59 protein-coding genes (2 of these 59 only partly in view) are annotated in these 55695 nt (G+C 62.5%); 24 read left to right on the top strand and 35 right to left on the bottom strand.

What is annotated here, in order from left to right; all coding sequences use genetic code 11:
• On the bottom strand, nt 1-521 hold the beginning of the coding sequence (gene zigA, locus JQ641_RS20595) for a zinc metallochaperone GTPase ZigA (protein ID WP_211997790.1). 688 nt of this gene lie to the left of the window's left edge; 521 of the gene's 1209 nt are visible here — the first part of the coding sequence; the start codon lies at nt 519-521; its stop codon lies off the left edge, out of view.
• A 320-nt stretch (nt 522-841) separates the two neighbouring features.
• Between zigA and JQ641_RS20590 the strand changes: the two genes are divergently transcribed.
• On the top strand, nt 842-1252 hold the full coding sequence (locus tag JQ641_RS20590; RefSeq protein WP_211997789.1) for a DUF2946 family protein: 411 nt from the start codon (nt 842-844) through the stop codon (nt 1250-1252).
• A gap of 107 nt (nt 1253-1359) precedes the next feature.
• Entirely contained in the window at nt 1360-3738 is a 2379-nt protein-coding gene (locus JQ641_RS20585; protein ID WP_211997788.1) for a TonB-dependent receptor, read from the top strand.
• Between the two features lie 97 nt (nt 3739-3835).
• Here JQ641_RS20585 and JQ641_RS20580 read toward each other — a convergent pair whose 3' ends face one another.
• The 4 genes from JQ641_RS20580 to JQ641_RS20565 form a co-directional block, all read right to left on the bottom strand.
• Entirely contained in the window at nt 3836-4348 is a 513-nt protein-coding gene (locus tag JQ641_RS20580) for a GNAT family N-acetyltransferase (RefSeq protein WP_192738539.1), read from the bottom strand.
• Nucleotides 4349-4416: 68 nt separating this feature from the next.
• The gene (locus JQ641_RS20575; protein WP_211997787.1) at nt 4417-5352 is read right to left on the bottom strand and encodes a glycosyltransferase family 2 protein; all 936 of its coding nucleotides are present in this window, start codon (nt 5350-5352) and stop codon (nt 4417-4419) included.
• On the bottom strand, nt 5349-6539 hold the full coding sequence (locus tag JQ641_RS20570; RefSeq protein ID WP_211997786.1) for a hypothetical protein: 1191 nt from the start codon (nt 6537-6539) through the stop codon (nt 5349-5351). The genes JQ641_RS20575 and JQ641_RS20570 overlap by 4 nt, the downstream gene beginning before the upstream one ends.
• A 76-nt stretch (nt 6540-6615) precedes the next feature.
• On the bottom strand, nt 6616-7104 hold the full coding sequence (locus JQ641_RS20565; protein ID WP_349628595.1) for an NUDIX domain-containing protein: 489 nt from the start codon (nt 7102-7104) through the stop codon (nt 6616-6618).
• A 115-nt stretch (nt 7105-7219) separates the two neighbouring features.
• On the opposite strand from JQ641_RS20565, the gene JQ641_RS20560 reads away from it, so the two are divergent.
• Nucleotides 7220-8107, top strand: coding sequence for a metallophosphoesterase family protein (locus JQ641_RS20560; RefSeq protein WP_211997785.1), 888 nt, complete (start codon nt 7220-7222; stop codon nt 8105-8107).
• Nucleotides 8108-8122: 15 nt separating this feature from the next.
• Here the strand turns inward: JQ641_RS20560 and JQ641_RS20555 are convergent, their stop codons facing one another.
• The 4 genes from JQ641_RS20555 to JQ641_RS20540 form a co-directional block, all read right to left on the bottom strand.
• Nucleotides 8123-8839, bottom strand: a complete 717-nt coding sequence (locus JQ641_RS20555; RefSeq protein WP_211997784.1) for a glycine-rich domain-containing protein — start codon at nt 8837-8839, stop codon at nt 8123-8125.
• Nucleotides 8840-8861: 22 nt separating this feature from the next.
• Nucleotides 8862-9413 carry a hypothetical protein gene (locus tag JQ641_RS20550; protein WP_211997783.1) on the bottom strand — a complete coding sequence of 184 codons (552 nt, stop codon included), beginning with the start codon at nt 9411-9413 and terminating at the stop codon, nt 8862-8864.
• Nucleotides 9414-9627: 214 nt separating this feature from the next.
• The gene (locus JQ641_RS20545; protein ID WP_192738533.1) at nt 9628-9834 is read right to left on the bottom strand and encodes a DUF4170 domain-containing protein; all 207 of its coding nucleotides are present in this window, start codon (nt 9832-9834) and stop codon (nt 9628-9630) included.
• Nucleotides 9835-9857: 23 nt separating this feature from the next.
• Nucleotides 9858-11495 (bottom strand): isocitrate lyase, encoded by a 1638-nt coding sequence (locus JQ641_RS20540; protein WP_211997782.1) that lies wholly within the window; start codon nt 11493-11495, stop codon nt 9858-9860.
• A gap of 221 nt (nt 11496-11716) precedes the next feature.
• On the opposite strand from JQ641_RS20540, the gene JQ641_RS20535 reads away from it, so the two are divergent.
• The 3 genes from JQ641_RS20535 (at nt 11717) to JQ641_RS20525 (ending at nt 15539) form a co-directional block, all read left to right on the top strand.
• On the top strand, nt 11717-13162 hold the full coding sequence (locus JQ641_RS20535; protein WP_211997781.1) for a helix-turn-helix domain-containing protein: 1446 nt from the start codon (nt 11717-11719) through the stop codon (nt 13160-13162).
• Between the two features lie 155 nt (nt 13163-13317).
• On the top strand, nt 13318-14538 hold the full coding sequence (sbmA, locus tag JQ641_RS20530; RefSeq protein WP_192738530.1) for a peptide antibiotic transporter SbmA: 1221 nt from the start codon (nt 13318-13320) through the stop codon (nt 14536-14538).
• A gap of 680 nt (nt 14539-15218) precedes the next feature.
• Nucleotides 15219-15539: a hypothetical protein gene (locus JQ641_RS20525; RefSeq protein WP_211997815.1), complete on the top strand. Its 321-nt coding sequence runs from the start codon at nt 15219-15221 to the stop codon at nt 15537-15539.
• Nucleotides 15540-15559: 20 nt separating this feature from the next.
• On the opposite strand, the gene JQ641_RS20520 is transcribed toward JQ641_RS20525, so the two are convergent.
• Both JQ641_RS20520 and JQ641_RS20515 read right to left on the bottom strand, forming a co-directional pair.
• On the bottom strand, nt 15560-15820 hold the full coding sequence (locus tag JQ641_RS20520; RefSeq protein ID WP_192738529.1) for a GlsB/YeaQ/YmgE family stress response membrane protein: 261 nt from the start codon (nt 15818-15820) through the stop codon (nt 15560-15562).
• A 24-nt stretch (nt 15821-15844) separates the two neighbouring features.
• On the bottom strand, nt 15845-16315 hold the full coding sequence (locus JQ641_RS20515) for a YidB family protein (RefSeq protein ID WP_211997780.1): 471 nt from the start codon (nt 16313-16315) through the stop codon (nt 15845-15847).
• 262 nt (nt 16316-16577) lie between these two features.
• Here JQ641_RS20515 and JQ641_RS20510 point away from each other — a divergent pair, with 262 nt between their 5' ends.
• The 4 genes from JQ641_RS20510 (at nt 16578) to JQ641_RS20495 (ending at nt 19255) form a co-directional block, all read left to right on the top strand.
• Entirely contained in the window at nt 16578-16895 is a 318-nt protein-coding gene (locus tag JQ641_RS20510) for a hypothetical protein (RefSeq protein WP_211997779.1), read from the top strand.
• A 12-nt stretch (nt 16896-16907) separates the two neighbouring features.
• Nucleotides 16908-17528: a hypothetical protein gene (locus JQ641_RS20505; RefSeq protein ID WP_211997778.1), complete on the top strand. Its 621-nt coding sequence runs from the start codon at nt 16908-16910 to the stop codon at nt 17526-17528.
• Nucleotides 17529-17655: 127 nt separating this feature from the next.
• Nucleotides 17656-18075, top strand: coding sequence for a ribbon-helix-helix domain-containing protein (locus tag JQ641_RS20500; protein WP_211997810.1), 420 nt, complete (start codon nt 17656-17658; stop codon nt 18073-18075).
• A gap of 4 nt (nt 18076-18079) precedes the next feature.
• Nucleotides 18080-19255: an extracellular catalytic domain type 1 short-chain-length polyhydroxyalkanoate depolymerase gene (locus JQ641_RS20495; protein ID WP_211997777.1), complete on the top strand. Its 1176-nt coding sequence runs from the start codon at nt 18080-18082 to the stop codon at nt 19253-19255.
• Nucleotides 19256-19475: 220 nt separating this feature from the next.
• On the opposite strand, the gene JQ641_RS20490 is transcribed toward JQ641_RS20495, so the two are convergent.
• Together JQ641_RS20490 and JQ641_RS20485 are read right to left on the bottom strand one after the other, a co-directional pair.
• Nucleotides 19476-19898 (bottom strand): hypothetical protein, encoded by a 423-nt coding sequence (locus JQ641_RS20490; RefSeq protein WP_211997776.1) that lies wholly within the window; start codon nt 19896-19898, stop codon nt 19476-19478.
• Nucleotides 19899-19982: 84 nt separating this feature from the next.
• Nucleotides 19983-21182, bottom strand: coding sequence for a DJ-1/PfpI family protein (locus JQ641_RS20485; RefSeq protein ID WP_211997775.1), 1200 nt, complete (start codon nt 21180-21182; stop codon nt 19983-19985).
• A gap of 270 nt (nt 21183-21452) precedes the next feature.
• On the opposite strand from JQ641_RS20485, the gene JQ641_RS20480 reads away from it, so the two are divergent.
• From JQ641_RS20480 to JQ641_RS20460, 5 genes are all read left to right on the top strand, one after another.
• A complete protein-coding gene (locus JQ641_RS20480) occupies nt 21453-21839 on the top strand; it encodes a response regulator (RefSeq protein ID WP_211997774.1) in 387 nt (128 codons plus the stop codon).
• 151 nt (nt 21840-21990) lie between these two features.
• Nucleotides 21991-22368 carry a VOC family protein gene (locus tag JQ641_RS20475; protein WP_192738521.1) on the top strand — a complete coding sequence of 126 codons (378 nt, stop codon included), beginning with the start codon at nt 21991-21993 and terminating at the stop codon, nt 22366-22368.
• Nucleotides 22369-22577: 209 nt separating this feature from the next.
• On the top strand, nt 22578-22937 hold the full coding sequence (locus JQ641_RS20470) for a PRC-barrel domain-containing protein (protein WP_211997773.1): 360 nt from the start codon (nt 22578-22580) through the stop codon (nt 22935-22937).
• A 231-nt stretch (nt 22938-23168) separates the two neighbouring features.
• On the top strand, nt 23169-23456 hold the full coding sequence (locus tag JQ641_RS20465) for a hypothetical protein (protein WP_211997772.1): 288 nt from the start codon (nt 23169-23171) through the stop codon (nt 23454-23456).
• A 49-nt stretch (nt 23457-23505) separates the two neighbouring features.
• A complete protein-coding gene (locus JQ641_RS20460; RefSeq protein WP_211997771.1) occupies nt 23506-24495 on the top strand; it encodes a Bug family tripartite tricarboxylate transporter substrate binding protein in 990 nt (329 codons plus the stop codon).
• Nucleotides 24496-24604: 109 nt separating this feature from the next.
• On the opposite strand, the gene JQ641_RS20455 is transcribed toward JQ641_RS20460, so the two are convergent.
• The 5 genes from JQ641_RS20455 to JQ641_RS20435 form a co-directional block, all read right to left on the bottom strand.
• Complete coding sequence (locus JQ641_RS20455; protein WP_211997770.1) at nt 24605-25348, bottom strand: enoyl-CoA hydratase/isomerase family protein; 744 nt, start codon at nt 25346-25348, stop codon at nt 24605-24607.
• 83 nt (nt 25349-25431) lie between these two features.
• Nucleotides 25432-27036, bottom strand: coding sequence for an alkaline phosphatase family protein (locus JQ641_RS20450; protein WP_211997769.1), 1605 nt, complete (start codon nt 27034-27036; stop codon nt 25432-25434).
• Nucleotides 27037-27161: 125 nt separating this feature from the next.
• On the bottom strand, nt 27162-28577 hold the full coding sequence (locus JQ641_RS20445; RefSeq protein ID WP_211997768.1) for a UDP-N-acetylmuramate--L-alanine ligase: 1416 nt from the start codon (nt 28575-28577) through the stop codon (nt 27162-27164).
• Between the two features lie 252 nt (nt 28578-28829).
• Nucleotides 28830-28973 (bottom strand): hypothetical protein, encoded by a 144-nt coding sequence (locus tag JQ641_RS20440; RefSeq protein ID WP_192738514.1) that lies wholly within the window; start codon nt 28971-28973, stop codon nt 28830-28832.
• 130 nt (nt 28974-29103) lie between these two features.
• Nucleotides 29104-29529 carry a hypothetical protein gene (locus JQ641_RS20435; protein WP_211997767.1) on the bottom strand — a complete coding sequence of 142 codons (426 nt, stop codon included), beginning with the start codon at nt 29527-29529 and terminating at the stop codon, nt 29104-29106.
• A 526-nt stretch (nt 29530-30055) separates the two neighbouring features.
• Between JQ641_RS20435 and JQ641_RS20430 the strand changes: the two genes are divergently transcribed.
• On the top strand, nt 30056-31162 hold the full coding sequence (locus tag JQ641_RS20430) for an acyltransferase family protein (RefSeq protein ID WP_211997766.1): 1107 nt from the start codon (nt 30056-30058) through the stop codon (nt 31160-31162).
• A 36-nt stretch (nt 31163-31198) separates the two neighbouring features.
• The gene (locus JQ641_RS20425) at nt 31199-32053 is read left to right on the top strand and encodes a hypothetical protein (protein WP_211997765.1); all 855 of its coding nucleotides are present in this window, start codon (nt 31199-31201) and stop codon (nt 32051-32053) included.
• A 12-nt stretch (nt 32054-32065) separates the two neighbouring features.
• Here JQ641_RS20425 and JQ641_RS20420 read toward each other — a convergent pair whose 3' ends face one another.
• The 4 genes from JQ641_RS20420 to JQ641_RS20405 form a co-directional block, all read right to left on the bottom strand.
• Complete coding sequence (locus JQ641_RS20420) at nt 32066-32851, bottom strand: 2-keto-4-pentenoate hydratase (protein ID WP_211997764.1); 786 nt, start codon at nt 32849-32851, stop codon at nt 32066-32068.
• Between the two features lie 253 nt (nt 32852-33104).
• Nucleotides 33105-35369 (bottom strand): xanthine dehydrogenase family protein molybdopterin-binding subunit, encoded by a 2265-nt coding sequence (locus JQ641_RS20415; protein WP_211997763.1) that lies wholly within the window; start codon nt 35367-35369, stop codon nt 33105-33107.
• Between the two features lie 17 nt (nt 35370-35386).
• Nucleotides 35387-35863: a (2Fe-2S)-binding protein gene (locus tag JQ641_RS20410; RefSeq protein WP_211997762.1), complete on the bottom strand. Its 477-nt coding sequence runs from the start codon at nt 35861-35863 to the stop codon at nt 35387-35389.
• A gap of 5 nt (nt 35864-35868) precedes the next feature.
• The gene (locus tag JQ641_RS20405; protein WP_211997761.1) at nt 35869-36738 is read right to left on the bottom strand and encodes an FAD binding domain-containing protein; all 870 of its coding nucleotides are present in this window, start codon (nt 36736-36738) and stop codon (nt 35869-35871) included.
• 281 nt (nt 36739-37019) lie between these two features.
• Between JQ641_RS20405 and JQ641_RS20400 the strand changes: the two genes are divergently transcribed.
• From JQ641_RS20400 to JQ641_RS20385, 4 genes are all read left to right on the top strand, one after another.
• On the top strand, nt 37020-38405 hold the full coding sequence (locus JQ641_RS20400) for a lytic murein transglycosylase (protein ID WP_211997760.1): 1386 nt from the start codon (nt 37020-37022) through the stop codon (nt 38403-38405).
• Between the two features lie 254 nt (nt 38406-38659).
• Complete coding sequence (locus JQ641_RS20395; RefSeq protein ID WP_211997759.1) at nt 38660-39163, top strand: DUF1993 domain-containing protein; 504 nt, start codon at nt 38660-38662, stop codon at nt 39161-39163.
• A 270-nt stretch (nt 39164-39433) separates the two neighbouring features.
• A complete protein-coding gene (locus JQ641_RS20390) occupies nt 39434-40294 on the top strand; it encodes an SDR family NAD(P)-dependent oxidoreductase (RefSeq protein WP_211997758.1) in 861 nt (286 codons plus the stop codon).
• A 98-nt stretch (nt 40295-40392) separates the two neighbouring features.
• Nucleotides 40393-41493 carry an alkene reductase gene (locus tag JQ641_RS20385; protein ID WP_211997757.1) on the top strand — a complete coding sequence of 367 codons (1101 nt, stop codon included), beginning with the start codon at nt 40393-40395 and terminating at the stop codon, nt 41491-41493.
• Nucleotides 41494-41677: 184 nt separating this feature from the next.
• On the opposite strand, the gene JQ641_RS20380 is transcribed toward JQ641_RS20385, so the two are convergent.
• From JQ641_RS20380 to JQ641_RS20345, 8 genes are all read right to left on the bottom strand, one after another.
• Nucleotides 41678-43474 carry an ABC transporter substrate-binding protein gene (locus JQ641_RS20380; RefSeq protein ID WP_211997756.1) on the bottom strand — a complete coding sequence of 599 codons (1797 nt, stop codon included), beginning with the start codon at nt 43472-43474 and terminating at the stop codon, nt 41678-41680.
• Nucleotides 43475-43548: 74 nt separating this feature from the next.
• A complete protein-coding gene (locus JQ641_RS20375) occupies nt 43549-43875 on the bottom strand; it encodes a DUF2160 domain-containing protein (RefSeq protein ID WP_211997755.1) in 327 nt (108 codons plus the stop codon).
• 9 nt (nt 43876-43884) lie between these two features.
• Complete coding sequence (locus tag JQ641_RS20370) at nt 43885-44691, bottom strand: carbohydrate ABC transporter permease (protein WP_211997754.1); 807 nt, start codon at nt 44689-44691, stop codon at nt 43885-43887.
• On the bottom strand, nt 44691-45593 hold the full coding sequence (locus tag JQ641_RS20365) for a carbohydrate ABC transporter permease (protein WP_192738501.1): 903 nt from the start codon (nt 45591-45593) through the stop codon (nt 44691-44693). Before JQ641_RS20365 ends, JQ641_RS20370 begins: the two co-directional genes overlap by 1 nt.
• Nucleotides 45593-46678: an ABC transporter ATP-binding protein gene (locus tag JQ641_RS20360; protein ID WP_211997753.1), complete on the bottom strand. Its 1086-nt coding sequence runs from the start codon at nt 46676-46678 to the stop codon at nt 45593-45595. Before JQ641_RS20360 ends, JQ641_RS20365 begins: the two co-directional genes overlap by 1 nt.
• A 12-nt stretch (nt 46679-46690) precedes the next feature.
• Nucleotides 46691-47776 carry an ABC transporter ATP-binding protein gene (locus JQ641_RS20355; RefSeq protein ID WP_211997752.1) on the bottom strand — a complete coding sequence of 362 codons (1086 nt, stop codon included), beginning with the start codon at nt 47774-47776 and terminating at the stop codon, nt 46691-46693.
• On the bottom strand, nt 47773-49335 hold the full coding sequence (gene glpD, locus JQ641_RS20350; RefSeq protein WP_211997751.1) for a glycerol-3-phosphate dehydrogenase: 1563 nt from the start codon (nt 49333-49335) through the stop codon (nt 47773-47775). Before glpD ends, JQ641_RS20355 begins: the two co-directional genes overlap by 4 nt.
• Nucleotides 49336-49473: 138 nt before the next feature.
• Nucleotides 49474-50388 carry a DMT family transporter gene (locus tag JQ641_RS20345; RefSeq protein ID WP_211997750.1) on the bottom strand — a complete coding sequence of 305 codons (915 nt, stop codon included), beginning with the start codon at nt 50386-50388 and terminating at the stop codon, nt 49474-49476.
• An 82-nt stretch (nt 50389-50470) separates the two neighbouring features.
• Between JQ641_RS20345 and JQ641_RS20340 the strand changes: the two genes are divergently transcribed.
• On the top strand, nt 50471-51070 hold the full coding sequence (locus tag JQ641_RS20340; RefSeq protein ID WP_211997749.1) for a CGNR zinc finger domain-containing protein: 600 nt from the start codon (nt 50471-50473) through the stop codon (nt 51068-51070).
• A 7-nt stretch (nt 51071-51077) separates the two neighbouring features.
• Here the strand turns inward: JQ641_RS20340 and JQ641_RS20335 are convergent, their stop codons facing one another.
• Together JQ641_RS20335 and JQ641_RS20330 are read right to left on the bottom strand one after the other, a co-directional pair.
• On the bottom strand, nt 51078-51461 hold the full coding sequence (locus JQ641_RS20335) for a RidA family protein (protein WP_211997748.1): 384 nt from the start codon (nt 51459-51461) through the stop codon (nt 51078-51080).
• 170 nt (nt 51462-51631) lie between these two features.
• Entirely contained in the window at nt 51632-52462 is an 831-nt protein-coding gene (locus JQ641_RS20330) for a DeoR/GlpR family DNA-binding transcription regulator (RefSeq protein WP_211997747.1), read from the bottom strand.
• Nucleotides 52463-52713: 251 nt separating this feature from the next.
• On the opposite strand from JQ641_RS20330, the gene JQ641_RS20325 reads away from it, so the two are divergent.
• A complete protein-coding gene (locus JQ641_RS20325; RefSeq protein WP_211997746.1) occupies nt 52714-53856 on the top strand; it encodes a hypothetical protein in 1143 nt (380 codons plus the stop codon).
• A gap of 9 nt (nt 53857-53865) precedes the next feature.
• On the opposite strand, the gene JQ641_RS20320 is transcribed toward JQ641_RS20325, so the two are convergent.
• A complete protein-coding gene (locus JQ641_RS20320; protein ID WP_192738492.1) occupies nt 53866-54057 on the bottom strand; it encodes a hypothetical protein in 192 nt (63 codons plus the stop codon).
• Nucleotides 54058-54302: 245 nt separating this feature from the next.
• On the opposite strand from JQ641_RS20320, the gene JQ641_RS20315 reads away from it, so the two are divergent.
• Nucleotides 54303-54737 (top strand): YMGG-like glycine zipper-containing protein, encoded by a 435-nt coding sequence (locus tag JQ641_RS20315; protein ID WP_192738491.1) that lies wholly within the window; start codon nt 54303-54305, stop codon nt 54735-54737.
• Nucleotides 54738-54749: 12 nt separating this feature from the next.
• On the opposite strand, the gene JQ641_RS20310 is transcribed toward JQ641_RS20315, so the two are convergent.
• The gene (locus JQ641_RS20310; RefSeq protein WP_211997745.1) at nt 54750-55181 is read right to left on the bottom strand and encodes an acyl-CoA thioesterase; all 432 of its coding nucleotides are present in this window, start codon (nt 55179-55181) and stop codon (nt 54750-54752) included.
• Nucleotides 55178-55695: the final stretch of a 3-hydroxyacyl-CoA dehydrogenase NAD-binding domain-containing protein gene (locus JQ641_RS20305; protein WP_211997744.1), read on the bottom strand. The gene runs 1579 nt beyond the window's last position; only the last 518 of its 2097 coding nucleotides appear in the window; its start codon lies off the right edge, out of view; its stop codon occupies nt 55178-55180. Before JQ641_RS20305 ends, JQ641_RS20310 begins: the two co-directional genes overlap by 4 nt.

Here is a 55695-nt window from a genome sequence, read left to right as displayed (position 1 = left end):
ATCTGCTCAACCAGCAGATCCACCATCGTTCGCTTGTCATCAGCGCCGAGCGATTCACCGCGATCCCTGATGAAGTCGGTTGAGGAATAGTCCCGCAGCAGGTTTACCGCATCGACCACCGTCACCATGGTGTCGAGCACCGCCACGTCGGAAAGACTGTCGCCCTCCTCGGTCCGGAAATCGAACGTCGCCGCAACCGGAAGCGGTTCGGAAATGCCGGTCGATTCGATCAGGAGGTAGTCGAACCTGTCGCTTTCGGCGAGCCCACGGATTTCCTTCAAGAGATCGTCTCGCAGCGTGCAGCAAATGCACCCGTTGGTCATTTCAACCAGTTTTTCGTCCGTCCGCGACAGGTTCGCACCGCCATCGCGGACCAGGTCGGCGTCGATGTTGACCTCGCTCATGTCGTTCACAATCACCGCCACTTTCAGGCCGCGACGGTTGTTCAGCACGTGGTTTAGCAAAGTTGTCTTTCCAGCCCCGAGGAAGCCGGACAAGACGGTGACGGGGAGCTTTCGCATCGAGGTCAAAGAGCCTGTTCAGTTCACGGAATCCCAAACGACGACGGCGAGGCATGGATGATCCGCAAATATGTAATGTTATAACATAACAATCCGAACGCGGCTCGGCTGTCAACCGGGAAAACTGAGGGACGCCAGGTGCGCTCAATCGACGATGGTCCCCTCGATACGCATACCGTTGCGTGAATCACACACACGCTTTGAATTGCGTCGGCACCCGGACCGAGCACGGTTGACCCCGCGGACCACCGCTGATGTTATAATATAACATTGGGAAGGCCGAGACACCTTGGCCGGCCCGGGACAAGGCCTCCATCGTCGTGAAGTGGTTCCGGAATAACGTCAAACACGGCTCGCGGCTGGCGCTGTTCGCGCTCGCGATCCAGTTTGCGCTGTCGTTCGGGCATTTCCACCCGGTCGCGGCCGCGCCTGCGATCGCGACCAGCCTGGCGCAGGTTGATCTCGATCATGCGCAGATTCCCGCCGCACCGGATGCGGCAGGCCAAGCCGCCCAGACGCAGCTACCGTCCAGTCACGACACCGATCATCCAGCTGAGGCTTGCGCGATCTGCGCCGTCATTTCGCTGGCCAACAACCTCGTATTCTCGGCACCGCCGCTGTTGCTGGTGCCGCAGGCCATCGAACTTCTGTACCTGACGACCGACGCCGAATTCGCGCATCTGAGTTCGGTCCGCTCGCCGTTCCAGTCCCGCGCCCCTCCCGCCTCCTGACATCGATTGACTGATGCGCCCGAAGGGGATCGCCGCGTGACACGTGGCCGATCCGACAAGGGATAATCGAATCGATCCGTCGCTTGACGGAATCAGGATCGGGACAAATGACATTCACCAAAAGACGAGCGTTCCACATCGGTGGCGCAAGCTGGCTATTCCTGTGCGCGGTCGGCAATGGCGCGATGGCCCAGGACGCGGCCGCGCCATCCTCCTCGACACAACTGCCGGAAATCACCGTGACGGCACCAAGCCCGATCGTGCGGCGAAACGTGACCCCGGCGCGAAAGCCGGCGCGCGTCGCCCGCGGCGTGCCCGGCCGCAATCGCGAACGCGATACCGAGCCGCAACCGGTCCCCGTCGCCGCCGCGCCTCAACAGGGCGTGCTGCCGGTCGTGACCGACCAGTTCGCAACCGTCACCGTCATGCCCAACGAGGAAATCCGCCGGCAGGGCGGTGGCACGCTCGGCGATCTCCTGTTCTCCAAGCCGGGGATCACCGGCTCGAGCTTTGCACCCGGAGCGTCAAGCCGGCCGATCATCAGGGGTCTCGATGTCAACCGCGTCGGCATCGTCGAGAACGGCATCGGCAGCAACGGTGCGTCGGACCTCGGCGAAGATCACTTCGTGCCGATCGATCCGCTTTCGACCAACCAGATCGAGGTCATCCGCGGTCCGGCAACCCTGCGTTACGGGTCCACGGCGATCGGTGGCGTTGTCAGCGCCACCAACAACCGTATTCCGGACGCTTTGCCCACCTGCGCGGCACCCGCATTTCAGACCTATGGGCTTCCGGTGAAGGCGCCGCTCGCCAATGCCGCATCGCCGGGCTGCGTGAACGTCGAGACCCGCACCGCGGTCAATTCGGTCGATCGCGGCGTCGAAGGCGGCATTCTGCTCGACGCCGGCGGCGGCAATGTTGCGATTCATGCCGACGCCTACGGACGCAAGTCGGGCGATTACAGCATTCCGAGCTATCCCTATCTGTTCGATCAGACCCGCCCCGTCGATGGACGCCAGCCGAATTCCGCGGCGCAGGCCACCGGCGCATCGATCGGCGGCTCATATTTCTTCCATGGCGGCTTCATCGGCGCGGCCGTCACGCAGAACGACACGCTCTATCACATACCCGGCATCGACGGCGCCGATCACCAGACCCGGATCGACGCGCGTCAAACCAAGTTCACGGCCAAGGGTGAATACCGGCCGGACGCTGCGGCAATCGATGCGATCCGTTTCTGGGCGGGCGCCACCGACTATAAGCACAATGAGATCGGCCTCGCCGACCCCGCCGACCTGACGACGCTGGGCGTGCGCCAGACCTTCACCAACAAGGAGCAGGAAGGCCGCGTCGAGGTGCAGCTGGCGCCATTCAACGTCCGCTTCGCCGCCCTCACCACGGCTGTCGGCATCCAGGCGTCGCATCAGGAACTCACAGCACCAAGCCCGGATGATATCGGCAGTCCAGTGAACGGCTTGTGGGATCCAAACAAGAACACCAAGGTCGCCGGATACATCTTCAACGAACTGAAATTCAGCGATACGACAAAGGCGCAGATTGCCGGGCGTATCGAGCACGCCCACCTGACTGGAACGACGCCGGCCTTCATTCCCGATGAGTTCGACCTCAACGTCGATCCCGGTGCCATTGGTCCCGCCACGCCGCGCAACCTCAACTTCGCGCCGAAGAGCGGGAGTATCGGCCTGATCCAGAATCTTCCATGGAATCTGGTTGCGAGCATCACCGGCCAATATGTCGAGCGCGCCCCCAAACCCGCCGAGCTGTTTTCACGCGGCGGTCACGATGCGACCGTCACGTTCGATATCGGCAATCCCAATCTGGGAATCGAGACCGCGAAATCCGTCGAAGTCGGATTGCGACGGGCAACAGGTCCCTTGCGATTTGAAATCACCGGCTATTACACAAAGTTCAACGGCTTCATCTATCGGCGGCTGACCGGCAACACATGCGAAGACGGCGTGTGCCAGGCAGGCCCAGGCCTCGAACTCAACCAGGCGATCTACTCCCAGCGCGACGCCACCTTCCGCGGCGGCGAATTCCAGTTTCAGTACGATGTGCTGCCGGTCTGGAACGGTCTGTTCGGGATCGAGGGACAATACGATATTGTCCGCGCGACCTTCGAGGACGGGACCAACGTACCGCGGATTCCACCGCAGCGGCTCGGGGGCGGCCTGTTCTATCGCGACGCCAACTGGCTGGCGCGCGTCAATCTGCTGCACGCCTTCGCGCAGAACGATATCGCCGTGATCGGCGAGACGCCGACGGCGGGATATAATCTGTTGAAGGCCGAGCTCAGTTACAGGACCAAGCTCGATGCGTCCTGGTTCGGCGCGCGGGAAATGACGGTTGGCCTGGTCGGCAACAATCTGTTGAACGAAAACATCCGCAACTCGGTGTCGTACAACAAGGACGAGGTTCTGCTGCCAGGCATTGGCGTACGCGCTTTTGCGAACTTGAAGTTCTAGACTTCGTAGGGTGGGCGAAGCGTGCCCACCATTGCGTGCACCGAATGGGCGATGGTGGGCACGGCGCAAGAGCGCCTTTGCCCACCCTACACACTGCTTACCGCGCCTTGCTCCAGTCCGGGCGAATGGCACCGGAGACACCGTCGAAGGCGCCGTCGACGAGTTCGGCGACCAGGAGGCGGCTGTAATCGACCGGGCCAGGCATGGTCATCCGCCCCTTCGGCACGGCCTTGAATCCGACACGGCTGTAATAGGCCTCGTCGCCGACCAGAATGACCAGGCGATGGCCCTTTGCCTTGGCATCCGCAAGAGCGCGATCGAGCAGCATGCGCCCGACGCCGCGGCTGCGAAACGGCGGCTCGACCGTCAACGGCCCGAGCATCAAGGCGGGGGTATCGCCGATGCAAACCGGCAACTGGCGCACCGAGCCGACCATCAGCGTACCGATCCGCGCCGTGAACGACAGATCGAGCAGATGATCGACGTGCTCGCGCAGCCGGTAGGCACTCAGCACGAAGCGGCCGGGGCCGAAGGTGCGTTCGAGCAGGCGCTCGATCGCCTGCGCGTCCTTTGGCGTTTCGGGCAATATGGTGACGGAAAGTTCGCTCATGGTAAGGCGCGGAATAGCATCTGGCAGCGGCGCGGTCCATTGCCGCCAGCGCTAAAGCCCGCTTTGTCTCATTTCTTGTTAATCGCCGGTTGCGACAGATAGGCCAGCAGTTTCATCTCGCGGCGGCCGCGCGTCACCGTGTCCAGCACCAGCCCGGATGAAACCGACAGCACCGCCATAATCATCAGCCCCATCGACAAAACCGCGGTCGGTAGCCGCGGAACGAGACCGTGCTCTAGATAGGTGATGATGACGGGGATCGCGAGGACGACGGAAATCACCATCAGGAACACGCCGATCGCGGTGAAGAACCGCAGCGGCTTTTCCGAGCGATAGAGTTTCAGGATGGTGCCGAGGATCCGGAAGCCGTCGCGCCAGGTGTTCAGCTTGCTGAACGACCCCTCCGGCCGGGCGAAATAGGGTGTCTCGATTTCGGCCACCGGCAGCGCCAGTTCGAGCGCATGCACGCTGAGCTCGGTTTCGATCTCGAAGCCGTCCGACAGCACCGGAAACGATTTGACGAAGCGGCGCGAGAACACACGGTAGCCGGAAAGGATATCCTTGAACGCCTGACCGAACACCATCGAAAGGAATCCGGTCAGCATCCAGTTTCCGGTGCGGTGGCCGGGCCGGTAGGCGGCGGCCGATTGATCGACGCGAAAGCCCACCACCATGTCGAGGTGGTCGTTGACCAGAGCCTCGATCATGCGTGGGGCGCTGGCGGCGTCGTAGGTCGCGTCGCCGTCGACCAGCACATAGATGTCGGCCTCGATATCGGCAAACATCCGCCGGATGACATGACCCTTGCCCTGACGGCGTTCGCTGCGCACCTGCGCGCCGGCCGTCCGCGCGACGTCGGCGGTGCGATCTGTTGAATTGTTGTCATAGACGAAGATTTCGGCCGTCGGCAGCACTTTGCGAAAATCGGCGACCACGGTCGTGACGGCCGCCTCCTCATTGAAGCACGGCACCAGAACCGCAACTCGCAACGCCGGTGTCGTCATCGCGGACCTGCCGGGCCAAGGTGGACCATGGATCGCCTATGCCGCTTCAGGGCCTCTTCCAGTTGAGGGACGCCCGGCTCTGCAGCGGCCCTGCCGCGCAGATCGAGCGTTGCGAACAGCAGCGTCCACAGCGTCAGCATGTCGATCGGCATAACGTAGTAGGGCGTGAAGATCGGATGCGTCATGAAGAAAATCGCGTTCACCACCAGATTGGTGGCGAGCAAAATGGCGGCCTGCCTCGCGCCCCCCTGACTGTAGCGCCACAGCCAGGCGGTCCATGCCGCCGCGATCGCCAGCAAGGTGAACTGCACGTCGCCGAAATACTGCCAGAGGATACCTGCATCCAGCTCCCGCGGCGCGACGTCTTGTCCGCCATAGGTCGTCGTGAAGGGACTTCCCGCATTGATCGCATGCGCGATCAGCGTCGGCGCCATGCCGATCAGGAACGCAACGCCGAATGCCGCCCCTTGCAGGAACGTCTCCCTGCTTCGCGCCAGCAGGAACGCGCCGGCGAGATACAGGCAATAGCCCGCCGACAGGAACAGGTTCGGCAGGCGCAAATTCACGGACAGGCCGATCAGCAGCCCCACCAGTGCGAGCAGCACAAGCCGGTGCCGCGACCGATCCGCGAACAGCTTCGCGGTGAGCCAGCCCGCGAGCGCGCAGACCATCATGGTCGGCGCAACCGAATAGCTCGCCTTGGTCGGATTGATCATCAGGTAGATCGCGACGTCCCCGAAGACGGCCACCAATGCGAGCGAAGCGAGCGTTGATGCATAAGTCATTGCAAGGAACGCAAAACCGACGATCACGATCGACGCCAGAACATAAAGCGGCATGACCTGAAAGCCTTCCGGGAATAACGCCAGCATGAACCCGGTGCCAGGTGGATATTGAAGGACGGTTTTTTTCGTCTTCTCCATCCAGACGTGACAGGGAGCCCGCGTCGTCACGTTCCACTCGGGATAGTCCATTTCCTTCAGCTTGTTGGCGAGATATTGGTCGTCCTCACGCTTGAGGTCGGTGTTGAGCCCATCCAGGCCAAATCGCTGAAACAGATGCGCCTGCCGCAGATAGCAGATGTCGTCATAAACCCCGCGGCTTTCGCTCCAGCGCGAGATGGTCAAGATATTGCTCGCCAGCACCACCAGGAAGCCGATGCCGCAGAGAAGTTTAATCAGTTTCATCCTGTCCGGCCCCCGCTCGACTGCTCCGCTTCTAGGGGCTGTGATGGCGGGGCGCAACCGAGCGCCTGCGCAAAAATCAGCGCCAGGTCGCGGTCCGCGCCTTGAAATCCAGCACTTCGGCGATCCGAAGGCGCGTACCTCGGGTAGTGTCCGCCGGCAGCGCAGCCGCATCGTAGAACCCGCACTCCACGATCTCGCGGTTGGGCTGCGGCAAGCGGTCCTGGCGGAATTGCTTCACGACATAGACCGCGACATGGTCGCGGGGCGATACGTGGACGTTGAAAAACAGGCCATGCAAGGGTGGTTCGTTGGTGAGTTCGATCCGCCCCTCCTCCATGAGTTCGCGCCGCAATGCCTCGAGGAACGTCTCGCCGACCTCGACCCCGCCGCCCGGCAGATGCCAGCCGGAGATATAGCTGTGTTTGACCAGAAACACCCTGTTGCCGCCGTCGAGCACGACGCCGCGGACCCCGAGCGTCATGCCGCGGGCGATCCGCCAATAGAGATGCATTACCCGCCGCAGCTGCGGCTCGAAGCGTTTTCGAAGATTCTGCAGAGCGGTCACAAATACCTCAGATGCCGGACATGATGTTTGATCCTTGCGCAGATACGGTTGGCTTGCCAATACATTGCAGGGTTTCTGGCAAGGTTTCTCGCAAGGATTCCTGACGAGGTTTTTGATGGCCGCATTCACGCTGGCGCATTTGTCCGATCCGCACCTGCCGCCGCTGCCGGCGGCACGCTTTCGCGATCTCGCGGGCAAGCGCGCGCTCGGCTATCTCAACTGGACCCGCAACCGCCACAAATACCACCGCCGCGAGGTGCTCGACGCGTTGGTCGCGGACATGCAGGTCCAGCAGCCTGACCATATCGCGGTCACCGGCGATCTGGTCAATCTCGCGCTGGAAGCCGAGTTCTCGCCGGCGCAGGCCTGGCTTGAAAGCGTCGGCGCGCCGCAGGAAGTCACGGTGATTCCCGGCAACCACGACGCCTACGTGCGCGCCACCAGGAATCGTTTCGCCGGAACGTTCGGCGACTATCTGCGCGGCGATGCCGGGCCCAACGGTGCGACGTTTCCGTTCGTGCGCCGGCGCGGCCCGCTGGCGCTGATCGGCGTATCCTCGGCAGTGCCGACGCTGCCGCTGATGGCGACCGGCAGGCTCGGGCGGGCCCAGCTCGATGAACTGGATCAAATCCTGACGCAATTGTCGTCCGAACAGGCATTCCGGGTGCTGCTGGTCCATCACCCCCTGCATTCGGATTCCCGCATCAAGCGGCTGACGGATTCGCGGCAGCTGCGCGCGCTCCTGAAGCGCCATGGCGTGGAACTGGTGCTGCACGGTCACGACCACATCCATTCGACCATGTGGATCGAAGGCACTGACCGCCAGATTCCCGCGATCGGCGTGCCTTCGGCGTCGGCGCTGGCGCACCGGCACTATCCCGCTGCGGCCTATAATCTGTTTTCGATCGAGCGCGACGGCGACCATTGGCGCTGCGTGCAGACCGTGCGCGGCTTTGGCGATGACAATGTGATCCGGCAGTTGGCGCAAGTCAGGTTGTCGTAACTGGTTCAGGCAGGGCTAGTCCCCGCCCCCACCGCCGCAACCTCCGCCGCCGTCTCCACCACCACCCCCATCGCTACCTCCGGCATCGCCGCTAGCGTGGCCGCCGTCGCCATCGCCGAAGCCGGACGACGAACCATCGACCGACGTGTCCGCGAAATCACCGCCGCAGTATGCGGTACCGCTGCCGTTCTTGCGCAACTCCTCGCAGTCGGGGTGATAGACAAAGCCGTTGGCGATCTTGAACTTGCTGTCGAGCGCAAACAACAGCGGCAGCCGGCTCGGCCTGACAGGATCGATACTCTCGTACTTGCAGCAGTACCACCAGACCCGCCGCAGGCCCTCGTTGCTTTTGCGATGCTCGCTCAGCACCACCGCCGGGGTGTGATGCAGGAAACCGCCGAACGCGCGGCGGCAAAACGCATCGTACTCGCGCGTGTAGAGGATAAACTCGTGCCACAGATCGTCCGCGACTTGCGAGGGCATCGAGACGTAGCGCTTGCCGCTCATGAGATAGGCGAGGAAAAACTGCCGCAGGCCGCGCGAGACCAGCGCGCTGTCCTTGCGCTGGAAGCCCGGGTGATGCTGCTCCAGCCGCTGCAGCAGCCCGCTTGGCCAGCGGAACGTGCGGATATATTCGGCACGCCTCAACGTCAGCCATTTGCCGTACAGGCTCGCGGCGATGACCAGGACGATCACCGCCACGATGGCGTTGCCGATGATGATGGCTGGCACGAGGTCCCCTTCAGGCTCCGCGCTAGAGGTTTCTCAGGCTGGCAAACAGCGCGAGGCCGAACAGGGCTGCGGCGCCGAGCAGGAAGCCGAGCACGAACATCCCGAAGCCGCCGCGGCGTTTCGGCGGCTCTTCGGCTGCCGGCTCGACCATCGGCGTTGCCACCATCGCATGCTCGCGCTCGATCATGCGGCGCGCGACATAGTCGGTGACGGCATCGACGATGACGGGCACGTCGTGGGATTCGGCCAGCACGATGCGGCCGAAGCGGGTGTCCTGCACGAAGCGGTAGATGCGCTTGTCGCGTCCCATCAGGATATGCGCGACCACGTCGATCCACAGCCGCGGCGTCTCGCCCTGGCTGACGCCGCGATCGAACAGGTCGACCTTTTCGGGGACCTGCGCAAACAACGGATCGAGCGCCTCGTTCATGATTTCGAGCCGCGCCACTTCGGCGTCGCGCAATTCGACGACGACGCCGGTGCGGTCAGCGGCCTCGATCCGCGCCTTGCGCAGCGCGTCGCGCAGCCGCGTCGGTTGCGGCTCAATAGGGGCGGTACTCTGTACGTCTGACATCTCACGACCCGCCTTTGTCCTGAAGGGTTGGCGGCGGTTAACCTAGCAGTAACCATGTTTTCCGCAAAGGTCGTTTGTTCCCAATGACTTAGGTTTCGGTTGAAAAGCCGGGCTTCGGTTGAAAACAGCAGAACGGCCCCACCCGGAGATCCGGATGGGGCCGCCCACTTACGTTTTCCTTGGACGTTTCTTCTAGTTGGTCGGCAGCAGCCGCTCAGGCCGAGATGCGGGAGGGCTCTTCGACGATCGAAAAGCGCACGCCGGCCTTGTGACGGTTCTCTTCCGAGACCGCGCGCCAGGCATCCTCTGCCTCTTTGCGGGTCTTGAAAGGTCCCTGTACCTGAGCCGAGCCTTCCACGAGCTTGTGGAAGTTCATCGAGCCGAACTCGCCGCCAATCACCCAGAAATTGCTCTTCGTCATGACTAGTCTCCTGCTTGTTACCGTTAGCCGAACTGGTTCATCGTGTTGTGGGCGCCGCCCGCCTTCAGAGCGGCTTCCCCGGCGAAATATTCCTTGTGCTCGTCACCGATATCGGAGCCGGCCATGTTCTGATGCTTGGCGCAGGCGATGCCCTGACGGATCTCCTGACGCTGAACATTCTTCACATAGCCCAGCATGCCCTGCTCGCCGAAATACTCCCGCGCGAGATTATCAGTCGACAGCGCTGCCGTGTGATAGGTCGGCAACGTGATCAGATGGTGGAAGATGCCGGCGCGCTTGGCTGAATCGGCCTGGAAGGTCCGGATGCGCTCGTCGGCTTCAATGCCCAGCGGCGTATCGTCGTATTCCGGCTTCATCAATTCGGCGCGGTTGTACTTGCTGACATCCTTGCCGGCTTCCTTCATCGCGTCGTAGACCTGCCAACGGAAGTTGAGCGTCCAGTTGAACGACGGCGAGTTGTTGTAGGCCAGCTTCGCGTTCGGAACGACCTCGCGAATGCGATCGACCATCTTGGCGATCTGCTCGATGTGCGGCTTCTCGGTCTCGATCCACAACAGGTCGGCGCCGTTCTGCAGCGAGGTGATGCTGTCGAGCACGCAGCGGTCTTCGCCCGTGCCGGCACGGAACTGATAGAGGTTGCTGGCGAGCCGCTTCGGACGCAGCATCTTGCCGTTGCGGTTGATGATGACATCGCCATTCCGGGCGTTCTCGGCCGTGATTTCCTCGCAATCCAGGAAGCTGTTGTACTGATCGCCGATGTCGCCGGGCTTGTGGCTGACGGCGATCTGCTGCGTCAGACCGGCACCCAGCGAGTCGGTGCGGGTCACGACGATGCCGTCTTCGACGCCGAGTTCGAGGAAGGCATGGCGGCACGCCCGGATCTTCGCCAGGAACACCTCGTGCGGCACAGTCACCTTGCCGTCCTGGTGGCCGCACTGCTTTTCGTCGGAGACCTGGTTTTCGATCTGCAGCGCGCACGCACCTGCTTCAATCATCTTCTTGGCGAGCAGATAGGTCGCCTCCGCATTGCCGAAGCCGGCGTCGATGTCGGCGATCACAGGCACGACATGGGTCTGGAAGTTGTCGACCTTCTCGATCAGTTCCTTTTCCTTCGCCTTGTCGCCTGCCTTGCGGGCGGCGTCGATGGCGCGGAAGATATCGTTGAGCTCACGGGAGTCGGCCTGACGGAGGAAGGTGTAGAGCTCTTCGATCAGCGCCGGCACCGAGGTCTTCTCGTGCATCGACTGGTCGGGCAGCGGTCCGAACTCGGAACGCAGCGCGGCGATCATCCAGCCGGACAAATAGAGATAGCGGCGATCGGTCTTGCCGCCGAAATGCTTCTTCACCGAGATCAGCTTCTGCTGCGCGATGAAGCCATGCCAGCAACCCAGCGACTGGGTGTACTTGGTCGGATCGGCGTCATAGGCAGCCATATCGCTGCGCATCAGCGCCGCGGTGTAGCGGGCGATGTCCAGGCCGGTCTTGAAGCGGTTCTGCAGACGCATGCGCGCCACGGCTTCGGCGGTGACGCCGTTCCAGGTCGGCTGGGTCTCGAGCAGCGCCTTGGCAGCGGCAAGCTCGCTCGCGTAGGAAGCGGGTCCCTTGATGGCCTGGTCGATGGCACGTGGCTGATAGTTCATTTGCTTAATCCTTTCGGTGACGACTAATTTGCCGCATTCGCCACTCTTTGCCGTAATCGACATTCATGACAGTGCATTGCAAAAACGTACCGAGAGCTAAACGCCAAAATCCTGATTTCGTATAGATAGCTTGATTCTGAATGGTGATGTCATGTAACATCTGAACATGTCACAGATGTCATTTTGTTAATTTTGTCACAAAATCCGTCAGAAGGGCTGACATGGCTGGTGAGTCCGGAAAGAAGCTGTTTGTCGGTCCGCGGTTTCGCCGGATCCGCCAGCAGCTCGGCCTGTCGCAGACCCAGATGGCTGAGGGTCTGGAGATTTCTCCGAGCTATATCAACCTGATAGAGCGCAACCAGCGCCCGGTGACCGCGCAGCTGCTGCTCCGGCTGGCGGAGACCTATGACCTCGATTTGCGCGATCTTGCGACCGCTGACGAAGATCGCTTTTTCGCCGAACTGAACGAGATATTCTCCGATCCGTTGTTCCGGCAAATCGACCTGCCGAAGCAGGAATTGCGCGATCTGGCTGAATTGTGCCCCGGTGTGACTCATTCCCTGCAACGGCTGTACGCCGCCTATACCGAGGCCCGCCGCGGCGAAACGCTGGTCGCGGCGCAAATGGCCGACCGCGACGAGGGAACCCGATTCGAGACCAATCCGATCGAGCGGGTGCGCGACCTGATCGAGGCCAACCGCAACTACTTTCCCGAACTCGAACAGGCCGCGGAAAGCCTGCGCGATGAACTCGGCGTGCCGTCCGAGGAATTGTTTGCGGCCCTCGCCGCGCGATTGCGCGAAAAGCATTCGATCGTCACCCGCATCATGCCTGTCGACGTGATGCGCGAGACGCTGCGGCGGTTCGACCGCCATCGCCGGCAGCTGCTGGTCTCCGAACTGGTCGACGGTCCCGGCCGCGCCTTCCAGCTCGCGCTGCAGATCGGGCTTGCCGAATGCAGCGCCAGCATCGATGCCATCGTCAACCGTGCCGGCCCGCTCGATGACACGCCACGAAGGCTCTACCGGATTACGCTGGCGAATTATTTCGCCGCCGCCACCATGATGCCCTACCAGGCGTTTCATGCCGCGGCCGAAGCGCTGAACTACGACGTGCACGTGCTGGCGCAGCGCTTCAATGCCGGTTTCGAGCAGGTCTGCCATCGCCTGACCACGCTGCAGCGGCCGAACGCGCGCGGCGTGCCGTTCTTCCTGCTGCGCGTCGACAATGCCGGCAATGTTTCCAAGCGGTTTTCCTCCGGCACGTTTCCGTTCTCGAAATTCGGCGGCACCTGCCCGCTGTGGAACGTGCATTCGACCTTCGACACGCCGGACCGGCTGCTCAAGCAGGTCATCGAATTGCCAGATGGCACCCGTTACTTCTCGATCGCGCAGATGGTGCGCCGGCCGGTGGCGCCGCACCCGCAGCCGCAGCCGCGCTTTGCGATCGGTCTGGGGTGCGAAATCCGCCATGCCGCCAAACTGGTTTATGCCGCCGGCATGGACCTGGAGAAAACCGAGGGCACGCCGATCGGGGTCAACTGCCGGCTCTGCGAGCGCGAAAACTGCAGCCAGCGCGCCGAGCCGCCGATCACGCGCACCCTGATCCTGGATGAAAACACGCGGCGCGTGTCGTCGTTTGCGTTCAGTAACGCGAGAGAGTTGTGAGTGTGTCGCTCCAAATGCCACCGTCATACCCCGCGAAGGCGGGGTATCCAGTACGCTGCGGCTTTTCGGGCCTGTCACTGGCGCCGCGGAGTACTGGATCGCCCGCATTCGCGGGCGATGACAACTGAGAATCCTCTGACCTGAGAGACAACCGAATGTTCGTTTCATTCTTCCCCCGCCCGAAAATCTTCTTTCTGTCGGCGATCGCCTGGACGGCGCTGGCGATGACGCTCTGGTACAGCTTCGCCAGCGAACTGTACGGGTCGTCGGGGCCGGGAGGCGTCGGCGTCGCCATCTTCTGGTCGGAACGGTCGCTGTGGTTCGATCTCTACTTTGTCCTTTTCGTCGGCGCGTTCGCCGCCTTCTGGATGTGGTTCGAGCCGCATCCCTGGTCGTTCTGGTCCATTCTGGGCTCCGCGCTGATCCTGTTCGCCACCTATTTTCAGGTCCAGGTCAGCGTCGCCGTCAACACCTGGTACGGGCCGTTCTACAACATGATCCAGGCGGCGCTCTCGAAATCCGCCCCGGTCACGGTCGAACAGTTCTACGCCCAATTGTCGACGTTTGCCGGCATTGCGCTTGTGGCCGTCATCGTCGGCGTGCTGACGCGGTTCTTCGTCAGCCACTACATCTTCCGCTGGCGCACCGCGATGAACGATTTTTACATCTCGAACTGGCCGCGGCTGCGCACCATCGAGGGCGCCTCGCAGCGGGTGCAGGAAGACACCATGCGATTCGCCACCATCACCGAACAGCTCGGCGTCAACTTCATCAGCGCGGTGCTGACGCTGATCGCCTTCCTGCCTGTGCTGGTGAAGCTGTCCGCCGACATCACCGAACTGCCCCTGATCGGCGCCATTCCCTACCCGCTGGTGTTCGCTGCAATCATCTGGTCGATCCTCGGCACCGGCGCACTGGCCTTGATCGGCATCAAGCTGCCAGGCATCGAGTTCTTCAACCAGCGCGTCGAAGCGGCCTACCGCAAGGAGCTCGTGCTCGGCGAAGACGATCCGGCCCGCGCCGATCCGCCGACGCTCGACGAGCTTTTCCTCAACATACGGAAAAACTACTTCCGGCTCTATTTGAACTTTCTTTACTTCAACATCGGCCGCATCGTGTATCTGCAGACCGACGTCGTCTTTCCCTACATCCTGCTGGGGCCGACGATCGTGGCCGGCAAGATCACGCTCGGCACCCTGAACCAGATCCTCAATGCGTTCACGCAAGTGAGAAACGCGTTTCAATACCTCATCAACTCCTGGAGCACGATCGTCGACCTGATCTCGATCTATCAACGACTGCGCGGCTTCGAAGCCATGATCGCCGGCGCCCCGTTGCCCGATATCGAGCACGTGAAGGAGCCGGCGGGGATTTGAGGAAAGTGCTGCCAAAATCTCAGTTGTCGTCCCGGCGAACGCCGGGACCCATACGCCGCGGTAGTCATTGTTTGTAGAAGGTCGCTAACGCCAGAGCTCTCACCGATGGGCCGCGGCGTATGGGTCCCCCGATGCGCAATTGCGCATCTGAGGTCAAGCCCGGGACGACGGCGGTGTTTGTTGTTGCGCCATTATTCAAAACACACTTTCGCATTCTCGCGGCGCATTGCGCCCGAGCTTTGCTGGAAACTTCCCGCCCTCAAAAATTCAGAGGGCGCAGGGAATGCCGGATGCGCGCTGCACCCGCGGTCTCATGTGCGATTGTGCATAAGAATGCTGCACATGAGCATACAGGGCAGCGGAGAACATCCGACACTCCCTGCGCAATGGCTTTACGGCTTATGACGCGCTCTCCCCGGTGAGACGGCCTCTATTGCCACCGTCACCCCTCGGAAGCGTTAGCTTCTTCGGAGCTTGACGCCGTTACGGGCGCCAGGACCACACGCTTTCACCGTACGCATCAGCCGCGACCGTCAATCGCAACCTCAGCGTCCACCGCGACCCGCCCCTCGTTGTGACGATGGCCAACGCCCCTCTGAATGGGACGGGATGGCGAGAATAAACCGGTGATTTGGGGTCGAAGGAAAGAGAAATATTTTTGGTTTTCGGAAATTTAGGGCTTGACACAATTTCTGAAAATCAAAACTGATTTGCCCGTCGGGCCGTTTTGTCGCACCTCGCCGTCATTGCGAGCGAAGCGAAGCAATCCATTCCTCGGCTTGGCGCACCATGGATTGCTTCGCTCCGCTCGCAATGACGGGGAGAGAGCGGCATCTCACATCAAGCCGTCTTTCCGGGGCTTGCGAAGCTTTGCACGGATCCCGAACATCGCTCATGTACCGAACGTCGTCATGCCCGGCCTTGTGCCGGGCATCCACGTCTTACCTTCGATTAGCAAGAAAGACGTGGATGGCCGGGACAAGCCCGGCCATGACGAATAGGAGATGACTCGGCACGCCTCTCAGACCGCGCGGCGGCGACCGGCGACCATGCTGTAGACGAGCAGGACCACGATAGCGCCGACGACAGCGCCGATCAGGCCGGCGCCCTCGCCGGGCCGATACCAGCCGAGTGCCTGCCCGAGAAACGACGCAACAAACGCCCCGACGATACCGAGGATCGTCGTGAGGATGAACCCCGAGGGCTCGTTGTCTCCGGGCATGATGAACTTCGCTATCACGCCGGCCACGAAACCAATAATGATCGTCCAGATAATGCCCATATCAAAATCCTCGGTTTGTGAGCGTCAGCTCGGAAGGCGTCCGTCGGGCGTGTATTGATCGACGGCGGTCGGGAGTTCGCGCGAAAGCCTTGCCAGCAGTTCTTCCTGCGACAGGCCGGTTTGCTGTTCCAGCGCCGCCAGCACATCCGCGCCGATGGCTTGTTTCAGTTGCGGGGCAGGAAGCTCCTTGTTCGGTCCCTTGCCGACCCAGGACTCGGCGGCATCGCCCTGGCCGTTCTCCTTGAAGCGTTCGAGCAACTCACCGAGCCCGCCGCCCAGCAGTCCGCCGACGCCGGCGCCGCCGAGAGCCCCGCTGAGATTGCCGAGCAGGCCGCCCAAGGGATTGTTCGAGGGATTGTCCGAGGCACCTTGCTGGCCTGGCTGCGTATTGCCGGTCGCGCCTTTCAACATCTCGGCGATCTTGTCCCTGTTCTGGTAGCCCGCCAAAGCGAGCAAGCCCAATAGCGCTGTCATCGATGGCATCCCGCGGGACATGTGCGTCTCCTTCTTTGAATCACTGAATCCCCGCGCCTGTAACGTGCCAGTTCCCGGCGGGTTCCACGCCAGCCGTCAGATGGGTTCGATTGTCGTCTGCATTTGTCCATTCGCACAGCGGCGGCACTGACCGCCACGAAAGCCGCCAACGATCATACTGACCGGTCGCGTGGCGCCGGACGAAAGACGCATAACGTCGCGATGCGAGGAACCAAAGACATAACGAGAGATTAGGCCCGCTCCTGAAACTCTGGAGAAAATTATGAAACGCTCAGTTCTTTTCGTTTGTATCGGATTGCTGGCGGCCACCACGGCCTCGGCGCAAAATCCGCCGGCGCAGTCCGGACCGAACAACAACGCGGTCAACAGCGCCGGACAAAACAATTCCAACGCTCCTGTCGCGGGTCGCAACAGTTTCACCGAAGGACAAGCCAAGTCGAAAATCGAGGATGCCGGCTACACCAACGTCACCGAACTCAAGAAGGACGACAATGGCGTGTGGCGCGGCAAGGCCAGCAAGAGCGGGTCCGCTACTGCGGTGAGCGTCGATTTTCAAGGCAACGTCAATACTGCCAAGTAAGGAACAATAAAAATGACCGTCACAATCTCGCGCCTATACGACAATCACGCTGACGCTCGGCAAGCCGTGCAGCGCCTCGAGACCGCCGGCGTGCCGCACTCGGACATCAGTCTGGTCGCCAACAATTCCGACGGCTGGTTCAACACCGACAAGAAGGTGGATCGCGACCGCGATGGCACCGACGACCGCGCCGAAGGTGCCGGCACGGGTGCCGGCATCGGCGCCGGCGTCGGTGGCGCAGCCGGCCTGCTCGCCGGACTGGGCTTGCTGGCGATCCCCGGACTGGGGCCCGTTGTTGCGGCCGGTTGGCTCGCCGCAACGGCGGTTGGCGCGGCCGCGGGCGCCGCCACCGGCGGTATCGTCGGCGCGCTCACGCAAGCCGGCGTTTCGGAAGCCGATGCTCACTCCTATGCCGAAGGCATTCGCCGAGGCGGCACGCTGGTGTCGGCACGGGTTGCCGAAGCGGACCGTTCCCGCTTTGAGACGGCATTGAACGAGTCTGCCGTCAACCTGCGCGACCGCAGCGCCGCCTGGCAGAAGACCGGGTGGAAGTCGTTCGATCCCGCCAGCAAGCCCTACGGCGCGGATGAGGTCCGAAAGGAACGCGCGCTGTACGGCGGCGGAGTTCGATAGGCGAAACCACGAGACGGCCCGCTACGGCGGGCCGTTTTTTTTGGCCGAACCCGAGGTTCTGACCTTGATTGGCACCGTATACCATCCATATGACATCCATACAGATGGCCTATGGAGTTAAGTGATGATGGCGAGCAATGTACAGGAGTTTCGACCTAAGCCCCCTGACACCGAAAAAATCACGATCAATCTTGGTTATGTCGACCTTGGTCATGTCGATCTAATGGTTCAGGAAGGATTCTATTCGAACCGAACTGATTTCATCCGGACAGCGATCCGGAACCAACTCGAACGTCACGCAGACGTTGTAAAGCAGTCAACGGCCCGAAAAAGTCTGGACCTCGGTCTGCGGAACTACAGCCGCGAGGACCTTGAAGCAGCACGACGAGCCGGTGAGACACTCCACATCAATGTCCTCGGCCTTGCCAGTATCGCCCAAGACGTCACGCCCGAGCTTGCGCGCGCGACCATAGCCTCCGTCTCCGTGCTGGGAGCTTTGCATGCCAGTCCGGCGGTCAAAGCGGCTCTCGCCGACAGGATGCGGTGACGGCATGATTAAGCAGGACATTGTTCGCGAAGCCACCCGCCTCACACGCGCAGGCCAACTCGTTGAGGCCACCGCACTCCTTCAGCGCATGCTTCGTGGGGAGAGCGCGCCAGACGCGACATGGCGCAGCGGTGCGCTGATCATCGACGCCAAGGCCAATCCCATTGAGGAGACGGATAGTCCTCAATTGGCTGGGTCCGCATCTTCCCAACCGCGTATGCTCCGAGCGCTGCTGAATCGCGCAAAGGAGCACTCGGGGATCGGGCTGCGAGATGTGTTGAATCGCACGCCGCTGTCCAATCCGGACATCGTGCCGGCGGGCGCGAGATTCATCGAGGGTGCCTACAGCAATCCGGCGGGAGGTCGCGCCTACAGGCTTTTCATCCCCAGCCGCTATCAGGGACAACCACTTCCTTTGGTCGTCATGCTTCACGGCTGCACCCAGTCACCGGACGATTTCGCTGCCGGTACCAGAATGAACTTTGTTGCAGAAGAACAAAATTGCTTCGTGGTCTATCCTGCACAGCACAGCAAGGCCAACCAAGCGAAATGCTGGAATTGGTTTCGCACGGCAGACCAGCAGCGGGACAGAGGTGAACCTTCGCTTATCGCAGGTATCACGCGTCAAATCATGCACGACTATTCGGTCGATCAAAGGCGCGTCTATGTCGGCGGCCTGTCGGCCGGGGCCGCCGCTGCGGCTATCATGGGAGCAACCTACAAAGATCTGTATGCGGCGGTTGGAATCCATTCCGGCCTCGCCTGCGGAGCCGCCACGGACATACCCTCTGCATTTGCCGCCATGCGGCAAGGTGGCAGCCCCGGTAGCGTCATTTCAGGTGACGGACCACCTGTCCCGACCATTGTTTTTCACGGCGATCGCGACACTACGGTGCATCCAAACAACGGCGACCAAATTCTCAAGTCTATGAGAACGAGGAGGACACAAGAGAAGGTGCACCGCGGGCAGGTAGCGGGGGGCCATGCCTATACCCGCACAATTCATAGCGACGCGAACGGGCGCGCAATGTTGGAGCATTGGAATGTGCACGGTGCCGGACACGCATGGTCGGGAGGCAGCCCCGCGGGCTCCTATACTGATCCGCGAGGACCCGATGCCACAAGGGAAATACTGCGTTTTTTCCTCGAGCATTCGCTCCCGTCGCCGCCCGTCGCATAGCTGAATCAAAGCAGCTGCAACGCGGCATGTTGTAAGGAAAACAGCCCGCATTGCTGCGGGCTGCGGCTGCGGCATGCGTAAGAGCGAAAAAGCCGCAAAACAGTTGAGGCTGCTGGCGGAGCAATCGACGAGCCGAAAACCGCAGCTGGCGCCCAAGCCGAGAGGAGCGGCACGAGCGCATAGCCGGGAGCTATGTGTACCGGCTCGGGGGACACAAATTCTAGTCGTCGTCCGCAGCCCAGGGGACGGTGCCGCTCTTCCACTTGCCTTCGACCTTGTCTGTATCCTCGATCAGTTGATCGATGACGCTGATCGGCTTCTTGCCCGGGTTTTTCTGGCAGAATTCGTAGATCAGCGGGAGGATCTTCTTTTCGTTCATCAAATAGAGGTCGACATACTGGCTGTCGCCCTCGAGCAACGCGATGTTGGCGGCGCTCATATAGCCCTGGACCCAATAGAATATCAGGGAGTTGGTCACGTTATTGAAGCCCTCTTCCGGCTTCATCTCCTTGGCCAGCTTTTCGCAGGACGCGACGCCGATCCCGTTGGTCGCCAATGGTTGTGCGCCGGCCGGCGCGGCGAAGGTGAAGAAGCAGGCCGCAACGGCCGATAGTCCGGAAGGAATGCGATTGATAGCGCTCATGGAAGCTCCGTTTGTGCGCGCAATGGCTGCAAGTATGTCATGCAGATTGCCCCATCGGCGGATTCGAGTCGACTCTCCGGCTCCCTAAGGTAAGCGATTCTGCCCCAACGGCGGTGCGGCCGCTCCGCCTATCTCAACGCGCGCACCATGCCTCGGATATTCCAGCTGCATCGCGACGAAGTCGGCGGTCGGCATGCCGTAACGCGCCTCGATTGCGGCAAGCGTCTGGTCCAGCGCCTTGGCCGGCGGCGAAGCACCGATATCGGGCAGCCGCCGCTCCGCGGGCCAGTTGGCGGCGACCTGATCGGGCACAACGCGGATGCCGGTGCGGGTCTCCTGCACGCCGGCGGTAGCGGCAAACGTTACTGCGCGTGAGCGATAGGTGCGCGACCAGGCGTCCGCGACGAGGGCCAGCGACACTTCGTCCATGCCGGGCGAAAGTTCGATGCCAAGCTGCTCGCGATTCCAGAAGGCCATGACGTTGCGCATCGCCGTCAGCGCGAACGGGCGCGTGAACTGAAAGGCGCTGCTGTCGTGACGCGCGTCCCAGTCGGCAAGGCCGATGTCGCGGCCGACGGCTTTGGCCTTGTCGCGGCCGGCGATGGCCTCGATCAGGGTCAGCGACATCGGCATCGACGCTGATATTCCCGTCGTCGTAGCAACCGCGCCGTCGACCACCAGCCGCCGGTTCGCGAAATAGCGGATCGACGGATGCCTGCCCTGCAATTCCTTCAGCGAATACCAATGCGTCGTCGCCCGCTTGCCGTGGAGCAATCCGGCGTCGCCGACGACTTTTGCTCCGGCACAGACGCCGATGACGATCGCACCCTTGCCGGCCTGACTCCGGATCCATTGCAGCGCAGATGGATCATCGTCCCGGCTCATGGCGGGGACGATGACATAATCGGCTCCATCAGGATGCTGCGCGTCGAAATAAGCGGTGGTCGCCTGCGGCTCTATCTTGAGCGCCGGGAATAGCGACATCGGACCCGCACCCGTTGCCAGCGTCACCACATCGGCGACATCGGCGCGCCGCAGAATGCCATAGGGCATCAGATAATCCGTGGTTTCCGTGGCGTCATTGATGCCGATGATCGCGATCAGCGGACGCTGACGTTTCGGCGGCTTCAGCGCGGCAAGGGTGGCCTCGGCCTCCTCTTTCGCGATCGGCGGCGGCGCCGCAAACGAAGCCGCCGGAGGCAGCGTAAAAATCCAGCCCGCAAAGACGAGTGCGAACAGCGCCGGGGCGCCGACGCCGATCCATTTTACAAGTCGCCAGTTCATGGTTGCTTGGCTCTGACATCCGTTGCGATTCGGCGCGCAAGCTACTGCGCGCCTGGCCGAGCCGAAATGGCGTAAATCGCGCAAAACGGACATGCGGCGGGAACGCAATCATCGTTCACGAATTCATGAACGAGAGCCTCACTGCCGGTTCCCGGTGGCGGTCATCATCTTGCCAACGTTATAGCCTGAACAGGATTTCGGTTGGTTGAACGGCGCAGGAGCCCGCGCGTTGCGCACACCCAGTACGATCGACCAAGCCAGAGGATAGCGTTGTCGGAATCTCCCCTCATTCTCGTCGTCGAAGACGAGTACCCGTTGCAGGGTATCGTCGAAGCAGCGCTGATCGACGGCGGTTTTGCAACCGACATTCTGTCGTCAGGCGAAGAGGCGCTGACCCTGGTCAGGGGCCGGGTCAAGAGCTACCGGGCGCTCGTCACCGATGTCAGCCTGAAGGGCGCGATGAGCGGCTGGGACGTGGCGCGACAGGTCAGGGAGATCGACCCGCATTGTCCGGTCATCTACATGACGGGCCTGGCCGCGGATGAATGGTCATCGCGCGGCGTGCCCAACAGCGTGCTGGTGCAGAAGCCGTTCGCGCCGGCGCAACTCGTCACGGCGGTTTCCCAGCTGCTGAATGCCGGCCCGGCACCCGCGTAGGCAACGGCCGAACGCACCCTGATTTCACGTTGCCCGATAAGCCCGACGTCAATCACTTCCCTATTCCGGCCTGCGCTGTTACGTTCGACCTCGCAAAAAACAGGACAAAACGTCGCCGGTCGCTCGGCGCAACTTTGGGGAGAAAGACATTATGTTTTCGCACGTCATGATCGGGACCAACGATCTGGAAAAAGCCAAGGTGTTTTATGACGCCTTGCTGGGCACGCTCGACATTCCGCCCGGGCGGGTCGACCGCCACCGCATCTTCTACCGCAGCAAGACCGGCACCTTCTCGGTGTCGAAGCCGATCGACGGCAAGGAAGCATGCCACGCCAATGGCGGCACGATCGGCTTTACCGCCAATTCGCCCGAACAGGCCGACGCGTTTCATGCCGCGGGCCTCGCCCATGGCGGCAAGACCTGCGAGGATCCGCCCGGCATCCGCGAAGGCAGCGGGGTGAAGCTCTACATCGCCTATCTGCGCGACCCTGACGGCAACAAGCTCTGCGCGCTGCACCGCGTGGCGTGAAAAAGACTTCGTCATGGCCGGGCTTGTCCCGGCCATCCACGTCTTTCTTGCTTAGTGGAGGCCAAGACGTGGATGCCCGGGACAAGCCCGGGCATGACGAAACTTTTTTGCTATGCGACCTGTGCGTCGAACTCAGAGGCGCGTCGAATCTTCGCAGGAACAATTCGTGATTCCGCCGGTTGCTCGTTCTCAAACAATGGAGGAGCAACATGGTTACGGAAGCAAGAGAAACCGGTTCCCTGATCGGCAGCGATAAGGTGGAAGGAACCGCCGTGTACGGCGCCGATGACACCAAGATCGGATCGATCGAACGCGTCATGATCGACAAGATGAGCGGCAAGGTCTCGTATGCGGTGTTGAGCTTTGGCGGCTTTCTCGGGATCGGTGATGAGCATTATCCGCTGCCCTGGCAGTCGCTGAAATACGACACCAATCTCGGCGGCTATCGCACCGGCATTACCGAGAGCCAGCTGCAGGGCGCGCCGAAATACGGCAATGACAACGCCTGGAATTGGTCCGACCCTGCGCGCGTGCGCACGGTCAACGACTATTACGGCATCGCGATCTAGCAACCGATGCAATGACGGGAAGGCCCGCTCTCAGGCGGGCCTTTTCGTTTGGCGAGACGGAGTTTCGGAACGGTTAATCATAAGCTTAAAGCATTGGCCTGGAATCGCATTGCCGAAAGCTAAATGGCGACAGGATGCGAGGACGATCTCTTAAGGAAGCTCCGGTACAGCTGCCCGATAATCGACCTTCCAAACAAGACGGGTAACGGCCCGCGGCCCAGGGACCAGACGATGGACGATTCGGTTCAAATCCGCTGCCACCGCTGCAAATCGTGTTTTCGCGAAAAGGCGCGACGGCTGCAGAGCGGCTATTCCCGCCAGTGCATCAGCTGCGAAACGATGCTGTTCTTTGACGACGGCTCCGCCGACAAGAACATCCAGCGGACGCTGCGGGAAGCGAGAAGAATTCGCAAGGAGCTTCGCGAAGCCGAAGCCGTGAAGTTTGCCACCTCGGCGCTGGTGTCCTCAAGCCGTGAGTCCTCAGGCGCAAGGTCCACGACCTCGGGTCGCGAAAACTAGGCCAGCCTCTGGAATTGAGCTAGCATTGGCGTTCCCGGGGGGCACGCCCATGACAATTCACCGTCAAATTCATCGCCGACATTTCCTGCAGTTCACGGCCGCCGGCCTCGCCGCGCCGGCGTTTCCGCATGCAGCCATGGCGGAGGATTACCCGTCCCGGCCGGTGCGCATCGTTGCCGGCTTTGCCGCCGGCGGCGGCGTCGACATTACGGCGCGGCTGATCGGCCAGTGGCTCAACGAGCGGCTCGGGCAATCCTTCGTGGTCGAAAACCGCACCGGCGCCGGTGGCAATATCGGCACCGAGGCCGTGGTCGGCGCCGCGCCCGACGGCTACACGTTGCTGCTCGCCACCGTGCCGAACGCGGTCAATGCTGCGCTCTACAATAATCTGAAATTCAACTTCATCCGCGACATCGCTCCGGTCGCCGGCATCATCCGCGTGCCGATGATCATCCTGCTGCACCCGTCCATGCCGGTGAAAACCGTCCCTGAATTGATCGCCTATGCCAAGGCCAATCCGGGCAAGGTCAACATGGCCTCCGCCGGCAATGGCAGCGCGCCGCATATGGCGGGCGAGCTGTTCAAGATGATGACCGGCGTCAACATGGTGCACGTGCCCTATCGCGGCCAGGGCCCGGCGCTGACCGATCTGCTCGGCGGCGAGGTGCAGGTGCTGTTTGCGACCGCGCCGGGCACGACGGATTATATCGCGAGCGGCAGACTGCGAGCGCTGGCGGTGACCACGGCGGCGCGGGCGGAAGTGGCACCGGAGCTGCCGCCGGTCGGCGATTTCGTGCCGGGCTATGAAACCAGCCAGTGGTACGGCATGTGCGCGCCCGCCAGGACGCCAACGGAGATCATCGCCAAGCTCAACAAGGAAATCAACGCAGGCATCGCCGACGCCCGCATGAAAGTCCGCCTCGCCGCAATCGGCGGCGAACCGCTGCCGGGCACGCCGGCCGATTTCGGCAAACTGATCGCGGAAGAGACGGTAAAATGGGCCAAGGTGGTTCAAGCGGGCGGGTTGAAGCCGGATTGAAGGTTGGCCGCGGACTGTAGGGTGGGCAAAGCGAAGCGTGCCCACCACAACGCCCCGAGAGTAGATGGTGGGTACGGCGCAAGCGCGCCTTTGCCCACCCTACGAAGTCTTACCGTCCCTTATAAACCGCGCGGCGCTTTTCCTTGACCGCGGCGGCGGCCTCGATCGCGTCTTCGCTTTCCTTTACTTCATGAAGCTGGCGCTGGGCGCGGCCGGATTGTTCGGAGGGTCCGTGCGGCAGGACGCCTTCGGTGACGAAGCGCTTCAGGGTTTTCAGCACCAGCGGCGAGAACTCGGTCATCTCGCGCGCCATCTTCAGCGCGACCTCGACCTGCTGCCCGGCCGGCACCACCTCGTTGACGAGGCCGATATTCCAGGCGCGCTGCACCTCGACGATACGGCACAGCAGCATCATCTCCATCGCGATCTTGTGCGGGATCCGCGCAGCTAACCCCGCGATCATGCCGCCGGTAAATCCCATCCGCGCTTCGGGGTAGGAGAATTTGGCGTTCTCGGCCGCGACCGTCAGATCGCACATCATCGACAGCACCAGCGCGCCGCCGACGCACCAGCCGCCCACCGCCGAGATGATCGGCTTTGTCGTCTCGAACCCGACGGTCGGGATGCAGCGCCACAGTTCCGGAAAATTGCCGGTGTCGGCGCCGCCGGAAAACGCCTCATTGCCGGCGCCGGTCAATACCGCGGCCTTCTGCGTCGGCGAGCGCTCGAATTCCTGAAAAGCTTTCTGCAGCAACAGCGCCGTCTCGGCGCAGATGGCGTTGCGGCGCTCCGGCCGGTTGATCGTGACCAGCGTGGTGCCGTCGGCATTGTTCTCGACCAGAACTTTTTGCATTTTTGTTTTCCTCCCCGGATGCGGGGAGCGTAGCATCGGGCGGGCGCCTGTGCGACCCGCCCGGAAGGCGCGCCGGTGCCCGCTCAGCGCATGCGCCAGCTCTTGTCGATGTAGCGCTGGCGGTCGAGTTCGGTCAGCTGCAACGCGGCGCGATAGCTGTCGTCATCGGTCTTGACGAAATAGGTTTTGACCTGGATCGGCACCTGTTCCTCATCGGGGCCACCGACGAAGGCCTCGCGCAGCGGCCGTCCATCAAAGCGGCTGAGGTCGACCTCGCCGTCAAGATTCATCAGTGCCAGCAAGGTCGGCGCAAGGTCGACATTGCTCGAGGGCGTGCGCACGGTCACGCCACGCTTGAAATCGGCGCCCCAGGCCAGGAACGTGTTGCGGACGGTCCATGGGCTCATGCTGCCGTGGTTGCCGGCGGTGCCGGTGAGCGGCCCGGTGGTGGCCGCCTCGGTGTAATCAGTTCCGGATACGCCCGACGGACTCTTGGCCGAACTCCAGGGAAAGGTGAACACGATGTTGGGACCGCGTTCGCTGTTGGCGAGGTGAACCAGTTCCAGCGCAAACGTGCCGGGCATCTGCCCTTCCACCGGCACGCCCGAGCCGCCTTGTTTGCCCGCGGTGAAAAGCACACCGACCCATTGCTGCCGCTGCAGGAAGGAAACAATGGCGCCGATCCGTTCCGGATTTCGATCGCGGACATGCAGCGACATGGTCTGTCCGCTGCTGGCGAGGACGACGTCATCGCTGTCGGGACCGAGCTTGAGCCCGGCCTTGATCAGTTCATCAGCGACATTGACGCCGAAGATGCCGTGACCAAAGCCATGGTCGGAAACGACGATGATATTGGTCTTGTCGATCAGCCCGAGCTCGCGCAACCGGTCGAGCACGAGGCCGACCTCGCGATCGTCATGACGAATGGCCGCGCGGGCCTCCGTGGAGCCTGCGCCGGCCGCATGCTGGACGTGGTCGGGCTCGGTGAGCCAGTTGACGATCACGTCGGGCTTGAGCTCTGATAGCACGTAGTCGCGCAGCACCTGCCCGGTCCAGCTGACCTGATCGAGATACGGATCCTTGGCGCCGCCCTTTTTCGGTGCGGCCGGAAAGCGGCGCAGGATTGCCTCGTTCGCTTTGTCGGGGAATGCCACCCGCACGCCCGGCTCCCAATCGGCATTCACGAGCACGCCGACGCCCTTTGGCGCACGCGGATTGACCAACAGCGCGCTCCCGGTCGAGCCCGAGCTGACGACGGCCAGGGTCTTGCCGCGCTCGGCGAGAATTTCACCCAGGGTCTTGGTCAGCACCATGCGCTCGCCGGTGACGGCATCGAGCCGGAGCAGGTTCTTGTGATTATCGTTGTTGAACGCCCGATTCGGATCGACCTGCCGGACATAGAGTCGATTGCCGAAAATGCCGTTGCGGTCGGGATAGACGCCGGTCCCGATTGCTGCCGCGTTGGCACGGGTCACGGTCGGGAATACCGCGTGACCGTTTGGAAAATTCACCCCCTCCTCGCGCAGCCGCCAAAGATTGGGGGTTTCCTGCTCGGTAATGGAATCGGGCCGCAAGCCGTCGAGCACAAGCACGAGATTTAGGGTCGCTTTGCCGGCCACTGCCGGGCCGGCCGCGGTCGCGGCCGCGATGGTGGCGGCAATTGCAACCACGAAGGAAGGCTTCATCATCGATCGTCCCCGCTAAGCGCATTTTTCAGGATTGGCGCTGCGCGTGGGTTAGCCAAAAGCTGTTGCAGTTCGATGACTTGCAGGCCGAATGGCAAGAACCGTTCCGCACCATCAAGCCGCGGCCCTTAGCTCGGATACTTCGCCTCGACGAGTTGTGGAATGGTTCGTATCAGCCCGCCAAGCTCGCCTGACGTCAGCAACAGAACAACATCATCCGGCCGCAAGATGTCGCCCAATCTCGCCAATGCCCCGTCCGGGTCGCTTATCGCCTCGGCATCGTAGTTCGCCGCCCTGACGCGGGCGACGATTTCGTCCTGGGTCAGTTGGGCATGGGTGCCGGCGCCCTGCGAAGCCGGCTGATAGATGAAAATCCTGGACGCTCCGGCAAACGCGTCGTCATAGGCCGATATCGCCGCCCGGTTTCGCCAGGTGAACGTATGCGGCTCGAACACGATGATCAGCCGACGATCGGGGAAGTGCAGTTTTGTGGCGACGATGGCGCTCCGGGCTTTTTCGTAGGACGAGCCAAAACCTTCGTAGACCGGCACCTTCGATGCGGGCGAGAGCAATTCCATGCGGCGCTTGACGCCCAGGAACGTGCTCATGCCGGCGTTCAGCTCCTCGGGCGACAGCAGCTTCTTCTCCAGCAGCATCGCGCTGACGCCGACGATATTTTCGATGTTGTGATCGCCGAGCATGCGGGTCGAGAGGCGAATGATCTTTTCGCTGCCGCGCATCAGGTCGAAACCGGTTTCCGCGCCGCGCGCGATGTTGGCGGCATGCCAATGCGCCTTGTCGTCCAAGGCATAAAAAACCGTGGCGCAGGCGAGGCCTTCGGAAAGGGCGCGCGCGTGAGGCTCGCTGCTGCAGACCACCAGAAGTCCGTCTGCAGGCAGTGAGCCAACCAGGCTTTGATACGGGGCCAGATAATCCGCGTGCGTCGGAAAGACGTTGATGTGGTCGTGGGTCGCCGATGTAAGCAGGACGTTCTTTGCGTTGTAGCGAAGGAATTTCGACCTGTTGTCCCAGTTCGATGCCGGGTATTCGTCGCCTTCGAGAACGAACGTCGGGCCTTGCCCGCGGTGCGCGTGCCGTTCGAACCCGTTGGTGATCTCACCGATAAAATAGCTCGGATCCCTGTTCGATACCTTCAGGCACCACGCCAGCAGCGCAGAGCAAGTCGACTTGCCGTAGCTTCCTGCGGCAACGATCGTCTCGGAACCCGCGGTCATGTCGTGCAGCAAATCCGCAAACGATCGCACCAGCTTTCCGCTGTCCATCGCCGCGCGAACTTCTTCATTGCTGTCAGGCTGAAGCTTTGCGTTCTTGCCGATCACGATGACATCGGCATCGTCAGGAATGTTCTCTTTGCGGTATCCTGCGGCAAACGGGATCTTCTCGTTCCTGAGATAGTCGCTGACCGGCGGGTAAAAGCCTTCGTCGGAGCCGCTGATCTGCACGCCCATCTGCCGGAGCAGCAGCGCGGTCGCGCTCATGCCCTTTCCGGCAATGCCAATGAAATGCGCTTTCGAAAAATTCATCTGCCCCCCTGATTCGGGGATATTAGAGCGTTTTCCAGCGAAGTGGATACCGGTTCGCGTCAAGAAAACGCGTCACATCCAGAATCTGGAGCCCCGTTCCGATTCAATCGGAACGGGGTCTGGCGCTTACCGAGGGGTGAAGAAACCGGTTCGGTGCCAACCCGTGACGCGTATTCGCGCGGCCGGGCAGCTCCATCTTCCCGGGCTGCCATGCAAAAAAGGGCCCCCGCGTATCACGAGGGCCCCGTCCGCCTAGTCCTCTGTTGTCTGCAATTCCTTTGTCTCGACCTTATCCGACGAAGACCTGATCCGCTCCAGCAGTTGCAGGAATTCAGCGGTTTCGTCCGCGATCGATTTCGGCTGGGGCTTGGGTGGGAACGGTATCACTTCAGACATGGGCAAACCTCCCTGGGTGCCATTCCGCGCGGCATGTCCTTCTCATGCGAAATTGGCGCGTTTGTGCGGCGCGCCGTTTCGCGCGCGCCCGGAAGCCGCCTTAAATAATTCCAATTCTGCTCGGACGCGATCAGCCCCTGGACAATCCACGCACACCGGGATTGCGGACCGGGCGCCTGGCACCGAAGCCATCAGGCAATTTTCCTGCGCGGCTTCGATCGGGTTCAGGCGACTGTTCTTCGCGGGGGATCAGCGTAGCCTCGAACGGCAGGCCCGGCGCCTGCTTGGCCGTTCCCGAGCACGACGCCAGCCTGCCCTTGAATCTCCCCGCAAGCTCTACGTCGACCACGTCGAGGCCGAACAGCGTGGGCGGACCTGCCGTATGCCGCGTGGTCGTCAACACCGCGGTGAAATTGTCGTTATCGACCTGGTAGGAGCCGCTATAGGTGAAGCAGCAGTCCCCGCCCGATATAACACCATCTGCCAGGTGCACGATGCCGGTGCCTTCGCCACGCGAGGTCTTGTACCAAACCGCATATTGGCCGTCTCTGCGCATGAAAAAAACTCTCGCATGAGGAGAACTAACAATCGGTACCAACTAAGGGTTGGCGCATCGAACCGCTACAAAGGCGTCGCGCGGTAGTTAACGATCCAGAAAACGCGAGACGAAAATTGTAATCGCGAGCATGAACTGATTTGCAAGCTGAATGCACGTGCCGATCCGCGCGCGCGAAAGGCGATCGCCGGTCACGACGCACGGCCTTCCCGGCCGCTTCAGATGTTCACGTGAGTTACCGTTAACAGAAGCCTTCGCAAATGCCGCGGCTTCCTTTCCTGAACAACACAACCGTCACGCGTGACGACATCACCGCAGGGATCGACCGCCGAAAATAGCGCTGTAGCGTGCAATACATAACGAATCCGGCAAGAGAGGTTAGCAAGTTTAGGTTGTGAAGTTAAGGAGTGCGTAAACTTTCCTCAGTATTTTCCCTTATAGAACTGCCAGGGTCCCGGAAAGAACCCATGGCTGCGGCGGTTCAGTTACAACAACCGTCGCGGCTGCGCCGCACAAGGGGGCTTTGTTGGCACTGCCGTTTCCATACAATCCAGCATTGGATGGATTGCGGGCGGTCGCAGTGCTTCTGGTCATCGCAGATCATTGCGACGTTACGGTATTCGACCAGGGTTATTTTGGCGTCGATCTGTTTTTCGTTCTGAGCGGCTTTCTGATTACGCGGCTTCTCGTGGACGAAGTTGGCGTGACGGGACGGATCGACCTGTGGAAATTCTATCTGCGCCGGTTGCTCCGTCTCACCCCGCCGCTGCTACTGTTTCTGGCGGTGTACCTGCTGATTGCCCCGCTGCTCTGGCCGCAGCTCGACCTCATGTCGCATGTGCGCGACGCCGCGCTGGTGGCATTTTATCTGACCGATTATTCGCAGGCCTTCTGGCACAATCCGAAAGTGCTGATTCACACATGGTCGCTCTCGGTCGAGGAGCACTTTTACCTGATCTGGCCGTTCGCAGTTCTGCTGCTGGCGCGCATCGGGCCTCGCGGGCGTCTGGTCGTTCTCTTCGGCCTCTATTTGCTCGCCAGCGCATGGCGCATATACATTTATGAAACCCAGGGATGGGACGCGACGTATTATCGCTTTGATACGCGGATCGACGGCCTGATTTGTGGCGCGCTGCTGGCGACAGCCCTGCGGCACAAGGACCTGATCTCGGAAAGAGCAGCCAATGTCGCGGGCGTCGTCGCCTGGGCAGCACTCACCGTCTGCCTCTCGATCGGCTTCTGGCGCGCGCCCTGGTCGTTGGTGATCATGACCAACGTTGCCCATGTCGCCGCCGCAGGTTTGCTGATCTCGGCCTCGACAAGAGAATCGAGGGTCAGTCTGGTGTTGTCCGCACCCCCGCTGGTTGGCATCGGCCTCATCTCTTACGGCATGTATCTGTGGCATTATCCGGCAGCCATCTACTTCAGGGAGTTGTTTCCCTGGTACGTGACCGGTCCGATCGTCCTCGGTTTTTCGATCGCCATGGCCACGGTCAGCTACCTGGCTGTTGAACAGCCACTGCAACGCTATCGCCGCAGTCTCGGAGGAGATCAGCACAACGCCGCGACCAAGCCCGCATCCGTGGGCGGCGAGCAAGTGCCACAGACCGCAGTTGTCGCCACGACGACGTAGCGAGCAAGGGCGGGATCAAGCTTATGGAGACAGTCGTTGCGACAGATTCCGCATCGCCATCTGCTGATCGGTGCCAGCTTGCTGTTCCTGCTCGGACCAGTGCCGGCGCTATCGGAGGATACTGACCGGCTGCATATTTGCATCGCCCGCGCATTGCCGGAGATGGAGGTAACGATCGGCTTCACCCCAACCGTCACCGTCAACATTCCACGCTACAGCACCGACAAGAGCTGGTTTCAGCAGGTCAAGAACCTGTTTTGGCGGATCCGTGTTCCAGCAAGAGAAAGACTATTCAAGGCGCCCGACCGCCCCGAAATCACGACCCGACTTTACGAGACGGTGCAGTACCCGCAGATGGTATGGGCCGCGCCGGTCAACGCCGAACTGCGAAGAATGCAGGACAAACCCGGTGTGGGCGATGTCCCGCCACAAGGCGATTGTCTGCAATACGCTGACTTGTCGCCGAGGGAAATCCGGGATGACCAGCTATTCATTGGGATCGGGACACCAACCTACGGGCCGCCATGGCAGCCGGTGCGAACCGGCGACTGCGAAGACGAAACCCCTGTGCGAAGCGCGACCAGAACGCCCGAACTTGACTTCGACAACTTCAAGGCATGCCGCTATCAGCAGACCTCGCTCGGCATGGCTCACGACGTCGCGATCAGGTATTTCGGCCCCGACAAGACATATCCGTCCCTCTCCTGCCCTGTGCAGGCACTCGATTGCACAATGGGCCTGAACCGGGATGGTTGGTCATTCAATGTGAGTTTCCGCAAACAGAAGCTTCCGGAATGGCGTGCCATCGCGCGCGCCACGGCGGAATTCGTGGACAAGGTAACCGTCTCGCGCGACGACATCACCGCCGCGAGGATCGACCCTAGGCCGTAGGACGCAGCAGTGCTAACGCACGCTCACCTCGACAGCGCCAAGGCCGTCGAACGCAAATCGATAGAGGGCGCCGCTATCCGGAAACACTGTCTTCATGACGCTGCCGGTCATCACAACCTGCCCCGCCTTCAAGCCCACTCCACGCGCATTGAGTTGCGTGGCGAGCCAGGCGACGGAATTGAAGGGATGGCCGAGAATATCGCGGCCGTAACCCTCGCCGAACATGACGCCGTCCTTTGCCGCCCGGCCCAGAGCGGACTCCAGGTCGGGCCATTTCGCCGCGAATTCCGACAGGACGATGCCGCCGTTCCAGGAATTATCCGACACCAGCGAAAGCACATCGAGATTGCCGTAATCGGCGTTGCGGTCATCCACCATTTCGATGGCAGCGCAGACGCCGCCGACATGCGGGGCAATCATTTCAGCGCTCACCGGCGCCGCCGCGACCGGCACATCGGATTTGATGCGAACGGCGATTTCGAACTCGAGGCCGAGCCGCCCGAAATCCGCACGGCGGATGGTCGCGCCGGATCGATGCACGCGGCTTGCGAGCACCACGCCGGCGATGGGGTGGTCGATCCCGCAGAACTTCTGCATCGTCGCCGACGTCAGCCCGACCTTGTAGCCCACGGTGTCGCCGTGTTCACCGCGAAGCAGCGCGACATAGCTGTCCTGAATGTCATAGGCGTCCGAGATCGTGGCGGGTTTGTCCGGCGGAGCAAGCGAGGTAAACTGCAAATTGGCCTTGTGTGCCGCAAGCAGCGATTGCGCCGCGCGCCGGGCTGATGCGTCATCCATGGTGGTCTCCCCTGTTGTTTTCTTGTTCGTAGGGTGGGTTAGCGAAGCGTAACCCACCACTTCATTCATCGGAACAACTGGTGGGTATCGCTTCCGCCTTCGCTCTTTGAGCTACGGCGGACAAGTCGCTCCACCCACCCTACGCAGTGCGTAGGGCGGGTTAGCCGAAGGCGTAACCCGCCGCGTTGGCGCAACGAAAAGGCGGGTTACGCTTACGCTAACCCGCCCTACGAAGCTAAACAACGACGCTGGCTTACTCCGCCGCCTGCCGCGTCTCCGGCGCATCGATCACTTCCAGCACCTTCGGCGGCGACATCGGCAGGGCGTAAAAGCGTTTGCCGAGCGCGTTGTAGATCGCATTCGCCACCGCGGCCATCACGGGGACCAGCGGCACTTCGCCAACGCCCTTGACGCCTTGCGGGTGTTTCGGGTTGGGCACCTCGACCATGATGCAGTCGATCATCGGCAGGTCCGAACAAACAGGCATGCGATAGTCGAGGAAGCCGGGATTATCGACCTTGCCCTCCTTGGTGTAGATGTATTCCTCATTCAGCGCCCAGCCGATGCCTTGCGCGACGCCGCCCTGCAGCTGGCCCTCGACATAGCCGGGGTGGATGGCGCGGCCGACATCCTGCACGGCGGTGTAGCGGGTCACCCGCGCGATGCCGAGATCGACGTCGACCTCGACGTCGCAGATATGCGTGCCGAAGCCGCCGTCCGCGCCCGTGGTGTTGAGCTGCACGCCGGCGCCGATCGGGCCGCCCATCGCGGGCGCTTTCTCGGCGAGATCTTTTAGCGTCAGCGGCGGAAACTGGCCGGCATTCGGGCTCACGGGATGCGCCGCGCCGTCTTCCCACTTCACCGCCTCGGGATCGATCTCCCAGATTTTTGCAGCACGCTCGCGCAAGGTCTTGATGATCTGTTCGGTCGACTGCGTCACCACGATCGAGGAGGCGAACAGCACGCGGCTGCCGCCGGTGAGATTCGAGAAGCCGATGGTTTGGGTATCGCCGATGATGACGGAGACGCGGCGATAGTCGATGCCGAGCAGTTCGGCGCAGATGTTGGCGATGCCGGCGCGCGAGCCGCCGATATCGGGATGGCCCGTGGTGACGACGACGTTGCCGTCCTCGGTGATGTTGACCTGCGCGGAGGATTCGCCGCCGGCGTTGAACCAGAAGCCGGAGGCGACGCCGCGTCCTTGAAGTTTTCCGAGCGGCGCCTTGTAGTGATCCGACGCCTTTGCCGCTTCCACCGTCTCGATGTAGCCGATGCGCGGGAAGGTCGGGCCGTGCGCGGCTTTCGTTCCTTCCTTGGCGGCGTTCTTCAGGCGGAAGTCGAGCGGGTCCATCTTCAGCACCTCGGCGACTTCGTCGAGCACGCATTCCACCGCATAGGCGCCGATCGGCGCGCCCGGCGCGCGATAGGCCGCCACTTTCGAGCGGTTGGAGCAGACGTCATAACCTTCCGACAGCAGGTTCGGAATGTCGTAGGGTGTGAAGCTGCAGCCGACGGCGCCGCGGATCGGCGAGCCCGGCAGCGCGCCAGCCTGCAGATAGAAGGTGCCGTGCGCGGCGACGATCTTGCCGTCCTTGGTGGCGCCGATCTTCACCGTGCTCTTCGAGCCTGACGTCGGCCCGGTCGCGCGCATCACTTCCTCGCGCGTCATCACCATCTTCACCGGACGGCCGGACTTTTTCGCCAGCAGCGTCGCCAGCGGCTCGAGATAGACGATGGTCTTGCCGCCAAAACCGCCGCCGATCTCGGCGGGGATGGCGCGGATGTCGCTCTGCGGGATGCCGGTGAGATGGGCCGTCATCGCGCGGACCATGAACTGGCCCTGGCTGGAGCTCCAGATCGTGGTCTTGCCATCGGGCGCGACGCTGATCAGACAGGCATGCGGCTCGATATAGCCCTGATGCACCGGGCGCGTCGTGAAGCTGCGCTCGATGACGATGTCGGCCTTCTTGAAGCCTTCGGCGAGATCGCCCTTCTTGTGCTCGATCCGGCCGGCGATGTTGGAGGGCTTGCCTTCGAACTTGTTGAACTCGTGCAGGATCGGCGCGTCGGATTTGATCGCGTCCTCGATCTCGATCGCGAAGGGCAGCACTTCGTAGTCGACCTCGATCAGGTTGCAGGCTTCCGCCGCGATCGCTTCTGATGTAGCGGCAACGGCCGCAATGGGGTGCCCGGGAAACAGCGCCTTTTCGCGCGCCATCACGTTGCGGCACATCCAGCGCATGTCCTGGATGCCGAGCATGACGGCGCCCTTCTCGATCGGGAAATCGACGATGTCGCGCGCGGTGACGACGGCCTTGACGCCGGGCAGCGCTTCCGCCTTCGCCGTGTTGATCGATTTGATGCGCGCATGCGCGTGCGGGCTGCGCAACACCTTGCCCCAGATCATGCCGGGCATATTGGTGTCGGCGGCGAACTGCGCGCGGCCGGTCACCTTGTCCATACCATCAGGACGAATGGTGCGCTGGCCGATCCACTTGTTGTTGGTGACGACGGTCATGTTGCTGGCTCCGGCTGTTATTGGGCGCGCATTTCGGCCGCGGTGTCCATGACAGCGCGAACGATCTTGTCATAACCGGTGCACCGGCACAGATTGCCGGCGAGCCAGAAGCGAACTTCTTCCTCGCTCGGCTTCGGATTCCGCTTCAGCAGCGCATCCGATGCCACCAGCATGCCCGAGGTGCAGATGCCGCACTGAAGCGCGGCCATTTCCAGAAACTTCTGCTGCAGCGGATGCAGTTTTTCGCCCTGGGCCATGCCTTCGATGGTGCGGAGCTCGTGGCCTTCGGATTCGACCGCGAGCATCAGGCAGGAACAGATGAGGTTGTCATCGACCGTGATGCTGCACGCGCCGCAATCGCCGGAGGCGCAGCCCTCCTTGGAGCCGGTGAGCCCGAGCGGCCCGCGCAGCGCATCGAGCATGGTGTCGTTCGGCTCGCAGAGGAACTCTGATGGTTCGCCGTTGATGGTGGTTGACACGTGGACCTTGGCCATGAAGCTTAATTCCCTTTGGCGCGTTGGGCGGCAATCGCGGTGGTGCGCTTGAGCAGCACACCGGCCACTTTGGTGCGGTAAGCGATCGTGCCGCGCTTGTCGTCGATCGGACGGCAGGCGGCGGAACAGGCGGCGGCTGCCGCATTGAGCGCGGCTTCGTCGAGCTTGCTGCCGATCAGGGCTTTGGCGGCCGCTTCGACCAGCAGCACGGTCGGCGCCACCGCGCCGAGGCCGACGCGGGCGGCGGTGCAGACGCCGTCCTTCAGCGTCAGGCTGACGCCGAGGCCAACCACGGCGATGTCCATTTCAGTGCGGGGGATCATGCGCAGATACGCGTCGCTCGAGCCTTTCGGCCGCGGCGGCAGCGTGAAGCTGACGAGGATTTCGCCGGGCTTGAAATTGGTGCGGCCGGGACCGGCCGGCACCTGTTCCACCGGCATTTCGCGGCGGCCATCCGGCCCTTGCACCGTGACGATGGCGCCAGCCGCGACCATGGCCGGCACGCTGTCGCCGGCCGGCGAGCCGTTGCAGAGATTGCCGCCAGCGGACGCCCGCCCCTGGACCTGCTTGGAGCCGATCAGGTTGACGGCCTCCAGCACGCCGGGCCAGACCTTGCCGAAACTGGCATGATCATGCAGCGCCATGCCGGAAACGGCGGCGCCGACGCGAAACCCGCCATCGGCGGTTTGCTCGATTTCCGTCATCTCGGCGATTTTCTTGATGTCGACGATCAGGCCCGGTTTCACGACGCCGGCGCGCATTTGCACCAGAAGATCGGTACCGCCGGCTAGGATGCGCCCTGCACTTCCGGCCGCGGCGAACGCCTTGATCGCTTCATCAAGCGAATTGGGCGCCAAATATCGGAGTTCCGTCATGGTTGTCCGTCATCTCCCCTTATTCTGCCCGCCCCATATGGACGTCGGCCTTTTTGGCCGGCAGTTGCACCAGCCTACACGGGCGATGCGGGTTGGAACAGCCTCCGGGCTGCGGTTCTGGCGGCAGGCTCCTATGCAGGAAGCGGGCTTGTTCTCACATCGTCGGAAGCACGGATATCCTTGACGCCAGCGCCCGCCACGTGGCCTCGTCTACCCGCCCATCTGTCCATGCCCTCCCCTGGAGGGTGAACAGCACCTTTCGCCGTTTGCTCGGAAACTGCATGCGAAATTTTTCAACGACCCATTTCCTTCCTGGCGCAGTCCTGCTGGCGATCCTCTCCGGACCGCAGCAGGCCTTGTCCCAACCAGCCCCGGCTCCCGTGCGGCCCGCTCCCGCCAGACCTGCCGTTGCGCCCCAGCCCAGGCCCGCTGCGGTGCCGGGCCAGCAGCCGGCCGCGCGACCCGTCGCCGCGGCTCCGCGCGGCGGTGCGGCGTGCCACAACGGCATGAGTTTCGATCGCTTCCTCACTGAGCTGAAGCAGAAGGCGGTGGCGGAAGGCGTCTCGCAGCGCGCGATGGCGGAAGCCGCCCCCTACCTCGTCTACGACCAGAGCATCGTCAACCGCGACCGCGGCCAGCGCGTGTTCGGCCAGGTGTTCACCGAGTTTTCCAGAAACCGAGCCTCCGACGGCGCGGCGAAAAATGCGCAGGCGCGAATCCGGATGCATCAGGCCGCGTTCAATCGCGCCGAGAAGGAGTACGGCGTGCCGCCGGCCGTGATCGCCGCGTTCTGGGGGCTGGAGAGCAGTTTTGGCGCCGAGCTCGGCAAGCTGCATACGCTCCCCTCGCTGGTGTCGCTGGCGTATGACTGCCGCCGCTCGGAGATGTTCCAGAAGGAAACCATCGCCGCGCTGAAGATCGTCGATCGCGGCGACCTCACGGCAAGCGAGATGATTGGGTCGTGGGCCGGCGAACTCGGGCAGACGCAGTTTTTGCCGACGCATTATTTCAACTATGCGGTCGATTACGACGGCGACGGCCATCGCAATCTCCTGAGCAGCGCGCCCGACGTGATCGGCTCGACCGCGAACTACATCGCCAACGGTTTGAAATGGCGGCGCGGCGAGCCGTGGCTGCAGGAAGTGCGCGCGCCGCAGAACCTGCCCTGGGATCAGGCCGATCTGACGATCAAACTGCCGCGCTCGAAATGGGCGCAGCTCGGCGTCACCTTTGCCGACAGCAAGCCGTTGCCGAACGACGATCTGCCGGCGTCGATGCTGCTGCCGATGGGCCGCACCGGTCCGGCGTTCCTGGCCTACGCGAATTTCGCCGCCTACACCGAATGGAACAACTCGCTGATCTATTCGACCACCGCGGGCTATCTCGCGGCCCGCATCGCGGGTGCCGCACCGATGCGCCAGCCCAGCGCGCCGGTGGCGCAACTGCCGCTCAACGAGCTCAAGGAATTGCAGCAACTGTTGGTGCGCGCCGGTTTCAACGTCGGCAAGGTCGACGGCATCATGGGACAGCTCAGCCGCACCGCCGTGAAGACGATGCAGATCAAATACGGCCTGCCGGCGGATTCCTGGCCGACCGCGGAGTTATTGGCGCGGATGCGCGGCACGCGCGCCGAGCCGGCGGCCGCGGTGATGCCGCAGGGACGGTGATGCGAACCCCTCATGGTGAGGAGCGCGTCTTCGCGCGTCTCGAACCATGAGGCCACAGGCGGGCCTGCATCCTTCGAGACGCGGCCAAGGGGCCGCTCCTCAGGATGAGGGGCACAGAGATGTACAGGCAGCGATCAGAAAATATTTGACTACATCGCACCCCTTCCCGGCGTTGCAATCTCCTCTCCCCCGCCCCACCTGCAGCACGCAGTCTCTGCATGCCATAAAATTCCACAACACGAAAAGAGCATCACATGTCCTTTTACGACGCCACCGTTCCGGCCTATCTGCAAATTCTAGGTAGCCTCTCCGGCTTGCTCACCAAGGCAGAAGCGCATTGCGAGGCAAAGAAGATCCAGCCCGAGGTGCTGTTAGGTTCGCGCCTCTATCCGGACATGCTGCCGCTCTCGAAGCAGATCCAGCTCGCCACCGATTTTGCGGTCAGGGGCTGTGCCCGCGTCACCCACAGCGAAGTGCCGTCGACACCCGATACCGAAAAGACCTTTGAGGAATTGCGCCAGCGGCTCGCGAAAACCATCGACTACGTCAAGTCGTTCAAATCAGAGCAGTTCGAGGGCGCCGACACCAAAGACGTCACCTTTCCGATGGGGCCGGACAAGACCATGACGCTGAAGGGCCAGCAGTTCATCTCGAACTTCTCTCTCCCCCAATTCTATTTCCATGCCGCCATCGCCCACGGCATCCTGCGCCATAATGGCGTCGAGGTCGGCAAGCGCGATTACATGGGCGCGAATTGATGCCTCACCTCATGGTGAGGAGGCGCGCAGCGCCGTCTCCGGACGATGCTTCGCATCGCCGGGCGAACCATGAGGCCACAGACGGGCCTACATCCTTCGAGACGCGGCCAAGCGGCCGCTCCTCAGGATGAGGGGTTAGTTATCTCCCCGTCATTGCGAGGAGCGAAGCGACGAAGCAATCCATCTATCTTGACGGGATCGGCATGGATTGCTTCGCTTGCGCTCGCAATGACGGAATAAACAATAAAAAAACAATCAGGGAGACTGCCGATGTCCACCACCACGCAAGCACCAAAGCAACTCGATCCCGCCGCTTCGCTTCACGCGGAGACGCTCGGGCTCGCGAAAGGTCGCGGCCGGCTGGAAGGGCGCCGCATCATCGTGGTCGGGGCCGGCCAGCGCAACATCGTCGACGAGGAACCGCCGATCGGTAATGGCCGCGCGATGTCGGTACTCTTCGCGCGCGAGGGCGCGCATGTGGCCTGCATCGACATCAACAAGGAAGCCGCCGACGATACGGTCAAGCAGATCACCAGCGAAGGTGGCAAGGCCTTCACCGACGTGGTCGACGTCTCCGACGCATCAGCGATTGGCCCTGCGATCGCGCGCTGCGCCAAACAACTCGGCGGCCTCGATGGTCTCGCGCTGAACGTCGGCATTTCCTGCGGGCTGTCGCTGCCGAAGATGACGGCGGAAGCCTGGGACAAGGATTACGCCGTCAACGTGCGCAGCCACATGCTGTTCGCGCAAGCGGCACTCGAAATGATGTCGCCCGGCGGCGCGATCACGCTGACCTCGTCGATGGCGAGCCAGCGCGCCAATGGCCGCAACCCGGCCTATGAATCCTCCAAGGCCGCCCAGATCGCGCTCGGCCGCGCCATCGCGCGGGCCGGCGAGGAAAAGGGCATTCGCTGCAATGTGATCGCGCCGGGCTTCATCGATTCCCCGATGGGCCGCGATGCCAGCCGCAGGCGCGCCGACCGCGCGCTGACGGTGCCGTTCGGCCGCCAGGGCACCGGCTGGGAGGTCGCCTATGCTGCGCTGTTCCTGATTTCGAATGAATCATCCTACGTCAACGCCCACACCCTGTTCCTCGACGCCGGCCACATGGCCGGAATTGTGCGGGCCTAGCCCGCAGCAACCGAATGGCTTCCGAGTACCTTTGGGCATTGCGCAATCCGCCGTAATGCCCAACTCTTCCCTATCATCCATCCATCGGAAATCCCTTCATGAGCCAGACCAAACTATTCGAGCCCTACAAGCTTGGTGGAATCACGCTGCCGAACCGCCTCGTCATGGCGCCGCTGACCCGCAACCGCGCGGTGCCTGGCAGCTTTGTGCCGAGCGAGCTTGCCATCGACTATTACGGCCAGCGCGCTTCCGCGGGATTGCTGATCACCGAGGCCAGCCAGATCTCGCAGCAGGGCCAGGGTTATCAGGACACGCCCGGCATCTATTCCAAGGAGCAGGTCGCGGGCTGGCGCAAGGTCACCGACCGCGTGCATGAAAACGGCGGACGCATCTTCATCCAGATCTGGCATGTCGGCCGCATCTCGCATGATTCATTGCAGCCCGGCGGCGGCAAGCCGGTGGCGCCATCAGCGATCCGCGCCAAGGGCAAGACCTTTGTCAACGGCACCTTCGCCGACATCTCCGAACCGCGCGAGCTCGAGCTGTCGGAAATTCCAGGGATCATCGAAGACTTCAAGCGCGGCACCGAGAATGCGCTCGCCGCCGGTTTCGACGGCATCGAAATCCACGGCGCCAACGGCTATCTGCTTGAGCAATTCGCCAAGGACGGCACCAACAAGCGCACCGATGCCTATGGCGGCGGAATCGAGAACCGCGCGCGGCTGATGCTTGAAATCTCCAAGGCCGTGGCCGCGGTCGCAGGCGCTGAGCGTACCGGCATCCGCATCTCGCCGGTGACGCCGGCCAATGATGTATCCGACAGCAATCCGCAGCCGCTGTACGATTACATCGTCGACGGGCTCAACGCGCTGAAGCTGACCTACATCCACGTCGTCGAGGGCGCAACCGGCGGCCCGCGCGACGTCGCGCCGTTCGACTACGGTAGCTTACGCAAGCGCTTCAAGCAGGCCTACGTCGCCAACAACGGCTACGATTTCGATCTGGCGACAAAGCAACTCGATGCCAACGCGGCCGACCTGATCGCATTTGGAAAACCGTTCATCTCCAACCCCGACCTGGTCGAGCGGCTGAAGAAGGGTGCACCGCTGAACGCGTTCGACAAGGCGACGTTCTATGGCGGCGGCGCCAAGGGCTATACGGACTATCCGACGCTCGGCGCGAAGCAGGCGGCGGAGTAGGAACGCAATGGAGTGTCATGCCCCGCGAAGGCGGGGCATCCAGTAATCGCAGGCGTTGGCGATTGAGCCGAGGAGCCGCGGCGTACTGGATCGTCCGCCTTCGCGGACGATGACAACGGAGCAAAGAAAAAAGGCCGGGATCGCTCCCGGCCTTTAGTTTTTGCATCACTCACAATGGCGAAGTTTACTTCGCTTCCGCCCGCTTCGGCGGCGTTGCCGGCCACGACTTCACCAGTGTGTCGTAGTCGACGGTTTCGCCCTTCGGCTTCTCGTTCGCCAGCTTGCGCTGCGGAGCGACGTTGCCGTCCTTCTCCGACTTGGCGAACCAGAACTCCGCGGTCTCCTTCTTGTTCAGCTTCGGTCCGCAGGCGCCCTGCACGTTGGATTTCTCCAGACGCTCGAGCACGGAGTCCTGGGCTGCCGCCAGGGCGTCCATCGCGGCTTGCGGCGTCTTCGCACCGGACGACGCATCGCCGATGTTCTGCCACCACAATTGCGCGAGCTTCGGATAGTCAGGCACGTTGTTGCCGGTCGGGGTCCACTGCACGCGCGCGGGCGAGCGGTAGAACTCGATCAGGCCGCCGAGCTTCGGCGCACGCTCGGTGAACGACTTGTCCCAGATGTCGGATTCACGAATGAACGTGAGACCGACATGGCTCTTCTTCAGGCTCACCGTCTTGGAAGTGATGAACTGCAGATAGAGCCAGGCCGCCTTGCGGCGGTCCGCCGGGGTCGACTTCAGGAGCGTCGCCGAACCGGCGTCCTGGTAGCCGAGCTTCATGCCTTCCTTCCAGTACGAGCCGTGCGGCGACGGCGCCATACGCCACTTCGGCGAACCGTCGGCGTTCACGACCGCAATACCGGGCTTCACCATGTCGGCGGTGAAGGCGGTGTACCAGAAGATCTGCTGGGCGATGTTGCCTTGCGCCGGTACCGGTCCGGCTTCGCCGAAGGTCATGCCTTGCGCCTGCGGCGGGGCATACTTCTTCATCCAGTCGAGATATTTGGCGATCGAATAGACCGCCGCCGGACCGTTGGTGTCACCGCCGCGCTCGACGGATGAACCCACCGGACGGCAGCCTTCCATGCGGATGCCCCATTCGTCGACCGGCTTGCCGTTCGGGATGCCCTTGTCGCCGTTGCCGGCCATCGACAGCCAGGCATCGGTGAACCGCCAGCCGAGCGAGGGATCCTTCTTGCCGTAGTCCATGTGACCATAGACCTTGGTGCCGTTGATCTCCTTGATGTCGTTGGTGAAGAACTCGGCGATGTCTTCATAGGCCGACCAGTTCACGGGAACACCGAGATCGTAGCCATATTTGGCCTTGAACTTGGCCTTGTAGTCCGGATTGGAGAACCAGTCGTAACGGAACCAATAGAGGTTCGCGAACTGCTGGACGGGCAGCTGATAGAGCTTGCCGTCGGGGCCCGTCGTGAAGGACTTGCCGATGAAGTCGTTGACGTCGAGATTGGGATTGGTGACGTCCTTGCCTTCGCCGGTCATGTAGTCCGACAGCACGACCGTCTGGTTGTAGCGGAAGTGGGTGCCGATCAAATCGGAGTCGTTGATCCAGCCGTCATAGACGTTCTTGCCGGACTGCATCTGGGTCTGCAGCTTTTCGACCACGTCGCCTTCCTGGATCAAGTCGTGCTTGAGCTTGATGCCGGTGATCTCGGTGAAAGCCTTCGCCAGAGTCTTGGATTCATATTCATGCGTGGTGATGGTTTCCGACACCACGTTGATTTCCATCCCCTTGAAGGGCTGGGCGGCCTTTTCGAACCACTGCAGTTCCTTCAGCTGGTCGGCCTTCGACAGCGTCGAGGGCTGGAATTCGCTGTCGATCCAGCGCTGATTGACCGCATCGTCCGCACGGGCAGGTGCGGCGATCGTCACGGAAGCTGCGATCAGCGCAGCCGCGCTGGTCATCGTCAGAAAGCTCTCCTTGGTCAATGGGCCGTTCCTTCCTCTAAAACGTCGCATGTTGAGTCCTCCGGTTGCAGCGACAAACAATTTTCAGGCCCGGGTTGATCCCGGATCTGTCTTTTTTCGCTTCATCAGACGGTGCGGAAAACCGCCACGGCCGAAACAAGCGAAATCACGGTAGCGAGCCACAGGCTCGATATTTCAACGCCCTCTCCGATCGGCAGCGTCGCGATCGCATCCGTGCCGACAAAGGCGATCCACAACAGGTGGATGACCGCGGCGAGCACCAGCGAGATGAACAGCCGGTCACCGCGCGTGGTCGGAATCCGCAACACGCCGACGCGCTCGGCCTCCGGATACGCCGCCGCAAGCCAGGTCATCACACCCAGCGTCAGCGACAGCATCACGAAGAAGATCGCGGTCGGAAGCGTCCAGGCCATCCATGCAATGTGTTCCATGAATGCCCCCTACACCCGTCCGAGCGCAAAACCGCGCGCGATGTAGTTGCGGACGAACCAGATCACCAGCGCACCGGGGATGATGGTGAGCACGCCGGCCGCAGCCAGCAGGCCCCAATCCATGCCGGCCGCCGAGACGGTGCGGGTCATGATCGCCGAGATCGGTTTTGCGTTCACCGACGTCAGCGTGCGCGCCAGCAGCAGTTCGACCCAGGAGAACATGAAGCAGAAGAACGCCGCGACGCCGATGCCGCTCGCGATCAAGGGCACCAGGATCTTGATGAAGAAGCGCGGGAACGAATAACCGTCGAGGAACGCCGTCTCGTCGATCTCGCGTGGCACGCCCGAGACAAAACCTTCGAGGATCCAGACCGCGAGCGGGACGTTGAAGATGCAATGCGCGAGCGCCACCGCCCACGGCGTATCGAACAGATTGATCGCCGAATAGAGGTTGAAGAACGGCAGCGCGTAGACCGCCGCCGGCGCCATCCGGTTCGACAGCAGCCAGAAGAACAGATGCTTGTCGCCGAGAAAACGGTAGCGCGAAAAGCCGTAAGCCGCCGGCAGCGCCACCGCGATCGAGATTACGGTGTTGATCAGGACATAGGTCAGCGAGTTGATGTAGCCGGAATACCAGCTCTCGTCGGTGAAGATGCGCTTGTAGTTTTCCAGCGTCGGCTGGTGCGGCCACAGCGTCATCGTGCTGACGATCTCGGCATTGGTCTTGAAGCTCATGTTGACGAGCCAGTAGATCGGCAACAGCAGGAAGATCAGGAAGGTGATGAGAATGACGCGGCGTCCGGGAATCGAATGCATCATTCAGCTCCCTGTTTGACCGGGCGTTCGGCCCCGGCGTTTGTCATCACGGTATAGAACACCCAGCACACGATTAGGATGATGAGGTTGTAGACCAGCGAGAGCGCCGCGGCCTTGCCGAGGTCGAACTGGCCGAGCGCGATCTTGACCAGTTCGATCGAGACGAAGGTGGTCGAATTGCCGGGACCGCCGCCGGTCACCACGAACGGTTCGGTGTAGATCATGAAACTGTCCATGAAGCGAAGCAGCACCGCGATCAGCAGCACGCGGTTCATCTTCGGCAACTGGATCGCCGTGAACACCGCCCAGCGCGAGGCGCCGTCGATCTGCGCCGCCTGGTAATAGGCGTCGGGGATCGACTTCAGTCCGGCGTAGCACAACAGCGCGACCAGGCTGGTCCAGTGCCAGACATCCATCACGATGACGGTGGCCCAGGCGTCGAACTCGTTGGAGACGTAGTTGTAGTTGATGCCGAGGCTGTTCAGCGTGTAGCCGAGCAGGCCGATGTCGGGCCGACCGAAGATCTGCCAGATGGTGCCGACCACGTTCCACGGAATCAGAAGCGGCAGCGCCAGGATCACGAGGCAGGCGGCGACGCTCCAGCCGTCGCGCGGCATCGACAGCGCGACCACGATCCCGAGCGGCACCTCGATCGCGAGAATGATGGCCGAGAACAGCAGGTTGCGGCCGAGCGACGCCAGGAAGCGTCCACCGAGATCGGTCGACGGATCGAGCAATTCCTTGAACCAGCCGACGCCGTTCCAGAAGAACTGGTTGTTGCCGAAGGTGTCCTGCATCGAATAGTTCACCACCGTCATCAGCGGCAGGATCGCGGAGAACGCGACCACCAGAAACACCGGCAGCACCAGGAACCAGGCTTTTTGGTTGATCGTCTTGTCCATCAGGCTGTCCCCTCGACCAGACGGCTGTCGGCATAGACGTGAACATGCGACGGATTGAAAACCAGTCCGGCGGTTTCGCCGGAGACTGAAAACCCGGGTGGTACGCGCGCAGCGAACTTGGCGTCGCCGATGCGCACGCGTGCGAAACGGACGCGGCCGAGATCGTCGATGCGCTCGATATTGGCGGACAGCAATCCCGGCGCGGGCGCGGCGACGTCGACGAATTCCGGACGCACGCCGACTTCGATCTTCGCGCCCGGCGGCAGCGTGTCATAGCTGCGGCTCAGCGCGATCGGGTGGCCGCTGATCCGGGCCTCGCGGCCCCTCACCTCGGCCGGCACGATGTTCATGCCGGGCGAGCCGATGAAGTAGCCGACGAAGGTATGCGCGGGCTTGTCGAACAGTTCGGCCGGCGTGCCGCTCTGCACCACCCTGCCGTCATGCATCACGACCACCGTGTCGGCAAAGGTCAGCGCCTCGGTCTGGTCATGGGTGACGTAGATCATCGTGAGATCGAGGTCGCGATGCAGCGCCTTGAGTTTGGAGCGCAACTGCCACTTCAATTCGGGATCGATCACCGTCAGCGGTTCGTCGAACAGGATCGCGGCGACGTCTGACCGCACCAGGCCGCGGCCGAGCGAGATCTTCTGCTTGGCGTCCGCGGTCAGCCGCGTTGCCTTGCGATCGAGATGCGGCGTGAGGTCGAGCAGGTCGGCGATCTGCTTCACGCGCGCGTCGATTTCGGCTTTCGGGACGCCGCGGTTCTTCAAGGGAAATGCGAGGTTCTGCCCGACCGTCATGGTGTCGTAGATCACCGGAAACTGGAACACCTGTGCGATATTGCGCTTCTGGGTTGACAGCGGTGTGATATCGGCGCCGTCGAACAGTATCTGGCCGCGGGACGGCGTCACGATCCCGGAAATCAGGTTGAGCAGCGTGGTCTTGCCGCAGCCGGACGGCCCGAGCAGCGCATAGGCGCCGCCCTGCCGCCAGGTCATCGTCACCGGCTTCAGCGCAAATGATTCGGGCGCGGCGTCATTGCCGCCGTAGGAATGCGCAAGATCGACGAGGTCAATGCGGGCCATGCGGCATCTCCCTCACGCGTTGTCTTGGCTCGGCGCGGCGACCAGACGGTCGGCCGCGTCGAACACGAAAAGATTGTTAGGATCGAGCACGGCGTCGAGCACGTGGCCCGGCTCGAACTCGTGGACGCCCTGCAGCACCGCGACCCAGTTCGACGCGTCGCGGTTGAGGTGAACGAAGCTTTCCGAACCGGTGATTTCGGTCACGGTGACGGTGGCCTGAAACGCATGGCGGCCGGCGATGCCATTGGCGACTTCAAGCTGATGGGCGCGGAATCCGACGCGATAGGGCCCATCGGCAAGCGAGGCATAGAGCCCGCTGGCCGGCGCCTGGATGCCGCCGGCATATTGCACCGTGCCGTTCTTCTTTTCGATGCCGACAATATTGAGCGGCGGATCGGAAAACACCTGCGCCACGCGCAGCGTATCGGGATGCCGGTAGACCTTCGGGGTGTCGCCGACCTGCAGGACCTGGCCTTCCCACATGCAGACGGTTCGGCCACCGAGCAGCAGGGCTTCGGAAGGCTCGGTGGTCGCATAGACGAAGATCGCGCCCGACGCCTCGAAGATGCGCGGCAATTCGGTGCGCAGCTCTTCGCGCAGCTTGTAGTCGAGATTGGCGAGCGGCTCGTCGAGCAGCACCAGATCCGCGCCCTTGACCAGCGCGCGCGCAATCGCAGTGCGCTGCTGCTGGCCGCCGGACAGTTGCAATGGCGTGCGGTGCAGATACGGATCGAGCTTCAGGAGGCGCGATGCCTCCTGGACGCGCTTTTCGATTTCCGCGCGCGGCTTGCCCTGCACCCGGAGCGGCGAGGCGATGTTCTCATAGACCGTCAGCGAGGGATAATTGATGAACTGCTGATAGACCATCGCGACCGAACGCTTGCGCACGTCGAAGCCGGTGACATCGTTGCCGTCGACCAGCACGCGGCCTGATGCCGGCTTGTCGAGCCCGGCGAGCAGCCGCATGATCGAGGTCTTGCCGGAAAGCGTCGGCCCGAGCAGTACGCTGAGCGTGCCGCGCTCAAGCGCCAACGACACATCGCGGATGGTCGCGATGCCGTCGACGGTTCGCGTGACGTGTTCGAGCGTGACGCTCATGTCCGTCCTCCCGCTTCACGCAGGGGTCGTTCACCGGACGTGCGATGGGCGGCCATCCATTCATCGAGGACGGCGATTTCGCCCGCGGACAGCCGCAATCCGAGCTTGGAGCGGCGCCACGCGACGTCTTCGGCGGTGCAGGCCCATTCGGCCGACATCAGGTACCTGACTTCGCTCTCCGTCAAGGTCGCGCCAAAGGACTGGCCGAGATCGGCCGCCGATTTCGCGTTGCCGAGCAGCTTGCTGGCGCGGGTGCCATAGGCATGCGCCAACCGCTTCGCATGTGCGGGAACGAGGAACGGATAGTCCCGCGTCAGTTCTGCGGTCAGCGCCGCGATCGCGGAAACATCCATGTCGCCGCCGGGCAGCGCGGCCTTGCCGGTCCAGCCTTCCTTTGCCTTGAAGTCCTCGCGGGGCGCGGAACTGCGCAAATAGGGCGCCAGCCGTTCCAGCGCTTCTTCGGCCAGCCGCCGATAGGTCGTGATCTTGCCGCCATAGATCGACAGCAGCGGCGCGCCGCCGGGCGTATCGAGTTCGAACACATAATCGCGGGTCGCGGCCTTGGCTTCGCTGGCGCCGTCGTCATAGAGCGGACGAACGCCCGAATAAGTCCAGACCACGTCTTCCGGCTTTACCGGTTTGGCGAGGTATTCGCTGGCGGAGGCGCAGAGATAGGCGATCTCTTCGGTGGAGGCTTTCACCTTGGCCGGGTCGCCGTCGTAATCGCGATCGGTGGTGCCGATCAGCGTGAAATCGTCCTGATAGGGGATGACGAAGATGATCCGGCCGTCGGCGTTCTGGAAAATGTAGGCACGGTCGTGGTCGTAGAGCTTGCGCACCACGATGTGCGAGCCCTGCACCAGGCGAACCTTTGCGCGCGCATTGACGCCCGATCCCGACGACAGCACCTGTTCGACCCAGGGCCCGCCGGCATTGACCAGCGCGCGCGCCTGGATCGTGGTGCGCGTGCCGCTTGACGTATCCTCGACGGTGAGCTGCCAGATGCCGTCGACCTGTCTGATCTCGACCGCCCGCGTGCGCGTGTGGATCTCGGCGCCGCGATCGGCCGCGTCCCGCGCGGTGAGCACGACCAGGCGCGCGTCATCGACAAAGCAGTCGGAATACTCAAAGCCTTTGGTGTAGCGGTTGGCGATCAAGGGTTTCCCCACCTCGTCGCGAGCAAGATCCACCGAACGTGTCGGCGGCAGCAGATGACGGCCGCCGATATGGTCGTACAGGAACAACCCTAGCCTCAGCAGCCAGGCCGGCCGCAACCCCGCATGGTGCGGCAAAACGAAACGCAGCGGGCGGATGATGTGGGGTGCGATCTGCCAGAGGATTTCGCGTTCGATCAGCGCCTCGCGCACCAAACGAAACTCGTAATATTCGAGGTAGCGCAGGCCGCCGTGCACCAGCTTGGTCGACCAGGACGACGTCCCGCTCGCCAAATCGTTCATTTCACAGAGGAAAACGGAATTACCCCGGCCCACCGCGTCGCGCGCGATGCCGCAGCCGTTGATGCCGCCTCCGATGATGGCGAGGTCGAAAATCCGATCCAACAGACGCTTCCCCGGCGATCGCCTCTTCACTTCGGCGATTTAACTTTCGGATCGGAGTTAATCACAAAGAAAAACGAAAGCAAATCGAAAATGGGGAACCAGCCGGTTTTCTCTACGGCGCAAATTGACCCGAAGCTGTCAGTTCCGGCTACGCGGCAGCGGACCTCCACTGACGACGTAAACGCCGGCGGAAATGCCTGCGATGGCGATCCAGTCCATTGCCGTCGGCCATTCACCCAGAATTGGAATGGCCATGACGGCCGTCAGCGCCGGCGACAGCGCTGCGAACGCCGCGCCGCTGGAGGCGCCGAGGAGGCTGACCGCACGTCCATAGAAAACGAGTGAAACGATCGCCGTCAGAAGCCCCTGCACGATTGCCTGAAGGGCCAGATCTTCCCAAGGGGCCTTGGCGAGACTGATACCTTCCACGGCGAAATAGACGGGTATGTAGAGAAACAAAGCGCCGACCGCGGCGATACCAGCCGCATGCAGGCCATCGAGCCGCGCGCGACGCATCGCGACCGTGTAGCAGGCCCATGCCACGGCGGACCCGAGAAACAGCGCGTGCCCGATCGTTTGCCCGGAGCCGACTGCGCCGCCAGCGTTCCAGGCGATGGCGAAGACGCCGAGCAGGATCAGCACGAAGCCAAGTTTTTTCGCATCGGTGAACGGCTCGTGCAGGATGGCAGCAGCCAGCAGCGCCACCGCCAGCGGCATGACGCCGGGAAACAGCGCGCCCGCATGCGCCGCTGGCGCGAACAACAGGCCGGCGTTCGCCAACAGGACCGGAGCGCCGCCGCCAATCACGATCGCCGCCAGCCCGATCCAGCCGAGCCTCTCGAACGCGAGCCCCCGTCGCATCACATAGGGCAGCAGGAGCAAGCCGGCCACGCCAAAGCGAAGCGCAGCGATGTCCCATGGCGTCAGGCTGGTCCGCAATCCGAGGCGCGCGACCACGATCCAACCTGACCAGATGCTGACGGCGGCAAGGCCGTAGAGAGCGCCCCGGAGATATTGCGCGGCAGTGCGGCCGCCGACGGTGAGATCAGTCATCATCGCCTCCACCGCAATGGACGTAATAACCCTTTTAATGTACTTTACAGGTTATGATGGAGTACAACATGAGGCAAGCAGGATGAGTGGCCGCGCCAATCCGTTCGAATGGAGCGGCGGCCACCCGGCGCTGGATCTCGTGAACACCCTGGACGAGCGGCCCTCGGCCGCGCCAATCGAGAACCTGGCAACGTATCGTGACCTGACACGGTTCGCTGCGCTGGCGGGCCTGATCGACGATCGGACGGCCGCACGCCTGAAGCAGCCTGGAAACAGCGGCTCGCATATTGCGAAACGCGCGCGCAAGCTTCGTGAACACCTTCACGATGTCCTCGCTGCCGCACATGCTCGGCGGCCAGCGCGGCAGTCCGATCTCGATGCGCTGTCCGCCGCGATCCAGGCGGCACATGCGGCCCGGATGCTGGTCGCATCGCCCTCACCCGGGTTGGCCGACCGCCGCTGGTCGCCCGCGCTTGCGCGTGAAATCCCGCTGCATGCCTGTGCGCTCGCGATCGAGCGTCTGCTCGTTGACGAGGAACGCAAGAGAATCCGCAAATGCGGAGCCTTCGACTGCGACGTCTATTACCTCGACACCAGCAAGGGCCAGCGCCGGCAATGGTGCAGCATGATCGGTTGCGGCAATCGCGAAAAGCAGCGGCGATGGCGCTGCGCAACGCACTAGAAAAACTTCAGCCCGCAGCCACCGCCTCGATCTCAAGCAGCCAAGCCTCGTCGAAGATTCCCGCGATGACGACGGTCAGCGCGGTTTCCCGGCTGCCAAGGACCTCGCTTCGCACCGTGCGATTGATCATGGTGTAACGCCGGTCCGCGAGGTAGGTCCGGTGCATGACCAGATTGTCGAGCGTCATGCCGGCGGCCTTGAGCTGCGCTTCGACGTTGCTCCAGGCGAGCCTGCACTGCGCTTCAAAGCCCTCGGGCACCGTGCCGTCAGCCGCGGCCGGGATTTGGCCGCTGACGAACAGCATCCTGGTATGGCCTGTAACCTCAAGCGCCTGGCTATAACCGGTCGTCGGCACGAGGGCCGCTTCGGAATTGATCCGTCGGATTCGCATTCGGTTCTCCTTTTTCCTGAGAGAACCTCGTGCACCGGTCGATCCAGCACAAACCATTTTTCCTGCACTGCTGGATTAGTTTTTCTATTCCAAGTCGGAATTCTCATGAAAATGCCCCGGACGATGCCGGGGCCTTTTCATGCTGAGACGACGCGAAGGGCTTTCCGCGTCTAGCGCAGCCGCGTGACGGTCAAAGCCGCCTCTGCCACCGGCTCATCGATATCGGGGGCCGGCTTGTCCATCGCCTCGACCACGTCGATGCCGCGGGTGTGGCAGATGTTGGCGAGACCTGCGGGAAGCGCGGCGTCGGTCACGAAGGTCTGGATCTGGCTGAGATGGGCGATACGCACCGGCGCGCTGCGCCTGAGCTTGGTCGAGTCGGCGACCAGCATCACGCTGCGCGCGTTCGCGATGATCGCCTGCGCGGCCTGCACTTCGCGGTAGTCGAAATCCAGCAGCGCGCCCTCCTCGTCGATCGCGGAGGCGCCGATGATGGCGTAGTCGACCTTGAACTGGCCGATCAGACTGATCGCGGTCGAGCCGATCACCGCACCGTCGGCGCGGCGCACCGCGCCACCAGCCACGATCACCTCGATGCGCGGATGGCGATACAGCAGCATCGCGACGTTGAGGTTGTTGGTGATGACAAGTAGGTCCTCATGCGAGGTCAGCGCGCTGGCGACTTCTTCGGTCGTGGTGCCGATGTTGATGAACAGCGAGCAGCCGTTCGGAATCCGCGAGGCGGCGGCAATGCCGATTGCCCGCTTCTCCTCGGCGGCGACGAAGCGGCGCGCTTCATAGGCGAGGTTCTCGACGCCGGAGGCAATGATGGCGCCGCCATGGATCCGCGTCAGCGAGCGCTGGTCGCAGAGATCGTTGAGGTCCTTGCGGATGGTCTGCGCCGAAACCTCGAAACGCTTGGCGAGATCCTCCACCATCACCCGGCCGAAGGCGCGGGCAATGTTGAGAATTTCAGTCTGGCGGTTGGACAGTCCGGCCACGGGTGGCACCTCAAGGGAAAAGTTTCTTATCGTGCGGTGGTTTGTCGTTCCGGTCAACGCGGCCGAAACCGGATGCGCCTGACATCATGGTTAACCGTCGGTTAAAAAGGCGGTGCGCGAGAGGCATGATAAGCCCATTGGCATTGGGCCAGCCGTATTTTACCGGTGCGATTTTGCCGTTCTTAACGGTTTCGTGATTGCATTGCCGTCGCTGGCCCGGAAAACGGGCCAGATATCGGAAAATCGCTGCGATGCGGGTCGATCGAATCTGGGAATTCCTCCAGCGGTTGAGCCCGCTGACGCGCAGCTGCCTGCTCACCGAGCTGGAGCGGCTGGAGGCGTGCGGCGTCGACATGCCGGGCACCGCGGACCTGCAGGCCAGGCTGCGGGCCGAACTGCGCCCGGACGGACCTAACGAAGCTCCAACGCCGTCCAAATATTTCTTCGCGCCGCTGGAGGCGCTGGTCGTCGCCGGTGCGCCGGAGCATGCCAATACGGGCCGGATTGCGCGGAGTTCACTCGTTCCGATCTGGGAATGGATCAACCGCGATCTGCTGCCGATCATGGCCCGCGACTACGAAGACCAGATGAAGGGGTTTATCGCTTCCAACCGGCCGCGCGACGCGCAGCAGGCCGCATCGATCTTCCAGACCAAGGTCGCAAAATCGCTGGAGGGAAACCTCGCTTCGGCCGATGGCGCGGAGCGGGCACGCACCAGGCTTGCGGCCTACACGGCTTCGCCGTCGGTCTATAGCGACCTCGTCAAGATCATGGGCGCGCTTCGCGCACGCGAGGCGCTCGCAGGGTTCGGCAAAGCCTTGCCGGAAAAGATCCCCAAATTCAACGACGCGCAGGTCGACAAGATCACGGCGCTGCTGGATGCATTCCGCAAAAAGGACCCCGGCGCGGTGCCGTTTGCACTGGCGCTGGTTGCTGGACGTCTCAAGACGCCCCGCGAGTTGCTCCGTCTTGCCACCAAACCCGCGCGCAGCCGGCGCGCGACCGACGTCGCAGCGACGCCCTATGCGATATCCGTCTCGATGGTGCTGGACCAGATCGACGACAAACGCATCGCCTTGCGCGTTGCCCTGAAGAAAAACCGTGTCGTCGACGCGCGCGACATGCTGGCCGACATCGACAAGACAGAAGCAGCGGTGCAGGCCGCCATCCGCGAACTCGCTGCCTCCGAGTGGGGCGCGCGGCTGCGCGACATCAGGAGCGCGATCGTGGCCGATGTGGAGACTGAAGTGAGCCGGTTTCCCGATGAAGTCGGCCACATCCTGCAACTGCGCGGCGCGCGCGGCAATGGATTGTTGTCCGGCCTGGCCTGGAAGGGCCGCGATGCGATCAGCGACAGCGCCGCATTCTGCAAGCGGCTGATCGGCCAGAGCTGAACGCGGCTTCTACGCGGCCAGCGTCAGATCGCCGGTGGCAAGACGCCTCGCCGCGCGCTCGGCTTCGCGGGCATTGCGGAACAGCTGGCCTTCCAGCTGGTCGAAACGACGAGAGGCCGCGAAGAAGCGGTACCCGCCCGGGCCACGCACGACGATCCCGGCGGTCTGCGAACCGACTTCGATAATGTAGGTATCCGACATATTTTCCAGCCTCGATGGCATTCCGCGCAAACAACCGAGCGCCTGCCGAAATGTTCCTCAGCCCGGCAAGCGCGCCTACACGGAAACGTCATCGAGGATTGTCTGGCGAATCAGCGCCCGGCAAGGCCGGTCCAATACGGATTCGTGGGAAAAACGGCCCCTCCGCAGGCTTGACCTGCGACAAAGTCGCCGCCAGTGTTCCCCGCGAATCCAGTGATTTGCGACAAACAGGCCGGAGAACGGACATGGTATCGAAATTGGCGGTTACGACGCTGCTGGCCCTTGCGATTTGCGCACCGGTCCAGCAGGCCGCGGCGCAGGACGCGATCGGCGGTGCGATCGTCGGCGGCGTGCTTGGCGGTGTCGTCGGCGGCGCCCTCGGTGGCCGCGGCGGCGCGGCCGCAGGCGCCATCATCGGCGCCGGCACGGGAGCGGCGATTGCATCCCAGGGCGAGGCCCGCCCGGGCGGCTACCGCTATTACAACAACGGCTGTTATGTGGAGCAGCCCGGCGGCTGGGTGGCGGTTTCGCCGCGTTATTGCGGCGTCCAGGCACAATATGCGCCGCCCCCGCCCCAGCAGTATTACGACGACACGCCGCGCTGCATGCGTGCACGGAGCTACGATCCGCGCCGTGGCACGTTCATCGGTCGTGACGGCTACGAGCGTCCCTGCCCGTAAGAGTCATATGGCTCAAGTCGAGATTGGAGCCCCCTCACGCTCGATGGCCTGAGGGTGGCCCTGCTCGTCGATCGAGACGTAGGTAAAATTGCCGTCGGTGACCAGGATCGACTCCTGGGGCATATCCTTGCGGCGCAGCACCCAGGCCTCGAGATGAACGGTGATCGAGGTCCGGCCGATCCGGACCAGATTGGCGTGCACCGAGACGAGATCGCCGACATAGACGGCTTTCCGAAAATTCATCGCATCGATCGCGACGGTGACGGTCCGCGACTTCGCAATTTTTGAGGCGAACACGCCGCCGCCGATATCCATCTGGCTGAGCAGCCAGCCGCCAAAGATGTCGCCATTGGCGTTGGTGTCAGCGGGCATCGCCAGCGTGCGGGTGCAGAGATCGCCGCGCGGCTCGGTTTCCGTATTCAGCGGGGCATGCGTCTCGGTCACTTGAAATTCTCCCAGCCCGCATCGGGCGTGAATCGGCCGCCGAATTTTTCCGTAAGCGCGCGCAAGGTCGAGACAACGTTGTCCACGCCGCGGGTGCGGGCATAATTCAGCGGGCCGCCGCGGAACGGCGCATAACCGGTGCCGAAGATGACGGCGCCGTCGACCACATCGGCATTGTCGACGATGCCTTCGTGCAGGCACGCGACGCAGACATTCGACATCGGCAGCATCAGGCGATCGATCATTTCGGCCGATGGCTCCGTCGTGGATGGCGCGGACGAAGAAGTGTCCGCCTTGCCGTCCTTCCAGACATAAAATCCCTTGCCGGACTTGCGGCCGAGCTCGCCCTTGGCGACTTTTTCGCGCAGCCATGCCGGCGTCGGCGGCAGAGCGTCACCGAATTTCGAACGCAGCATGTCGCCGACATCGAGGCAGATATCGAGGCCGACCTGGTCGGCGAGCTCGATCGGACCCATCGGCATGCCGAATTTTTTCGCCGCGGCGTCGATGACCG

Source organism: Bradyrhizobium sp. JYMT SZCCT0180, from assembly GCF_018130165.1.
Taxonomy (GTDB): Bacteria; Pseudomonadota; Alphaproteobacteria; order Rhizobiales; family Xanthobacteraceae; genus Bradyrhizobium.
This window is presented reverse-complemented; position numbering and strand designations above follow the sequence as displayed.

Bases quoted from the DNA above. Each gene is read 5' to 3' on its own strand.
- JQ641_RS20585 (WP_211997788.1), top strand. From the start codon at position 1,360: ATGACATTCACCAAAAGACGAGCGTTCCACATCGGTGGCGCAAGCTGG.
- JQ641_RS20580 (WP_192738539.1), bottom strand. From the start codon at position 4,348: ATGAGCGAACTTTCCGTCACCATATTGCCCGAAACGCCAAAGGACGCG.
- JQ641_RS20575 (WP_211997787.1), bottom strand. From the start codon at position 5,352: ATGACGACACCGGCGTTGCGAGTTGCGGTTCTGGTGCCGTGCTTCAAT.
- JQ641_RS20570 (WP_211997786.1), bottom strand. From the start codon at position 6,539: ATGAAACTGATTAAACTTCTCTGCGGCATCGGCTTCCTGGTGGTGCTG.
- JQ641_RS20560 (WP_211997785.1), top strand. From the start codon at position 7,220: ATGGCCGCATTCACGCTGGCGCATTTGTCCGATCCGCACCTGCCGCCG.
- JQ641_RS20550 (WP_211997783.1), bottom strand. From the start codon at position 9,413: ATGTCAGACGTACAGAGTACCGCCCCTATTGAGCCGCAACCGACGCGG.
- JQ641_RS20545 (WP_192738533.1), bottom strand. From the start codon at position 9,834: ATGACGAAGAGCAATTTCTGGGTGATTGGCGGCGAGTTCGGCTCGATG.
- JQ641_RS20540 (WP_211997782.1), bottom strand. From the start codon at position 11,495: ATGAACTATCAGCCACGTGCCATCGACCAGGCCATCAAGGGACCCGCT.
- JQ641_RS20535 (WP_211997781.1), top strand. From the start codon at position 11,717: ATGGCTGGTGAGTCCGGAAAGAAGCTGTTTGTCGGTCCGCGGTTTCGC.
- sbmA (WP_192738530.1), top strand. From the start codon at position 13,318: ATGTTCGTTTCATTCTTCCCCCGCCCGAAAATCTTCTTTCTGTCGGCG.
- JQ641_RS20520 (WP_192738529.1), bottom strand. From the start codon at position 15,820: ATGGGCATTATCTGGACGATCATTATTGGTTTCGTGGCCGGCGTGATA.
- JQ641_RS20515 (WP_211997780.1), bottom strand. From the start codon at position 16,315: ATGTCCCGCGGGATGCCATCGATGACAGCGCTATTGGGCTTGCTCGCT.
- JQ641_RS20510 (WP_211997779.1), top strand. From the start codon at position 16,578: ATGAAACGCTCAGTTCTTTTCGTTTGTATCGGATTGCTGGCGGCCACC.
- JQ641_RS20505 (WP_211997778.1), top strand. From the start codon at position 16,908: ATGACCGTCACAATCTCGCGCCTATACGACAATCACGCTGACGCTCGG.
- JQ641_RS20500 (WP_211997810.1), top strand. From the start codon at position 17,656: ATGGCGAGCAATGTACAGGAGTTTCGACCTAAGCCCCCTGACACCGAA.
- JQ641_RS20495 (WP_211997777.1), top strand. From the start codon at position 18,080: ATGATTAAGCAGGACATTGTTCGCGAAGCCACCCGCCTCACACGCGCA.
- JQ641_RS20490 (WP_211997776.1), bottom strand. From the start codon at position 19,898: ATGAGCGCTATCAATCGCATTCCTTCCGGACTATCGGCCGTTGCGGCC.
- JQ641_RS20485 (WP_211997775.1), bottom strand. From the start codon at position 21,182: ATGAACTGGCGACTTGTAAAATGGATCGGCGTCGGCGCCCCGGCGCTG.
- JQ641_RS20475 (WP_192738521.1), top strand. From the start codon at position 21,991: ATGTTTTCGCACGTCATGATCGGGACCAACGATCTGGAAAAAGCCAAG.
- JQ641_RS20470 (WP_211997773.1), top strand. From the start codon at position 22,578: ATGGTTACGGAAGCAAGAGAAACCGGTTCCCTGATCGGCAGCGATAAG.
- JQ641_RS20465 (WP_211997772.1), top strand. From the start codon at position 23,169: ATGGACGATTCGGTTCAAATCCGCTGCCACCGCTGCAAATCGTGTTTT.
- JQ641_RS20460 (WP_211997771.1), top strand. From the start codon at position 23,506: ATGACAATTCACCGTCAAATTCATCGCCGACATTTCCTGCAGTTCACG.
- JQ641_RS20455 (WP_211997770.1), bottom strand. From the start codon at position 25,348: ATGCAAAAAGTTCTGGTCGAGAACAATGCCGACGGCACCACGCTGGTC.
- JQ641_RS20450 (WP_211997769.1), bottom strand. From the start codon at position 27,036: ATGATGAAGCCTTCCTTCGTGGTTGCAATTGCCGCCACCATCGCGGCC.
- JQ641_RS20445 (WP_211997768.1), bottom strand. From the start codon at position 28,577: ATGAATTTTTCGAAAGCGCATTTCATTGGCATTGCCGGAAAGGGCATG.
- JQ641_RS20440 (WP_192738514.1), bottom strand. From the start codon at position 28,973: ATGTCTGAAGTGATACCGTTCCCACCCAAGCCCCAGCCGAAATCGATC.
- JQ641_RS20435 (WP_211997767.1), bottom strand. From the start codon at position 29,529: ATGCGCAGAGACGGCCAATATGCGGTTTGGTACAAGACCTCGCGTGGC.
- JQ641_RS20420 (WP_211997764.1), bottom strand. From the start codon at position 32,851: ATGGATGACGCATCAGCCCGGCGCGCGGCGCAATCGCTGCTTGCGGCA.
- JQ641_RS20415 (WP_211997763.1), bottom strand. From the start codon at position 35,369: ATGACCGTCGTCACCAACAACAAGTGGATCGGCCAGCGCACCATTCGT.
- JQ641_RS20410 (WP_211997762.1), bottom strand. From the start codon at position 35,863: ATGGCCAAGGTCCACGTGTCAACCACCATCAACGGCGAACCATCAGAG.
- JQ641_RS20405 (WP_211997761.1), bottom strand. From the start codon at position 36,738: ATGACGGAACTCCGATATTTGGCGCCCAATTCGCTTGATGAAGCGATC.
- JQ641_RS20400 (WP_211997760.1), top strand. From the start codon at position 37,020: ATGCGAAATTTTTCAACGACCCATTTCCTTCCTGGCGCAGTCCTGCTG.
- JQ641_RS20395 (WP_211997759.1), top strand. From the start codon at position 38,660: ATGTCCTTTTACGACGCCACCGTTCCGGCCTATCTGCAAATTCTAGGT.
- JQ641_RS20390 (WP_211997758.1), top strand. From the start codon at position 39,434: ATGTCCACCACCACGCAAGCACCAAAGCAACTCGATCCCGCCGCTTCG.
- JQ641_RS20385 (WP_211997757.1), top strand. From the start codon at position 40,393: ATGAGCCAGACCAAACTATTCGAGCCCTACAAGCTTGGTGGAATCACG.
- JQ641_RS20380 (WP_211997756.1), bottom strand. From the start codon at position 43,474: ATGCGACGTTTTAGAGGAAGGAACGGCCCATTGACCAAGGAGAGCTTT.
- JQ641_RS20375 (WP_211997755.1), bottom strand. From the start codon at position 43,875: ATGGAACACATTGCATGGATGGCCTGGACGCTTCCGACCGCGATCTTC.
- JQ641_RS20370 (WP_211997754.1), bottom strand. From the start codon at position 44,691: ATGCATTCGATTCCCGGACGCCGCGTCATTCTCATCACCTTCCTGATC.
- JQ641_RS20365 (WP_192738501.1), bottom strand. From the start codon at position 45,593: ATGGACAAGACGATCAACCAAAAAGCCTGGTTCCTGGTGCTGCCGGTG.
- JQ641_RS20360 (WP_211997753.1), bottom strand. From the start codon at position 46,678: ATGGCCCGCATTGACCTCGTCGATCTTGCGCATTCCTACGGCGGCAAT.
- JQ641_RS20355 (WP_211997752.1), bottom strand. From the start codon at position 47,776: ATGAGCGTCACGCTCGAACACGTCACGCGAACCGTCGACGGCATCGCG.
- JQ641_RS20345 (WP_211997750.1), bottom strand. From the start codon at position 50,388: ATGACTGATCTCACCGTCGGCGGCCGCACTGCCGCGCAATATCTCCGG.
- JQ641_RS20340 (WP_211997749.1), top strand. From the start codon at position 50,471: ATGAGTGGCCGCGCCAATCCGTTCGAATGGAGCGGCGGCCACCCGGCG.
- JQ641_RS20335 (WP_211997748.1), bottom strand. From the start codon at position 51,461: ATGCGAATCCGACGGATCAATTCCGAAGCGGCCCTCGTGCCGACGACC.
- JQ641_RS20325 (WP_211997746.1), top strand. From the start codon at position 52,714: ATGCGGGTCGATCGAATCTGGGAATTCCTCCAGCGGTTGAGCCCGCTG.
- JQ641_RS20320 (WP_192738492.1), bottom strand. From the start codon at position 54,057: ATGTCGGATACCTACATTATCGAAGTCGGTTCGCAGACCGCCGGGATC.
- JQ641_RS20315 (WP_192738491.1), top strand. From the start codon at position 54,303: ATGGTATCGAAATTGGCGGTTACGACGCTGCTGGCCCTTGCGATTTGC.